This window comes from Larkinella sp. VNQ87 (assembly GCF_049445795.1).
Classification (GTDB): Bacteria; Bacteroidota; Bacteroidia; order Cytophagales; family Spirosomataceae; genus Larkinella.
Genome location: NZ_JBMSDT010000002.1, coordinates 115,344 through 172,583, shown reverse-complemented (window position 1 = coordinate 172,583; position 57,240 = coordinate 115,344). Strand labels below are relative to the sequence as shown.

General features: G+C 53.5%; 53 protein-coding genes. 27 read left to right on the top strand and 26 right to left on the bottom strand.

Features of this window, described 5'->3' with window-relative positions; translation table 11 throughout:
* Positions 1-127: 127 nt before the first annotated feature.
* Positions 128-739, top strand: a complete 612-nt coding sequence (locus ACO2Q8_RS03325; RefSeq protein WP_423343360.1) for a DUF6624 domain-containing protein — start codon at positions 128-130, stop codon at positions 737-739.
* A gap of 57 nt (positions 740-796) precedes the next feature.
* Here ACO2Q8_RS03325 and ACO2Q8_RS03320 read toward each other — a convergent pair whose 3' ends face one another.
* The 6 genes from ACO2Q8_RS03320 to ACO2Q8_RS03295 all read right to left on the bottom strand — a co-directional run bounded on the left by ACO2Q8_RS03320 (position 797) and on the right by ACO2Q8_RS03295 (position 6,278).
* Positions 797-1,159, bottom strand: a complete 363-nt coding sequence (locus ACO2Q8_RS03320; RefSeq protein WP_423343359.1) for a DUF1801 domain-containing protein — start codon at positions 1,157-1,159, stop codon at positions 797-799.
* Between the two features lie 190 nt (positions 1,160-1,349).
* Positions 1,350-2,531: a fumarylacetoacetase gene (fahA, locus tag ACO2Q8_RS03315; protein ID WP_423343358.1), complete on the bottom strand. Its 1,182-nt coding sequence runs from the start codon at positions 2,529-2,531 to the stop codon at positions 1,350-1,352.
* Complete coding sequence (locus tag ACO2Q8_RS03310; protein WP_423343357.1) at positions 2,528-2,965, bottom strand: MarR family winged helix-turn-helix transcriptional regulator; 438 nt, start codon at positions 2,963-2,965, stop codon at positions 2,528-2,530. Before ACO2Q8_RS03310 ends, fahA begins: the two co-directional genes overlap by 4 nt.
* 77 nt (positions 2,966-3,042) lie before the next feature.
* Positions 3,043-3,783, bottom strand: a complete 741-nt coding sequence (gene phhA / locus ACO2Q8_RS03305; protein ID WP_423343699.1) for a phenylalanine 4-monooxygenase — start codon at positions 3,781-3,783, stop codon at positions 3,043-3,045.
* A 92-nt stretch (positions 3,784-3,875) separates the two neighbouring features.
* A complete protein-coding gene (hppD, locus tag ACO2Q8_RS03300; protein ID WP_423343356.1) occupies positions 3,876-4,997 on the bottom strand; it encodes a 4-hydroxyphenylpyruvate dioxygenase in 1,122 nt (373 codons plus the stop codon).
* A gap of 102 nt (positions 4,998-5,099) precedes the next feature.
* Positions 5,100-6,278, bottom strand: coding sequence for a homogentisate 1,2-dioxygenase (locus ACO2Q8_RS03295; protein WP_423343355.1), 1,179 nt, complete (start codon positions 6,276-6,278; stop codon positions 5,100-5,102).
* A 250-nt stretch (positions 6,279-6,528) separates the two neighbouring features.
* On the opposite strand from ACO2Q8_RS03295, the gene ACO2Q8_RS03290 reads away from it, so the two are divergent.
* Positions 6,529-7,440 carry a nucleotidyltransferase family protein gene (locus ACO2Q8_RS03290; RefSeq protein ID WP_423343354.1) on the top strand — a complete coding sequence of 304 codons (912 nt, stop codon included), beginning with the start codon at positions 6,529-6,531 and terminating at the stop codon, positions 7,438-7,440.
* 439 nt (positions 7,441-7,879) lie between these two features.
* Positions 7,880-8,287: a hypothetical protein gene (locus ACO2Q8_RS03285; RefSeq protein ID WP_423343353.1), complete on the top strand. Its 408-nt coding sequence runs from the start codon at positions 7,880-7,882 to the stop codon at positions 8,285-8,287.
* 181 nt (positions 8,288-8,468) lie between these two features.
* Here the strand turns inward: ACO2Q8_RS03285 and ACO2Q8_RS03280 are convergent, their stop codons facing one another.
* Positions 8,469-10,151 carry an AMP-binding protein gene (locus ACO2Q8_RS03280; RefSeq protein ID WP_423343352.1) on the bottom strand — a complete coding sequence of 561 codons (1,683 nt, stop codon included), beginning with the start codon at positions 10,149-10,151 and terminating at the stop codon, positions 8,469-8,471.
* A gap of 234 nt (positions 10,152-10,385) precedes the next feature.
* Here ACO2Q8_RS03280 and ACO2Q8_RS03275 point away from each other — a divergent pair, with 234 nt between their 5' ends.
* The 9 genes from ACO2Q8_RS03275 (at position 10,386) to ACO2Q8_RS03235 (ending at position 23,412) form a co-directional block, all read left to right on the top strand.
* Positions 10,386-11,813, top strand: coding sequence for a T9SS type A sorting domain-containing protein (locus ACO2Q8_RS03275; protein WP_423343351.1), 1,428 nt, complete (start codon positions 10,386-10,388; stop codon positions 11,811-11,813).
* Positions 11,814-11,891: 78 nt separating this feature from the next.
* Entirely contained in the window at positions 11,892-12,752 is an 861-nt protein-coding gene (locus ACO2Q8_RS03270) for a CAP domain-containing protein (protein ID WP_423343350.1), read from the top strand.
* A gap of 234 nt (positions 12,753-12,986) precedes the next feature.
* A complete protein-coding gene (locus ACO2Q8_RS03265) occupies positions 12,987-13,808 on the top strand; it encodes a FecR domain-containing protein (protein WP_423343349.1) in 822 nt (273 codons plus the stop codon).
* Positions 13,809-13,895: 87 nt separating this feature from the next.
* Positions 13,896-17,063, top strand: coding sequence for a SusC/RagA family TonB-linked outer membrane protein (locus ACO2Q8_RS03260; RefSeq protein ID WP_423343348.1), 3,168 nt, complete (start codon positions 13,896-13,898; stop codon positions 17,061-17,063).
* Between the two features lie 44 nt (positions 17,064-17,107).
* Entirely contained in the window at positions 17,108-18,811 is a 1,704-nt protein-coding gene (locus ACO2Q8_RS03255; RefSeq protein ID WP_423343347.1) for a RagB/SusD family nutrient uptake outer membrane protein, read from the top strand.
* A 150-nt stretch (positions 18,812-18,961) separates the two neighbouring features.
* Positions 18,962-19,894, top strand: coding sequence for a sugar phosphate isomerase/epimerase family protein (locus ACO2Q8_RS03250; protein WP_423343698.1), 933 nt, complete (start codon positions 18,962-18,964; stop codon positions 19,892-19,894).
* Between the two features lie 99 nt (positions 19,895-19,993).
* A complete protein-coding gene (locus ACO2Q8_RS03245; RefSeq protein ID WP_423343346.1) occupies positions 19,994-20,737 on the top strand; it encodes a 3-keto-disaccharide hydrolase in 744 nt (247 codons plus the stop codon).
* Positions 20,738-20,936: 199 nt separating this feature from the next.
* Positions 20,937-22,286, top strand: a complete 1,350-nt coding sequence (locus ACO2Q8_RS03240) for a Gfo/Idh/MocA family protein (RefSeq protein ID WP_423343345.1) — start codon at positions 20,937-20,939, stop codon at positions 22,284-22,286.
* Between the two features lie 100 nt (positions 22,287-22,386).
* Entirely contained in the window at positions 22,387-23,412 is a 1,026-nt protein-coding gene (locus ACO2Q8_RS03235) for a PmoA family protein (RefSeq protein ID WP_423343344.1), read from the top strand.
* 78 nt (positions 23,413-23,490) lie between these two features.
* Here ACO2Q8_RS03235 and ACO2Q8_RS03230 read toward each other — a convergent pair whose 3' ends face one another.
* The 3 genes from ACO2Q8_RS03230 to rfbC all read right to left on the bottom strand — a co-directional run bounded on the left by ACO2Q8_RS03230 (position 23,491) and on the right by rfbC (position 25,640).
* On the bottom strand, positions 23,491-23,892 hold the full coding sequence (locus ACO2Q8_RS03230; protein WP_423343343.1) for a hypothetical protein: 402 nt from the start codon (positions 23,890-23,892) through the stop codon (positions 23,491-23,493).
* A gap of 254 nt (positions 23,893-24,146) precedes the next feature.
* Positions 24,147-24,914 (bottom strand): tyrosine-protein phosphatase, encoded by a 768-nt coding sequence (locus ACO2Q8_RS03225; protein WP_423343342.1) that lies wholly within the window; start codon positions 24,912-24,914, stop codon positions 24,147-24,149.
* A 177-nt stretch (positions 24,915-25,091) separates the two neighbouring features.
* On the bottom strand, positions 25,092-25,640 hold the full coding sequence (gene rfbC / locus ACO2Q8_RS03220; protein ID WP_423343341.1) for a dTDP-4-dehydrorhamnose 3,5-epimerase: 549 nt from the start codon (positions 25,638-25,640) through the stop codon (positions 25,092-25,094).
* Between the two features lie 123 nt (positions 25,641-25,763).
* On the opposite strand from rfbC, the gene pyrF reads away from it, so the two are divergent.
* Together pyrF and ACO2Q8_RS03210 are read left to right on the top strand one after the other, a co-directional pair.
* A complete protein-coding gene (gene pyrF, locus ACO2Q8_RS03215; protein WP_423343340.1) occupies positions 25,764-26,594 on the top strand; it encodes an orotidine-5'-phosphate decarboxylase in 831 nt (276 codons plus the stop codon).
* 93 nt (positions 26,595-26,687) lie between these two features.
* A complete protein-coding gene (locus ACO2Q8_RS03210; RefSeq protein ID WP_423343339.1) occupies positions 26,688-27,971 on the top strand; it encodes a DUF2851 family protein in 1,284 nt (427 codons plus the stop codon).
* 51 nt (positions 27,972-28,022) lie between these two features.
* On the opposite strand, the gene ACO2Q8_RS03205 is transcribed toward ACO2Q8_RS03210, so the two are convergent.
* Positions 28,023-28,859 carry a ferritin-like domain-containing protein gene (locus ACO2Q8_RS03205; RefSeq protein WP_423343338.1) on the bottom strand — a complete coding sequence of 279 codons (837 nt, stop codon included), beginning with the start codon at positions 28,857-28,859 and terminating at the stop codon, positions 28,023-28,025.
* Between the two features lie 182 nt (positions 28,860-29,041).
* Positions 29,042-30,319 carry an Hsp70 family protein gene (locus tag ACO2Q8_RS03200; protein WP_423343337.1) on the bottom strand — a complete coding sequence of 426 codons (1,278 nt, stop codon included), beginning with the start codon at positions 30,317-30,319 and terminating at the stop codon, positions 29,042-29,044.
* Between the two features lie 176 nt (positions 30,320-30,495).
* On the opposite strand from ACO2Q8_RS03200, the gene ACO2Q8_RS03195 reads away from it, so the two are divergent.
* The gene (locus ACO2Q8_RS03195) at positions 30,496-30,726 is read left to right on the top strand and encodes a hypothetical protein (protein WP_423343336.1); all 231 of its coding nucleotides are present in this window, start codon (positions 30,496-30,498) and stop codon (positions 30,724-30,726) included.
* Positions 30,727-30,790: 64 nt separating this feature from the next.
* Here the strand turns inward: ACO2Q8_RS03195 and ACO2Q8_RS03190 are convergent, their stop codons facing one another.
* Positions 30,791-31,021, bottom strand: coding sequence for a hypothetical protein (locus tag ACO2Q8_RS03190; RefSeq protein WP_423343335.1), 231 nt, complete (start codon positions 31,019-31,021; stop codon positions 30,791-30,793).
* A 148-nt stretch (positions 31,022-31,169) separates the two neighbouring features.
* Between ACO2Q8_RS03190 and ACO2Q8_RS03185 the strand changes: the two genes are divergently transcribed.
* Complete coding sequence (locus tag ACO2Q8_RS03185) at positions 31,170-32,030, top strand: helix-turn-helix domain-containing protein (RefSeq protein WP_423343334.1); 861 nt, start codon at positions 31,170-31,172, stop codon at positions 32,028-32,030.
* A 103-nt stretch (positions 32,031-32,133) separates the two neighbouring features.
* Positions 32,134-32,844 (top strand): FAD-binding oxidoreductase, encoded by a 711-nt coding sequence (locus tag ACO2Q8_RS03180; protein ID WP_423343333.1) that lies wholly within the window; start codon positions 32,134-32,136, stop codon positions 32,842-32,844.
* A 174-nt stretch (positions 32,845-33,018) separates the two neighbouring features.
* On the opposite strand, the gene ACO2Q8_RS03175 is transcribed toward ACO2Q8_RS03180, so the two are convergent.
* Both ACO2Q8_RS03175 and ACO2Q8_RS03170 read right to left on the bottom strand, forming a co-directional pair.
* Positions 33,019-33,687, bottom strand: coding sequence for a DUF2461 domain-containing protein (locus ACO2Q8_RS03175; protein WP_423343332.1), 669 nt, complete (start codon positions 33,685-33,687; stop codon positions 33,019-33,021).
* 217 nt (positions 33,688-33,904) lie between these two features.
* Entirely contained in the window at positions 33,905-34,936 is a 1,032-nt protein-coding gene (locus ACO2Q8_RS03170) for an SDR family NAD(P)-dependent oxidoreductase (protein WP_423343331.1), read from the bottom strand.
* Positions 34,937-34,985: 49 nt separating this feature from the next.
* Between ACO2Q8_RS03170 and ACO2Q8_RS03165 the strand changes: the two genes are divergently transcribed.
* The 3 genes from ACO2Q8_RS03165 to ACO2Q8_RS03155 all read left to right on the top strand — a co-directional run bounded on the left by ACO2Q8_RS03165 (position 34,986) and on the right by ACO2Q8_RS03155 (position 37,554).
* Positions 34,986-35,144, top strand: a complete 159-nt coding sequence (locus ACO2Q8_RS03165; RefSeq protein ID WP_423343330.1) for a hypothetical protein — start codon at positions 34,986-34,988, stop codon at positions 35,142-35,144.
* Between the two features lie 10 nt (positions 35,145-35,154).
* A complete protein-coding gene (locus tag ACO2Q8_RS03160) occupies positions 35,155-36,435 on the top strand; it encodes a hypothetical protein (RefSeq protein WP_423343329.1) in 1,281 nt (426 codons plus the stop codon).
* Between the two features lie 702 nt (positions 36,436-37,137).
* Positions 37,138-37,554, top strand: coding sequence for a hypothetical protein (locus tag ACO2Q8_RS03155; RefSeq protein ID WP_423343328.1), 417 nt, complete (start codon positions 37,138-37,140; stop codon positions 37,552-37,554).
* A 283-nt stretch (positions 37,555-37,837) separates the two neighbouring features.
* On the opposite strand, the gene ACO2Q8_RS03150 is transcribed toward ACO2Q8_RS03155, so the two are convergent.
* The 3 genes from ACO2Q8_RS03150 to ACO2Q8_RS03140 all read right to left on the bottom strand — a co-directional run bounded on the left by ACO2Q8_RS03150 (position 37,838) and on the right by ACO2Q8_RS03140 (position 39,793).
* Positions 37,838-38,581, bottom strand: a complete 744-nt coding sequence (locus ACO2Q8_RS03150; protein WP_423343327.1) for an SDR family oxidoreductase — start codon at positions 38,579-38,581, stop codon at positions 37,838-37,840.
* Between the two features lie 70 nt (positions 38,582-38,651).
* Complete coding sequence (locus tag ACO2Q8_RS03145) at positions 38,652-39,194, bottom strand: Crp/Fnr family transcriptional regulator (RefSeq protein ID WP_423343326.1); 543 nt, start codon at positions 39,192-39,194, stop codon at positions 38,652-38,654.
* Positions 39,195-39,256: 62 nt separating this feature from the next.
* Positions 39,257-39,793, bottom strand: coding sequence for an adenylate kinase (locus ACO2Q8_RS03140; protein WP_423343325.1), 537 nt, complete (start codon positions 39,791-39,793; stop codon positions 39,257-39,259).
* 365 nt (positions 39,794-40,158) lie between these two features.
* Here ACO2Q8_RS03140 and ACO2Q8_RS03135 point away from each other — a divergent pair, with 365 nt between their 5' ends.
* The 6 genes from ACO2Q8_RS03135 (at position 40,159) to egtD (ending at position 48,711) form a co-directional block, all read left to right on the top strand.
* Positions 40,159-41,136 (top strand): helix-turn-helix transcriptional regulator, encoded by a 978-nt coding sequence (locus tag ACO2Q8_RS03135; protein ID WP_423343324.1) that lies wholly within the window; start codon positions 40,159-40,161, stop codon positions 41,134-41,136.
* Positions 41,137-41,336: 200 nt separating this feature from the next.
* Complete coding sequence (locus tag ACO2Q8_RS03130) at positions 41,337-42,641, top strand: vanadium-dependent haloperoxidase (protein WP_423343323.1); 1,305 nt, start codon at positions 41,337-41,339, stop codon at positions 42,639-42,641.
* A gap of 85 nt (positions 42,642-42,726) precedes the next feature.
* On the top strand, positions 42,727-44,946 hold the full coding sequence (locus ACO2Q8_RS03125; protein ID WP_423343322.1) for a TonB-dependent receptor family protein: 2,220 nt from the start codon (positions 42,727-42,729) through the stop codon (positions 44,944-44,946).
* Between the two features lie 175 nt (positions 44,947-45,121).
* Complete coding sequence (locus ACO2Q8_RS03120; protein WP_423343321.1) at positions 45,122-46,519, top strand: mercuric reductase; 1,398 nt, start codon at positions 45,122-45,124, stop codon at positions 46,517-46,519.
* A 6-nt stretch (positions 46,520-46,525) separates the two neighbouring features.
* A complete protein-coding gene (egtB, locus tag ACO2Q8_RS03115) occupies positions 46,526-47,722 on the top strand; it encodes an ergothioneine biosynthesis protein EgtB (RefSeq protein ID WP_423343320.1) in 1,197 nt (398 codons plus the stop codon).
* Positions 47,686-48,711, top strand: a complete 1,026-nt coding sequence (gene egtD, locus ACO2Q8_RS03110; RefSeq protein WP_423343319.1) for an L-histidine N(alpha)-methyltransferase — start codon at positions 47,686-47,688, stop codon at positions 48,709-48,711. Before egtB ends, egtD begins: the two co-directional genes overlap by 37 nt.
* Before the next feature lie 6 nt (positions 48,712-48,717).
* Here the strand turns inward: egtD and ACO2Q8_RS03105 are convergent, their stop codons facing one another.
* Entirely contained in the window at positions 48,718-49,743 is a 1,026-nt protein-coding gene (locus ACO2Q8_RS03105; protein ID WP_423343318.1) for a bile acid:sodium symporter family protein, read from the bottom strand.
* A 67-nt stretch (positions 49,744-49,810) separates the two neighbouring features.
* Between ACO2Q8_RS03105 and ACO2Q8_RS03100 the strand changes: the two genes are divergently transcribed.
* Positions 49,811-50,548, top strand: a complete 738-nt coding sequence (locus ACO2Q8_RS03100) for an IclR family transcriptional regulator (RefSeq protein ID WP_423343317.1) — start codon at positions 49,811-49,813, stop codon at positions 50,546-50,548.
* Between the two features lie 21 nt (positions 50,549-50,569).
* Here the strand turns inward: ACO2Q8_RS03100 and ACO2Q8_RS03095 are convergent, their stop codons facing one another.
* The 7 genes from ACO2Q8_RS03095 to ACO2Q8_RS03065 form a co-directional block, all read right to left on the bottom strand.
* The gene (locus ACO2Q8_RS03095) at positions 50,570-51,430 is read right to left on the bottom strand and encodes an alpha/beta hydrolase family esterase (RefSeq protein WP_423343316.1); all 861 of its coding nucleotides are present in this window, start codon (positions 51,428-51,430) and stop codon (positions 50,570-50,572) included.
* Positions 51,431-51,488: 58 nt separating this feature from the next.
* A complete protein-coding gene (locus ACO2Q8_RS03090; protein ID WP_423343315.1) occupies positions 51,489-52,502 on the bottom strand; it encodes a zinc-dependent alcohol dehydrogenase in 1,014 nt (337 codons plus the stop codon).
* 72 nt (positions 52,503-52,574) lie between these two features.
* Positions 52,575-52,967, bottom strand: coding sequence for a VOC family protein (locus ACO2Q8_RS03085; RefSeq protein ID WP_423343314.1), 393 nt, complete (start codon positions 52,965-52,967; stop codon positions 52,575-52,577).
* A complete protein-coding gene (locus ACO2Q8_RS03080; RefSeq protein ID WP_423343313.1) occupies positions 52,964-53,758 on the bottom strand; it encodes a sialate O-acetylesterase in 795 nt (264 codons plus the stop codon). Before ACO2Q8_RS03080 ends, ACO2Q8_RS03085 begins: the two co-directional genes overlap by 4 nt.
* Complete coding sequence (locus tag ACO2Q8_RS03075; RefSeq protein ID WP_423343312.1) at positions 53,755-55,824, bottom strand: heparinase II/III domain-containing protein; 2,070 nt, start codon at positions 55,822-55,824, stop codon at positions 53,755-53,757. Before ACO2Q8_RS03075 ends, ACO2Q8_RS03080 begins: the two co-directional genes overlap by 4 nt.
* Positions 55,824-56,531 carry an RraA family protein gene (locus ACO2Q8_RS03070; RefSeq protein WP_423343311.1) on the bottom strand — a complete coding sequence of 236 codons (708 nt, stop codon included), beginning with the start codon at positions 56,529-56,531 and terminating at the stop codon, positions 55,824-55,826. The genes ACO2Q8_RS03075 and ACO2Q8_RS03070 overlap by 1 nt, the downstream gene beginning before the upstream one ends.
* The gene (locus ACO2Q8_RS03065) at positions 56,528-57,229 is read right to left on the bottom strand and encodes an SDR family oxidoreductase (RefSeq protein ID WP_423343310.1); all 702 of its coding nucleotides are present in this window, start codon (positions 57,227-57,229) and stop codon (positions 56,528-56,530) included. The genes ACO2Q8_RS03070 and ACO2Q8_RS03065 overlap by 4 nt, the downstream gene beginning before the upstream one ends.
* Positions 57,230-57,240 lie beyond the last annotated feature (11 nt).

Genomic DNA, 57,240 nt, shown 5'->3' with positions numbered 1-57,240 from the left:
GGCTTACCCATAAAGTTTGCTCTAAAAACACGGACTGAAGTCCGTGGGTATGGGGGAATTTTTAAACTTTGTGGACAAAATGCGGTTTTTATCACATCACACCCCAGTAAGTTATTGATTGACAACCATGAAAACGAAATTCCTTTCTCTTGTTCTGCTGTGCCTGATTAGTAGTGGTTTGTGGGCTCAGACCCCGAAAAGCGCGGCCAATACAGCCGAGGTTCGGAAATGGCTGACGCAGATTTACGAAAAAGACCAGAAAGAACGGGCGGCTTACGACGCCATCGAGCGGCAATACGGCTGGGGGGCGAAAGAAGCCCAGGACGCCCGTCAGAAAATCAAGGACATGGATAAGGAGCATCTGGCCGACGTAGAGAAAATTATTGCGCAGGTGGGCGGTTATCCAGGCAAAAGTGTTGTCGGGCAACCCCTCGACCAGGTGGCTTTTCTGATTATCCAGCACAGCACCGACCGGACTGTTCACGAAAAATACCTGCCGATGTTTACGGAAGCCGCTCAGAAAGGCGAACTCGACAAGGCTGGGGTGGCTTTCCTGACCGATCAGGTGAAGGTTCAGAAAAAAGAAAAACAGATTTACGGCACCCAGATTCACATCAACAACAAAGGCGAAAAAGATGTGTATCCGATTGAAGATGAGGCCAATCTGGACCAACGACGCAAGCAGATGGACCTGGAACCCATGGCGGCTTACCTGGCACGGATGGGCGTGAAGAAATGAATGATGAGTTATGAATTAGCTACCGCAGCGCAGTTAATTCATAACTCATCATTCAAATCAGAATTTTCCGTGGTTTTTGGCTACTTCCAACAATTCGGTAATACCAGGCTTCGCCACTTCTTCGGGTGATTCGAACTTGATGTGTCTCAGTAACTTACCGGTTCCTTTTAACAGGCTGTTGGGGTCCGGTAGCTGCGTGCCGTAGTGAAAGCCCAGGTTAACGCTCGAGGAAAGGGGAGCGATGTAACAGATTTCGTCCGACATCCGGGGGCCGGTTCCGTAGGAGATAGTTTTGTAACCGGTGTGCACGGCTTCGTGTGCTTCGGGCAGGATCGTGCGAACCAACTCCCTGACTTTCAGGGCAAGATCACGCACTTCCGGCTTGTAATCGGCCAGAAAGGTTTCAACAGGTTTTGTCATAGCGGGTTTAGATTTGCCTTAAGGTATTGTATATCGGAGAAAAATGCAATAATCGCGCCGGGAATACTTGATAAATGCAAAAAAAGCCCGATTTGAGGACGTAGTACAATAGCCAAAACCGAGCTGGCTAAAAAAGTGATTTTGCGGTTTCGGAAAAGCCAAACCGGTTTTCAAAAGCCTGCCCAGTGCTTCAACGGATAATGTGTCCGCTTACCTCTCCCAAGTCGATTTGCCGGTTTCCGGCCCAGCCGCGCAGAATTACCATATCGCCATCCTGCAAAAAGGTTCGGGAGGAGCCGTCGGGCAGCGAAAGGGGCCTGGTGCCGTTCCAACTCAGTTCGAGCAGCGAACCGTAACTGTGGGGTGAGGGACCGGAAATGGTGCCGGTCGCCAGCAGGTCGCCGACGTTCAGGTTGCAGCCGTTGACGGTGTGGTGAGCAATCAGTTGGCCCACGCTCCAGTAGAGATAGCGGGTGTTGGTGCGGGAAAGAATAACCTCCGTCGGATAGTCCGGCGTTTGCAGAACCGCTTCCATTTCAATGTCAAAATACGAGCGTCCGGCGGGTTGAAGATAGGGCAGGGGTGTGGGCTCCTGTTTTGGCCCATCGGTTCGGAAGGGTTCGAGGGCTTCGAGCGGAACCACCCAGGGCGATACCGATGACGCAAAATTTTTGCCCAGAAAAGGCCCTAGCGGTTGGTACTCCCAGCGTTGGATATCCCGCGCCGACCAGTCGTTGAACAAAACAATACCGAATACATATGATTCGGCTTCGTGAATGGAAACCGGCTCACCTAGCCGGGATGACTTACCAATGACAATTCCCAGTTCCAATTCGAAATCCAGCGCGTTCGAGGGACCAAAAACCGGCTGCTGATCGGGGCCGAGCGTTTGACCGTTGGGTCGTTTGATGGGTGTGCCGGAAACGACGATGGATGACGCCCGGCCGTGGTAGGCCACCGGCAAGTGTTTCCAGTTGGGCAGCAACGGATCACCCTGCGGGCGGAACATCCGGCCCACGTTGCTGGCGTGTTCTTCACTGGCGTAAAAATCGGTGTAATCGCCGACCCGAATCGGCAGGTGAAGGGTAGCGTGTTCGGCCGGAATCAGCACCAGTTCAGCGAAGGTGTCGAGCGGTTTTTCGGGATGCGTCAGCAATTCAATCAGCCGATGGCGGACGGCCCCGCAAACCGGTTTGCCCAGGGCCATGAACTCGTTCAAAACCGGTTTTTTGAAAACCGCCGGATCAACCGCCATATCGTCGAAAAAACCGAGTCGCCCGACCATTTCCAGGTCAAGGATTTGATGGTCAAGCCGGACACCGACGCGTTTGTCGGAATCGGATGTACTGAAAATGCCGTAGGGAAGCGTCATTCCGTAAAATTATGGTAGATCGAGTCCATGATCCGGACAAAATGCTGGTAATCTTCTTCGCTCAGGTCGCCCCAGCCTTTGCGCCGGATGTCGACCACCGTAGGCAACACCTCGTCGTATTTCCGCTGGCCTTCGGGGGTCAGGAAAATCAGGAATTTCCGCCGGTCATCCTCGGCCATTCGCCGTTCAGTCAGGCCCTTTTTGCACAGCAAATCGATCATTCGGGTCACCGTCGGCGCATCCTTCGTGGTCAGTTCCGACAACACATTCTGACTAATACCGGGGTTGCGAAACAGGTGATCGATGAGTACCCACTGGTCGACCGTCAGGTCAAAACCGGCTTCGTTAAACTGCTTTTGCAGCACATTCCGAATGCGTTTGATGGTGGTATCGATCTTGAAAAAATAAGCCCGGTGATCGGAAGGATGCGTCATGCGTTCGCTGGTAACGAGGTTACGGTTTGTCTTCGTACGAAACAAGTCAACAAAACCAGCCGCAAAAATACGGGAAACTAGGCGACTAACAATTCTTCCAGTTTTTCTTCAATCGCCGGAATGGACTGATACAGTTGTTCATACGATTCGATGACGAAATACCGGTCCTGATACCGGTCGATTACGTACGGCGTTTGCAGCAACTTCCCGACATCGTATGGAATCCGGGTGGGCTCCGGGCTTGTCAGGCTGTAGACGGTTTCGCCCGGCGACGACAGAATGCCCCCGCCATAAATCCGCAATCCATCGGCTTCCTGAATCAACCCAAACTCGACCGTATACCAGTACAGCCGCGAAATCATCTCGATGGCTTCCGGATGATCGACATGCGCAAGGGCAATCCGGCTCAAAGCGGCCAGAAAATCGCAAAAGGCCTGGTTTGAGAGCATCGGCACATGCCCGAACGTGTCGTGAAACATATCCGGTTCCTTCAAATAATCGAGTTGCTCGCGCCGACGCAGCCAGGTCGTAGCCGGAAAGTTGCGGTTCGCCATCAGCTCGAAAAATTCACGGTTCGAGATCAAGCCCGGTACCGCCGACACCCGCCAGTGTGTCAGTCGATCGAGCCGGGGATTTAGTTCGCGTTCAAAATCCGGAATGTGGTCGGCCACAAAACCGACTTTTTCAATGCCGTCGAGGTACGCCTGACTGGCTTTGCCCGGCAACTGCACCATCTGCCGTTCAAACAGCACCCGCCAAACGGCCTGGTCGTCGGGGGTGTAGGTGTGGTAGGATTGGGTCATGACGAATGAGCGAATGAGCGAATGAGTGATTGAGTGAATAGCGCTGCCATATTTTTGCTCCCTGCGGAGCTATTCACTCAATCACTCATTCGCTCATTCACAATTAGTTAGAGGGTTCCCCGGAGTTCCTGTTCGTGCTCAATCGCTTCGAAGAGGGCTTTGAAATTGCCTTTTCCGAAGGATTTGGCCCCTTTGCGCTGAATGATCTCGAAAAACAGCGTCGGGCGCGGGCCGACCGGTTTCGTGAAAATCTGGAGCAGGTAGCCTTCGTCGTCGCGGTCGACCAGAATGCCGAGCGACCGCAGGGCGTTGATCTCCTCGTCGATCTGCCCAACGCGGTCGAGCAAATCGTCGTAGTAGGCGTCCGGCACTTTCAAAAACTCCACGTTGCGGCTGCGCAGGTCCGTGACGGTTTTGACAATGTCGTTCGTCGCGACGGCGATGTGCTGCACGCCTGGTCCACCGTAGAAATCGAGGTATTCCTCCACTTGCGACTTCTTTTTGCCTTCGGCTGGTTCGTTGATCGGGAATTTAATGCGTCCGTTGCCGTTGCTCATCACCTTGCTCATCAGGGCCGTGTAGTCGGTCGAAATGTCCTTGTCGTCGAACGAAACCAACTGTTTGAAACCCATGACGTTGGCGTAAAAATTCACCCAGGTGTTCATCTCATTCCAGCCGACGTTACCGACCATATGATCGACGTACTGCAATCCCACGTCGGCCGGGCGGTTTTCGGGATGCCAAGGCTGAAACCCCGGCAGGAAAACACCTTCGTAGTCAGTGCGTTCGACAAAAATGTGGACCGTATCGCCGTAGGTGTGAATGCCCGATCGAACCACAAAACCGTGTTCGTCTTCCTCGCGGGTCGGTTTCAGAAACGGAACAGCACCCCGGCGGGTGGTTTCTTCGTAGGCTTTCGTGGCGTCATCGACCCATAGCGCCACCACCCGGACACCATCGCCGTGTTTGTCGATGTGCTGGCCGATGGCGGTGCCGCCGTGGAGGGGCGAGGTCAGCACCAGCCGGATTTTGCCCTGCACCACTACGTACGATTCGCGGTCGCGCCAGCCGGTTTCGAGCCCCGCGTGGGCCAGTGGCTGAAAGCCAAACGCTGTCTGAAAATAATGTGCCGATTGCAGGGCGTTGGCAACGTAGAGTTCAATGTAATCGGTTCCGTTCAGGGGCAAAAAGTCCGCCACGTCCTGTTCAATCATTTCAAGTGCTTCCATCGTTTGTTGATTTATCTCCGCTCTTCTTTGCTAACCTCCGCGAAATAGCTTTTAAGATTGTTTCGCAGAGTTTAGCGGAGAAAAACAGAGTTAAGCGGAGGGTTATTCGAGCCAGGATTGGTAGTAGTTTCCGTCATCCAATTTCAAGGCGGCATCGGTCAGCATCAGGGGCCGGAAGGTGTCGACCATCACGGCGTATTCATGGGTCTCTTTCTTGCCGATGCTCCGTTCCATCGCGCCGGGGTGCGGCCCGTGCGGAATCCCGCCCGGATGCAGCGTGATGTGCCCCGGCGCAATGTCGTTACGACTCATAAAATCGCCGTCGACGTAGTAGATCACCTCGTCGGAGTCGATGTTCGAGTGGTTGTACGGGGCCGGAATGGCCTTCGGGTGGTAGTCGTACAGCCGGGGGCAGAACGAGCAAACCACGAAGGCATCGGTCTGGAACGTCTGGTGGACCGGGGGCGGCTGGTGAACGCGGCCCGTGATCGGTTCAAAATTGAAAATCGAAAAACCGTACGGGAAATTGTAGCCGTCCCAGCCCACCACGTCGAACGGATGCGTGGCATACACCAGCGAATGCAGGGCACCCTGCTTCTTGATTTTGATCAGAAAATCGCCGGTTTCGTCGTGTGTTTCGAGCTCCTGCGGGCGCTTGATGTCGCGTTCGCAGAAGGGCGAATGTTCGAGCAACTGCCCGAACTGGTTGCGGTAGCGTTTGGGGGTGTAAATCGGTGAATGCGACTCCACGTACAGCAGCCGGGCTTGCGGGCCTTCGTCAAACTCAAGCTGGTAAATCATGCCGCGCGGAATGACGAGGTAATCGCCGTAGGCAAACGGAATCGTGCCCAGCAGTGTCCGCAGCCGCCCCGCCCCCCGGTGGACGAACAGCAGTTCGTCGGCGTCGGCGTTTTTGTAAAAAGAATCGGTCATCGACCGGCCCGGAGCCGCCAGGCCGACAATCACGTCCTTATTCACCAGCAGCGGCACGCGGCTTTCCACGGCATCGCCGGGCGACGGTTCCAGGTTGAAGCCCAGCAATTTGCGGGAAAGCATGTTTTTGTCGACGGCCACCACGGGCGTTGCGTCCACGCTCTCCAGCACGGCTTTCACCATCGTGGGCCGGTGGATGTGATAGAGCAGCGACGACATGCCCTCAAAACCGATTGTGCCGAACAACTGCTCGTAATACAAGCCGGTTTTGCCATCCGCGCCGGGGGGCTTCTCAAACTGCGTGTGCCGCTTCGGCGGAATCCGGCCGAGGGTGTGGTAAAAAGGCATAACGGTTGATGAAGTATAATCTTAAAAACTTGTTTTACTAACTATTGTTTTGCTTACAATTATAACGCTATTTGTTTGTTTTATTGAACAATTTGAATAATTATTTTTCTTATAATCTGATTTTGCGGATTTCGGGGCTTGCAACCTCATTAAATTGGGTGGATGATAGACGCCAAACGGCATTTCCTTATTTTTGCCCGCGAATACCCCAAACCCCTGAAGGGACTAAACTTTCAACGAAACGAACCTGATGCAACCCACACTTCTGATTTTGGCCGCCGGGATTGGCAGCCGCTACGGTGGAATCAAACAACTGGACCAGTTTGGTCCGAACGGCGAGACAATCATCGATTATTCCCTGTACGACGCCATCCGGGCCGGTTTTGGCAAGGTCGTTTTCATCATTCGCGAAGAGTTGCGCAAGGATTTTGAGGAGATTTTTCTGCCGAAGCTGGAAGGCAAACTAGAGGTAGACTTTGCCATTCAGGCGCTGAATTCGTACGTGCCGGACGATTTGGGACCGGTGCAGCGAACGAAGCCCTGGGGTACCGGCCACGCCATGCTCTGCGCCTGGGAGCAAACCGACACGCCGTTTGCCATCATCAATGCCGACGATTTTTACGGACAGGAAGCCTTTGAAATCCTGGCAAAATTTCTGACCGACAACACCGACGATCAGCTTCATGCGCTGGTGGGCTACGAAATCCAAAATACGCTGTCGGAGCATGGGTCGGTCTCGCGGGGCGTGTGCGATCTGAATCCGAACGAAACACTGTCTTCGGTGATCGAACGGACCAAGATTTACCGGCTAAACGAAGGGGAAAACGCCGGACAGATTGTGTTTGAAGAACCCGACGGCCTAACACCCCTGGCCCCCGATACCCCGGTTTCGATGAACTTCTGGGGCTTCAAACCGGCGGTATTTCCACTGGTACTGGAACAGTTTACCGATTACGCCCGCGCCAACTTTAATGCGCCCAAAGCCGAGTTTTACATCCCGACCATCATGACGAATCTGATTCAGCGCGGACAGGGCCAGTGCCAGGTATTCCGCAGTCGGTCGGAATGGTTCGGGGTGACGTATCCGGAAGATAAACCGCTGGTTCAGGCTTCCTTGAAACGACTGCACGACAGCGGGAACTATCCGGAGCGCTTGTGGTAATATTCCGCGAACGACGGTCAGACTTGGTTTGACTAACTGTTTTTTTACTTTTAATTCTCTAAAAAATTGACAAGTTGGATAAAATAAGATAATTTCTTGGTTTTGTGCAATATTTTTTACAAACCGCTGATCGCCAAAATCAGCGGTTTTTTCATTTCAGAATGATTGGATTGTACTTTTTGATAAAGGCCGTCGAAAATTTGGAAAAATCGGCATTTCACTTTTTAAAGTATTAGTAGTAAACATCCGTAAAATGTTGTATTTTTCTAATTTTAAGCTTTAAATAATGAACAACTTTTAGGGTATTACTAATTCGGTAATTGACTTGAATTCAATGTGCTATAACTTTGCATCAACAAAGTAGATGACCAGAGTTTAGTAGGGTAAGCAAATTGTTTATTGTACTATAACGAGTCTGAATACAACCTTAAGAAAGATTATGAAAGCGAATTTTGTTAACAATACCGTAACGTTGGGCCTGGCGATGCTGGCCGCAACTTCTTTCCTGGCCGTAGCGCCTTCAACTGCTAACGCCCGGGTGCTGGACGGCCCGAAAGCCGAAACGAAAACCAACTCGGTATCGATCCGGGAAGTGGGTAACCTGAAATTCAAAGTGACGCTCAACCAACCGGTTGATGAGAAAGTGGTTGTTTCGATCGTCGACGATTCGAACAACAAATTGTACAACGGTACGCTGAGCAAAAAAGACCAGCTAGGCCGTGTGTTCGACCTGTCGCAATTGGCCGACGGTCAATATGCCATCGAAGTTTCTTACGGCAAAGAGCGGGTTTCGCAATCATTCGCCATCAAAACCCAGGTTAGCCGTGTGGTTCTGGCGCGGAACTAAGCCTTCCGGGCTCTCCGCTCTCGCCCGCTAATACTCGTCCACTTTGTAAACGCAGCAAGGCCGGTTTTTCAACCGGCCTTGCTGCGTTTACAAAGAATTAAGAATTAAGAGTTAAGAGTTGGCTGACGCATTCTATTCCATTGAGGCAGCGCAACTCTTAACTCTTAATTCTTAACTCCCTTCATCCTTCCCAGATCACCGTTTCTTCCCGTTCGAGCCAGGGCTGGAGGTGGGGCTGGTAGCGCGATTCGATGATTCTTCGCTTGATTTTTAGTGAGGGTGTCATCATGTCGTTGTCAACTGTCCAGGGGTCTTTCACAATCACGGCTTTTTTGACGCGTTGATAGGTATGCAGGTTGGGGTTGAGCGTACTCAGCGTTTTCTCGAGGCTTTGTGAAACTTCGGCTTTATCGGCTTTCTGACCGGTTTCCGACAGTACAATTAGCGCAATCGGTTCCGGAAGCTGCTGAACCGCGACACAAATCTGATAGACAAAGGCATTTTCGGCCAGACTTGTTTCGATCTGAGCCGGAGCTACAAACTCTCCTTTTGTGGTTTTGTAAACCTCCTTCACCCGGCCGGTAATCATCAGGTAACCTTCATCGTCAAGTCGGCCGATGTCGCCGGTGTGGAGCCAGCCGTCGGTATCCAGCGTGGCCGATGTCAGGGTCGGTTCTCTAAAATAGCCACTCATACACCAGTCCGAGCGGGTGAGTAACTCGCCCGTTGCCGGATCGAATTTCACGTCCATTCCGGGATACACTTTCCCGACGGTGCCATCTTTCACGGCGTCGGCGGGCATCACCGATACGACGCCGAGGTTTTCGGTCATGCCGTAGGCTTCCTGAATCCGAATGCCTAATTGCCGGAACCATTGGATAATCGCGACGGGAGTCGGGGCCGCACCGGTCAGGATCAGTCGGGCATTGTTTAGCCCCAGAGCTGAGCGCAGACTTCGCTTCACCAGTCCGCTCACCAGCGGAATCGTCAGCAACCGATCCAGGCGGTTTTGTGGAATTTTAGCGAGAATGTTCTGCTGAAATTTTGACCAGACGCGCGGCACCCCGAGAAAATGCGTGGGCCGGGCCGTCGCCAGATTCTGGGCAAACGTCGCCATCGACTCCACGAAGTACACCGTTCCACCCGTAATCAGGCTCAGGGCTTCCACCAGGTTCCGCTCGGCCACGTGGCAAAGTGGCAAATACGAAAAAAAGCGGGATTCTGGTTCATCGACCCGCATGAGCGGTTTCGTGGCGTCGATGGCGCTGATCATCGCCTTATAAGTCAACATGACGCCCTTGGGATTGTCGGTCGTGCCGGAGGTGTAAATGATTGTGAACAAATCTTCCGAATGGGGCTGCGGATTATCCGTCATGGGTTGGTACTGACCCAAAATCGTATCCCAATGCTTCTGATCCGTTTCCGGCGCTTTTGTCGATGGAAACGCAATGCAATGGACGAACTGGGGAACGCCGGTTTTCATCTCTGGCCATTTGTCCAGGATACCGACAAACATAACCCGGCAACCACTGTGATCCAGCACCTGCCGCAATTGCTTTGCGGTTAAGGTGGGGTAAAGAGGAACCGAAACGTGGCCGCTGAGCAGAATCGCCAGATCGGCGATGATCCAGTGTGCACAGTTTTTAGACAGGAGTCCAATATTGCTTTTCGGGGGAAGACCAAGCGAGTTAAGATACGATGCCAGCGTACGCGCCTGCCTTCCGACTTCGCGCCAGGTGTAATCGCGGTATCGGCTGCCAATGGGCTGACGCAGATAGACCTTATTGGGCTGCTGGCGTTCCCAATAATAAAAATAGTCAAGCAGCGTCTGCCCTTTCTGAAAATCAGAGCGTAACGTGTTCATGTGAATCAATAAAGGCTGCGATAAGAAAAAGGTAAAATAGTATTTGTTTTTGAAATAATTGTAGTTAAAGCGGAATTAATTAGCGTAGGTACCTGATTTTTCGCTCTAGAGGGATTTCAGGGAAATAATTTCAAATTATTCAGTATAAACCGGTTACCTCTTTTGGTCAGTCCAGTCTCAAAACAAAGAATAGCGTATAATTCTGCGCTGCTTTACCCAACTAGTTGTGTTTTTATGAAAAGAACTTTCCAGATGACCCGGTATCTATTCGTAGGCTGTCTTCTTCTTTCGCTCGGAATCAGCGGTTTCGCCCAATCTCCAACCAATTTGTCAACAAATATCGCGCTGACTGCTCCAGCCCAGACAGATTTCGCGCCAAGCGCTTTTTTTTCGAGCACAGCACAAATCATTGCGGCCATTAATGCCGCCCGACGCGCAGAAGAAACCCAATTGGGATTACCCGCCAATAGCCTGGGAAATTTGACGCTTCCGGCTAATTATACTTCCTTTTCACCGAACGACCGGGCTTTGTACCTCATCAATCAGGAACGGATAGCGCGGGCGGGTATTACCTATCCGGGAACTACGGCTGTTCAGGGGCTTCCACTCGAGGCAACTGAAAGCGCATTGATCAACACGGCCCAGAATCACGCGTCGTACCTGGTCGCCAATAATGTTTTTTCGCATACGGGTGCGGGCGGTTCCGACTCCTTCGACCGGGTCAATGCGACCTACCCGGCCAACTGTCAGTCGGGAATGGGCTATTCCGAAAATATTTACGTTGCCTGTACAGGTTCAGGCACTACGCCGGCTTTCCTGGTCGAACAGGCGATTTTCTCCTGGCTGTACCGGGATTCGGGGGCTGGCTGGGGCCATCGAAAGGCGTTATTGATCCAGAACACCGACATTTATACGAGCGCACCATTGCAAGGCTATGTCAACGATCGCGGCAGTGCTTCCAGTGAGGGTTTTTTAGGAATCGGTATCGCTTCAACTTCCGTGGGGGGCTACTCCAATACCTGCCCGGGTAGCTTTGCCGGTCATGTAGTCGTGATGAATATTGCCGATCCGACCGCCGACGCAAGCTGTATGTTTACAACGTCGGATGCCTTACCGGTACACCTGCTCTATTTCTCCGGCGCATCCCGGGAGGGTAAAGCAGTTCTGGGCTGGTCGACCAGTTGGGAGGAAGGAAATCAGGGATTCGAGGTGCTCAAGAGTCGCGATGCCCGATCCTTCGAAAAAGTGGGCTTTATCAGCGGGAAAGAAACCAGTTTTGAAACCAATACTTACGGCTGGACGGATGCGGAGGTAATGGTCGGTGAAACCTATTACTACCGGTTGCGCCAACTTGATGGCAACGGGCAGACGGAGCTGTCTAAGATAGTAGCGGTTACGGTGGAATCGGCCGATCACGAGTTTTTTGTGTTTCCGAATCCGAGCACGAATGGGCGATTTACACTGAGGACACCTCCCGATGCCGATATACACCTACAACTATTTAGTACGAACGGGACAGAGCTGCCGATTCGGACGACAACGACCCGAAATTCGGTTACCGTTACCCCCGTCCACCCGCTCCCGGCCGGTTTATATTGGATCAGGGTTTTGGGAGATCAACGAGAACCGCAAAAAGTGTTGCGAGTTCTGGTTAGTCAGTAGAACGGCGGTTTGCTTTTAAATGAATTCCCCTGTATTTTGAGAAAACTGTCAGCCTTGAAGCGGGCAGCTTTCCTCCGAATGATGCAGACGCTTTTATTGATTTTTACGCTCTTACCGGCGCTGGTATTGGGTCAATCGCCGAAAAACCTGAAGGCTGATGTGAAATTGCCGAAGGATCCGGTCTACACGAGCGCGCCCAACGGTTTTCCGGTTTTCGATACTCCGGCGCAGGTGGTTATGTCCTTCAACTTTGCCCGGCGGCAGGAGGAAAAGCAGATGAAATTACCCGCCAATAGGCTGGGTGTCTTGTCCTTCCCGGAGAATTACACCACCCTGTCAGCCGCCGACCGGGCTCTATGGCTGATCAACAGCGAGCGCACCGCCCGGGCGGGCGTCAGTTACGAGACTGGAAAAGCACTGGGCCTTCCGCTGGAAAGTCTGGAAACGCATCTGAATGCCGTGGCACAGGGGCATGCGTCGGATATGACAGCACATCATTTTTTCGGCCATACCAGCCATAATGGTCAGACGGCCCTGCAACGGATTACGGCTCAGTCGGTTTTTGGTGAAAAATGCGCTGAATTCATGGCGCGGGCCGAAAATATTTACATGTTCTGCTACTACGCCAGCGACAAACCGGTTTTGGCCCTTCCGCCCTTCCTGGTGGAACAGGCCATTTTTTCCTGGTTGTATCAGGATGCCGTCGTGGCCTGGGGCCATCGCGAGACCCTGCTGATTCAGGACCGGGATGCTTCTGGTGGGCAAGGCTTTCACAACAACCGGGGAGCAACCACCAGCGAAGGCTTTTTGGGAGTTGGCCTGTCTACCCGAGCCGACTACAGCCCCTGCACCAAAATCCCGGGTTATCAGCGTGTGGGCCATGTGGTGGTCATGAACCTGGTCGATCCGGCTCCCGACTGCTCTTATTCCCGCCCCTAAAACTGTTGCTTCACCCAGAATCAGATTGGTTGATTTTTTCTGCCACTTCCCGGAATCTACTCCCGTAGATCAATCGACATTAATTTTTACTTTGTTCTTAAAAACGGTCTAAATTTTGTCCATAAAATGCAAAATATAAAAACGGTTCTGATCGAATTTTAAAAATAGGACAAGTAGAACACCACGATGAGCTTCTTTTATGCCTTAGTAAACTTTATCTACAAAAAATACTAAATGAAACACTTCTCCGCCTACACTGCCGAGGAGTTAGCCGCTGATGAATTGTTTATTCGGTGGGTTCAACATCCTGATGACGCCGAAGTTTCGGCGTTTTGGGAGGGTTGGTTAGCTCACCATCCGGATAAAGTTGAAGTTGTTGAATTCGCCCGTGATCTGGTTCGGCTGGCGTCGAATCCGGTATCGCGGCCGCTGGAAGCCGATGAAGTGGTATCGTTGTGGGGCCGAATCCGGTCGTCGATTCAGGAAATGCCGGAGTTGCAGCCGCTGCAACCCGAGATTCAGAGCTGGGTGACAAACTGGTATATTTTCCGCTGGGTAAGCGCAGCCGCCGGTATCGTGCTGTTCATTGGCTGGGTACTCTGGATGCAGTGGTCACACGCGATGGAGACTGTCCGGACCCCACACGGAGTTGCTAAAACCGTTAAACTGCCCGACGGAACGTTGGTGAAACTGATTGGCGACAGCCAGATCCGGTTTGCCCGCGTGTGGTCGGAAGACGTGCCCCGGGCCGTCTGGCTCGAAGGGGAAGCTTTTTTTACGGTCGCCGAACGTCCTGGTTCCGGCGATGGCAGCAAGTTCCGGGTTCATACTACGAGTCTGACGGTTGAAGTGCAGGGCACCCGGTTTAACGTATCGCAACGAAAAAAAGGGACGCGGGTGGTCCTTTCTGCCGGTAAAATTAAATTGATGCTCAACGACCGTCCCCAGGTAATTGAGATGAAACCGGGCGAGTCTGTCGAGATTCCGACTTCCCTTTCCGTGCAGCACAAAACCTCGTTTTTGAACACAGGGGGCCATCTGGTAACAGAGAGTTAGGGGTAACGTATACACCCCTGCAAAAAAGCACAATCCAATCTCTATTACTTATATAAGTCTAAATTAAACCAACCAATCTCTATCAGAATGAATAAGACACTTACCATCTCTCACGCAGCCCGGCGTAGCCGGTCCAAGCTCGCGCTCCAGGTGGGAGCCTGCGGTTTGGCCGGTTTGCTGGCAAGTAGTTTGTCCGTGCAGGCCGCCGAAGGTCCACTGGCCGCTTACGCAACGAACGCCCTCAGGTATTCGGCCCGGGTGATCGATCCGGCGCTTCAAGAACGGACGATTTCGGGTCAGGTATTATCCTCAGAAGACAATACCCCGCTGCCGGGCGTCAACATCGCCGTTAAGGGCTCAACGCGCGGGACTACGACCGATGCCGAAGGTAAATACCGCCTGGCCATTCCAAGCAATGATGCGGTGCTGGTTTTTTCATCGGTCGGTTTTATTTCGCAGGAAATAACCGCCGGTACGCGTACTACGCTTACTATTTCACTAAAAGCGGATGACCGGACGCTGAATGAAGTCGTCGTGGTTGGGTATGGTACGCAGAAAAAGAGTCAGTTGACCGGGGCTATCACCCAGGTTACAGCGAAGGAGATTCAGGAAATGCCGATCACAAACCTCGGACAGGCTTTGCAGGGGCGTGCGGCCGGGGTCGATGTAACGCAAACAGGATCGAAACCGGGCACGGTACCCACCATTCGGATTCGGGGGCGTCGTTCATTCAGCGCCAGTAACGATCCGCTCTACGTTGTCGACGGAATTCCTCTCGCAGGAGGGTATGAAGATATGAACCCGAGCGATGTAGCCTCAATGGAGGTATTGAAAGATGCAACGGCAACGGCCATATACGGGGCCAGAGGAGCCAATGGGGTTGTGCTGATTACCACCAAGCGGGGCGCGCAGAAAGGAAAAACAACCGTATCGTATGATGGGTATGCCGGTGTTTCGAGGCCATTGGACAAACTCGAACTGTTTAATGGACCGGAGTTTGCCGAGTTTGTTCGGGAGTCGTACCGGGCAACGGGGGGCTATAAGGATGCCAATGGCAATCCGGTTCCCACGGGAGTAGCCGATGCGTACGCTGATTCAAAAGTGGCGGTATTGGGGGGGGACCCGGCCGTAGCCAATGGCCTTGCCAACGGAACCGACACGGATTGGCAGAGTTTGATTTTGAAAAACGGCATGATGCAAAATCACTCCATTGGGGTGCAGGGCGGGAGCGACCGGACCCAGTTTTATGTGTCAGCCGGTTATTTTAAAGATAAAGGGATTTCTGAAGGGCTGGATTTTACCCGGTATTCACTGCGGGCCAACATCGACCACCAGATCAACAGCGTATTGAAAGTGGGTCTTTCATCGTATGTAATGCATAGCGTTCGAAATGGTGAAAACCTTAACCCGTATCAGTTTACCATCCAGCAAAACCCGCTGGCGTCTCCCTACAACGACGACGGTACGCTTAAGTTTTCACCGACGAACGATGCACTGCTTACCAACCCCTTGTTCGAAATTATACCCGGTGCTCAGATCGACCAGACTAAAAAATACCGCATCTTCAACAGCATTTATGCAGAAGCGAAAATTATAGACGGTCTGAAATACCGGGTCAACTTCGGCCCCGATTTCACGATCGGTCGCTGGGGACGGTTTATTGGGTCACAAACCAACGCCCGCAAGCTTGGTGATGCGCAGGCTAGTAACGAAAACCGCTTTGGCTTTAACTGGACGCTGGAAAACATTCTTACGTATACGAAGACATTCAAGGAGAAACACAACCTGAATGTCACCTTACTGCACTCGATCCAGCGAGACAATTATGAAACGTACCGGACGGATGTTCAGGGCGTACCGGCCGAAACACAGGAGTACTATAACCTGGGGGCTGCCAGCTCCATCCTGGCAACGGCCAGCGCACTGACGCAGTGGACCATCAACTCGTATATGGCCCGGGTTAACTACGATTTTAACGACAAGTACCTGATCACGGCTACGATTCGTCGCGATGGTTCAAGCCGTTTCGGCGAAAACACGAAGTATGGTAATTTTCCGGGTGTTGCCCTTGGCTGGAACATCAGCAATGAACCCTTCCTGAAACCCATCACCTGGATCGACCTGTTGAAACTGCGGGCTGGTTATGGTTCGGTGGGCAACACGGCCGTGGCTCCCTACCAAACTCAGGGTCTGTTGAGCCGAACGGCCTATGCCTGGAATACGTCGGCAGCTTTTGGATACCGTCCGAGTACGATTGGGAATCCGGACCTGCGCTGGGAAACGTCGGCCACCCTCAACTTTGGGCTTGATTTCAGCTTCTGGAGAGGACGTCTGCAAGGTTCGCTCGAATTGTATCAGACGAACACCACTGCTTTGCTGCTGGCTGACCAGCTTCCGGGCTCCGTCGGATTCGGTGCAGTAACGCGCAACGTGGGCGAAACCCGCAACCGGGGGATTGAACTGGGCTTCACGACCTATAATATCAACGCACCATCCGGTTTTAAATGGTCGACCGATTTCACGTTCATGAAGAATACGGAAGCCATTGTGTCGCTCTATAACGGAAAAATCGACGACATCGGGAACGGCTGGTTTATCGGACGGCCCCTGAGCACAGTATTTGACTACAAAAAAATAGGTATTTGGCAGACTTCGGAAGCCGATCAGGCAAAGCAATTTGCCAGTGAAGTCGGTCAGATTAAAATCCAGGATACCAACGGTGACGGGCGAATCACGGCCGACGACCGGGTAATCATTGGTTCGGATGTGCCTAAATTCAGCGCCGGTATCACCAACCGCTTGAGCTACAAGGGATTTGACCTGTCGTTTTTCTTCTTTGGGCGTTTCGGGAACCTGATTCGGAGCGATTTCCACCGCAACCGGAACGCCCTGGCTGGCCGGTATGAGCAAATCAAAGTCGATTACTGGACGCCTAACAACCCGACCAACGAATTCCCTCGTCCAAAAAGCAACCAGGAGTTTCCGGTTTATAACACGACGATCTCGTATTTCGATGGAACGTTCGTGAAACTTCGGAACATCAACCTGGGCTATAACTTTAGCCCAGCCATCGCTAAAAAGTTGGGAATGGAGTCGCTGCGGGTGTATACCAGCATTCAGCAACCGTTCATCTGGTCGAAATACCGGAGCAAGTATAACGGTGTTGACCCCGAAACAACGGGTCTGGCCCTGAGCGAAACCGGTATCGTGCCAGCCACTTCTGTTACCACCTTCGGCGTGAACGTCCGTTTCTGATCAGAAGACAAAACCGACATCCAAATTTTTAGCCATTAGAACCAATGAAGCTTAAAACGATAAAAAACTCAATACGAATCGCTGGCTTGGCAACTATGTTGCTAGTCAGCCAGTCATGTAAAGATGTGCTGGACGAAGAAGTCGTTTCCGGAATCGGCAACAATTACATGAACACGACGAAGGGCTTTGAAGATGCCGTCAAAGCGGCTTATTCGACGCTTCGGTATTACTACGGCAGCCAACAGGGGCTGACCATGTCTGAGTATGGAACGGATATTTACGCGACCGGTGCCGATGGAGGCTACAAAGGCTTTCACTACTACGATGGTCAGTTGAACCCCACGGTTGACTATTTAATCAACACCTGGGACGAGTTATACCGGGGGATCAACACCTGCAATGCCATCATCGAACGCGCTCCCAACGTGACGGGCATTGCCGAGGCTACTAAGAAACTCCGGGTTGCCGAAGCCAAGTTTTTGAGGGCCCACTATTATTACCTGCTGTTTATGCAGTGGGGTGGCGTCGACCTGCGGCTTTCTGAAACCGTCGTTCCGACTAAGGAAACGAAGCGGGCAACGGATGCTGAAATGTATACGGCCATCATTAAAGACCTGACCGAAGCTATTACGGACTTGGAAGCCAAAGCGCAATCGGCGGACTATGGCCGGGCGACAAAACCGCATGCCGAAACCCTGCTGGCGAAAGTTTACCTGACAAAAGCTTATTCAACTTCCAAAGCCGCCGACGATTTTACCAAGGCTGCGGCCCTGTGTAAAAACGTGACGACTGCCTATGGCTACAAATTGCTGGATGATTTTGCCAGTGTGTTCGATGAGAACAATCAGCTTAATACGGAGGTAGTGTTTGCGGTGCAATATACGTCAGACCCATTGACGAACCTGACCAACAACACTGGCGCGGTTAACGGGGGCAACAACCTGCACCTTTTCTTTGGAATGCAATACGACGTTCAGCCGGGTATGAAGCGCGATGTGTTTTACGGGCGTCCGTTCAAGCGCCTACGGCCTACCAATTACCTGCTGAATACGGTTTTTGCCGACCGGACCAACGATTCGCGTTACAAGAAAACATTCCGCGATACCTGGCTTAGCAACAACCCGGGGACCAACCTGAATGCGGCCTCGTTCGATGACTCGAAAACCAAGGTATCGTTTGCGGCTGGCGACACGGCCATCTTTATCCCTGGGGTGGAATGGACGAAAGCGCAGCGGGCGGCCAAGAAATACCAGGTGCTGGTGCCCAGCGCGTATAACGAAGCCCTGTTTCCAACGCTGCAAAAATTCTTCGATACAAAGCGGCCGGATTTAACGTATGAGGCTGGTAGCCGTGACTACTATGTGTTCCGGTTGGCCGACGTGTATCTGATGCTGGCCGAAGCGTCATTGCAATCCGGTAATGTTGCCGATGCAGTTGCGGCCATCAATGCGGTGCGCTATCGCGCGGGTTGGCCGGGCAAGAAAGAGGCTATGCTGTTAACGGCACAAAACCTGACGATGGAAACGATCATGGAGGAACGTGCCCGTGAGTTGGCCGGTGAGCAAATGCGTTGGCTGGATCTGAAACGCTGGAATATGTTGATCGACCGGGTGAAGAAACACAATCCGCAGGCGGCCGTCAATATCAAGGATTATCACGTATTGCGTCCGATTCCCCAGACCCAGATTGACCGGAGTGCGAAAGGTGCGGACGGTAAATCAGTGTTTGCTCAGAATCCTGGCTATTAAAATACCTTGTATATTATTCAAGCCCCGAACACGTAAGACGGTTCGGGGCTTGTCTGTTTGTTGACCCGCTGAGTAGATTCATCAGGATGCCTTCTTCTTACATGGAAACCATTCACCTATAAAACGTGCTGTCAATTGGACAAATTAATGATAAAGAATACCGTAAACAGACGCCAGTTTCTTGCTGCGACCGGTTTGTCCGCGCTCGCTCTATCGACAAAAACCAATCTGCTGGCCGAAACCGCTAAAAAATCGGGCCTGAAAATCGGCTATTCGGGCATTACCTGGGGGAATGCCGATGCGCAAACCGTCAAAGCCATTGAGGATATTTCGTCCCTTGGGTATAAAGGTATTCAATTGCGGGCGAATACCTTCGGGCCCTACAAAGCCAAACCGTCGGAGCTTAAAGCCCTGCTGGATCAGCACCGGCTGCAACTGGCGATGTTTTCGAGTGGAAACGTGGAAGTAGATCCGGCGAAGTTTCAGAGTACGGTCGATATGCACGTGGCCCACGCCAGTTTTGTGAAGGCCCTGGGCGGTTCGGCGTTTCAGATGACCAACAGCCTGCGCAAAGGCGGTCAGGCTCCTACTACAGACGAGTTGAAAACGCTGGCAAAGGTCATGAACGAAATCGGCAAACAAACCGCCGATCTGGGCGTGCAGGCCACCTACCACAACCACATGAACCAGTGGGGGGAAACGCCCGAGGAGGTCGATGTGCTGGTACAGGCCATGAACCCCAAGTACGTCCGGTTACTGCTCGACATTGCGCACTACAAGCAGGGCGGGGGCGACCCGGCCAAAGCCGTTGTGCAATACAAAGACATCCTGCACACCCTGCACCTGAAGGACACGAAAAGCCCGTTGCCGGAAAAACCGGATAATCCAAAAGCGTACAAATTCGTCGAACTGGGGCAGGGCAACGTCGACGTTCCGGCGGTGTTTGCGGCTCTGGACAAGATCAAGTTCAAAGGCTGGGGCGTGGTGGAACTCGATGGGGTTCCCGACCCGAACAAAACACCCCTGCAATGCGCGCAAATCAACAAAGAATACATCACCAAAACACTCAATTTCCCACTCTGATACTCTCTGATTTACTCTGATCAACTCTGTGTAACAGCTTATTGTGTTATTCCACAGGGTTAATCAGAGTACATCAGAGGTTATCAGGGAATTACAACTATGAAAACATTCTTGATAACGGCGGTTTTAGGGATTGGGCTGATGGCCGCTGAGAAACCGCAGGCCCCCAACACGCTGACCGCGAAGGAAAAAAAAGAAGGCTGGCAATTACTGTTCGACGGCAAGACCTCCAAAGGCTGGCGGGGCGCTTACAAAGACGCGTTCCCGGCCAAAGGCTGGGTGATTGAAGACGGAACGCTGTCGATCACCAAAACCGACGGGTCGGAGTCGACGCACTACGGCGACATTGTGACCGAAGGCGAGTACGGCGATTTTGACCTGATGTTTGAATTCAAGCTGACCGAAGGAGCCAACAGCGGACTCAAGTATTTCGTCGAAGAACACAAACCCAAACCGTCGGGATCGGCCTATGGGCTGGAATACCAGGTACTGGACGACGACAAACACCCGGATGCGAAAATGGGTCGGGATGGCAACCGGACCGTGGGATCGCTCTACGACCTGATTCCGGCCAAAGACAAGAAAGTGAATCCGATCGGCGAATGGAACCAGTCCCGGATTGTTTCCAAAGGCAGTCACGTGGAACATTGGCTGAATGGGAAAAAAGTGGTGGAATACGAGCGGGGAAGTGAGGCTTTCCGGAATTTGGTGGCCCAGAGCAAATACAAAGCGTCGTCGTACAACGCCCACGGGCGGTTTGGCGAAGCGCCCAAAGGACACATCCTGCTCCAGGATCACGGCGACCGGGTTTCGTTCCGGAATATGAAGATCAAGCAACTGTAGGATGTTTTGGGTGACGTACCCACGGACTTTAGTCCGTGTGAGTTAATCCCATCATTTTGGTAATATAAACTCACACGGACTAAAGTCCGTGGGTACGTTACCACCGAACATCAGTAGACTTTTGATAAATAAGTCTTTACGTCAATGGTCTCTTGTTCATCTTTAGGCGTATATACTAACAACTAAACGACATAACCATATGGAAAATCGTCGCGACTTTATAAAAAAATCGGCACTGGCCGGGCTGGGCATGAGCTTTTCGGCCGCCAGCTACGCGCGGATTCTCGGCTCGGCCGACCGTGTTCGCGTAGGAATCGTCGGATTCTCCGACCGCTTCCGGGGCGCTTTGGCGCCGAGTTTTGCTTCGCATGCCAAAGAACTCAACTTTGAGTTTGTTGCAGTTTCCGACATCTGGAGCCGTCGGCGCGACGAAGCGGAGGCTTATTTGAAGCAGAAAGGTTTTATCAGCGGGGATAATTTCGTAAAGTGCCGCAACAACGACGAGCTTTACGACCGTAAGGATGTGGACGCCGTGATTATCAGCACGGCCGATTTCCAACACGCCCTGCACTGCGCCGAAGCCGTGGAAGCGGGCCGGGATGTGTACGTGGAAAAACCGTTTGCCGAATCGCTCGACGATGCCCGTAAGGCGCTGAAAGCCGTTGAAAAAAGTAAGAAAATTGTTCAGGTGGGTTCGCAGCGTCGGAGTACGCCGAATTACTGGGCCGCCAACGAGTTCATCAAATCCGGCAAGTTCGGTGACATTGCGATGGTGGAAATGACCTGGAATGTGAACCAGCCAGGTCGCTGGCGCCGGGCCAAGCTCGTTTCCGAAATCCGGAAAGAGGATACCGATTGGAAACGCTACCTGATGAACCGTCCGATGGTGGACTGGGATCCGCGTAAGTACCTGGAGTTCCGGTTGTTCTATCCGTATTCCTCGGGGATTCCGGGCCAGTGGATGTCACACCAGATCGATACCGTACACTGGTTCAGCGGTTTTGACCATCCGCGTTCGGTGGTTGCCAACGGCGGTATTTACGTCTGGAAAGACGGCCGGATTAATCCGGATACGTTCACGGCGGTGTTCGATTACGGCCCGGACGACGACAAGAGCAAAGGTTTTCAGGTGTTGTACAGCTCCCGCATGACCAACGAAGCGGGTGGTACCAAAGAATTGTACTACTCGAACGGCGGGATGATCAACCTGGATACGAACAAAATCACGCCCGAAGGAGGGCTGGAAGCAAGAGCCGCTGCCGAAATGGGTATGAAGCCCAACCTGTTGCAGGAGCAAACACTGGCGACGACCGGCGAGAAACAGGTTACGTCGGCCAATACCGGCGCTGACCCGATGACCTCGCGGCACATGCGTAACTGGATGGAATGCGTTCGCAGCCGGAAAGAGCCGAATGCCCCCGCCCGGGCCGGTTACAACCACTCGGTCGCCAGCATCATGTCGACCATCGCCTACCAAACCGGGGAGCGCGTGACGTACGACAGTACGAAGCAGGAAGTATTGGCCAGCGGAAAAATTGTCAAGGTTTAAGGAACCCGTACCCACGGACTTTAGTCCGTGAGTGTTGGCTAGCTCATCGAGTAACTAGCAACTCACGGACTAAAGTCCGTGGGTACGATATGCCCTAACTATGAAAAAACTAATTCTTTATTGTTGCCTGATTGCCTCCGGTGCAATGGCCCAAAAAGGGGTACAACTGAAACACGATGAAGCACAGAAACGGGTAGAAGTAACCGTTGATGGAAAACCGTTTACGGCCTACATCTATCCCGGTCCGGATGTGCTCAAAAAACCGGTTTTGTATCCGATCCGGTCGGCGGGCGGCAACTTCATCACACGGGGCTGGCCGATGGATCCTCGACCGGGTGAGCGCGTCGATCATCCGCACCACGTCGGGATGTGGTTCAATTACGGCGATGTGAACGGCCACGATTTCTGGAACAACTCCAACGATGTCAAAGGGCACGGCGGTCCGTTTGGGACCATCGTGCATACGGGCATCAAATCGATGAAAAGCGGTAAGGATCAGGGTGAACTGACCGTTACGGCGGACTGGCTCGATAAGGATGGTAAACCACTGTTGCAGGAAACGACTACGTTCGTCTTCCAGGGAACAGCCAAAGACCGGACGATCAGACGCACGACCACGCTGAAGGCGCTGGACAAAGACGTGACGTTTAAAGACAACAAAGAAGGCATGATTGCCATTCGGCTGGCTCGTCAGCTCGAACACCCGTCGAACAAACCGGAAGTCTTTACGGATGCAAGTGGCGTTGCTACCAAAGTCGCACAGATGGACAACGCGGGTGTAACGGGAAAATACAAAAGCAGCGAAGGCATTGAGGGCGAGAAAGTCTGGGGAACGCGGGCCAAATGGATGAACCTGACCGGGGTAATCAATGGCGAAAACGTTTCCGTTGCCATCATCGATAACCCCAAAAATCTGGGCTATCCGACCTACTGGCACTCGCGGGGATACGGTTTATATGCAGCCAACCCGTTGGCCCCCAGCATTATGAGCGAAGGAAAAGACAAGGCGATGAATTATATCCTCCCTGCCGGGAAATCAGTAACCTTCCGGTATCAGGTGCTGATTACATCCGGTGCCGTTTCCGATGATGCCCTGAGCCAGCGAGTAGCCCAGCTTACTCCCTAAAGGTCTATACGACGGCAGATTACAATGAGCCATCTGATAATTCAGATGGCTTTTTGACTCTCTATTCAGCGTGCAACATTAATTCAGATACAGCGGAGAAGCGGTTTTATAAGTAAACCGTTGCTGCTTTTTGGTCATCCACGCACGAAACGCAGCGCTATTCAACCCCAATTTGCTCAGTTCCTCGTCGATTTGGCGCAGCAAAAAATGCAACTGATGCACCATAAGCCACTGTCGTTTGATCTGTTGTTGCGGATGGGTGGCCGAGGGAGCGACCGACGACTCATCCGCCAGACGTCGAATTGTAGCCCGTAAATGGTACTGAATAACGACCAGACGGCCGGCCAGCGTATGGTCATTGGGGTGTTTTTCCAGGAAAGAGACGCCATCGATCAGAAGCTGACTCCGGCGTTGCAGATGCTGAGTCACGGTAAGCCAGGCCTGGTCGGCCTTGATCGACTCGTAGGAAACGGTTTTCATACTAATAGGTTTTTTACAAGTTCGCAGTACGGTTCTCTCAAAAATAGGAAAATAATCAAAACGATATGAAGGTGTTTACTTAGAATAATAGAATTTTAATTGGTTTAAAATCGAGATTAATATTTGTGGTGCATGGGCCAAAAACGCATCGTTTCGTACCTGGATGCGGTCTTGCTCATAGAGGAGCAAAACTGCATTCGGGAAAACGTTGACAGAGCAGGCCGTCTCAATAGCCCGCCTTGCGAAATAAAGTATTACAAAAGGGAATTGTTCAGAAGACCGTTGGCAACCGCTTTTTCGTAGTAGGGGAGCTTACGCGCCTGTTTAATGGCAGGCAACTGGGTTTCATGGTAAATATCGGTTCCGACGAAGGACACCAGCCGCTGATCAATCATCCATTCGGCCAGTTTACGAGCTTCGCGGGAGGGCTGCCCGGCCAGAGAAAGCAGATTAAGCTGAAAGCGAACACCTTGATAATGAAGCTCTCGTAACGTTTCCGGATTTTTTTGCAGGTAGATGTATTGCTCTGGATGAGCCATAACCGGGACCAGATTCCGCTGCTGAATGGCCGTAATAACTTTATCCAGTTCGAACGGTCTTTTTACAAGACTCGTATCAAAAAGCAAGTAACGTTCGGTGGTTTGCCCGAACGTCAGCAGATCGGCATTGGAATAAAGTATTCGCAATAAATTGATATCGACGAAATATTCGGCGGCTACTTCAACTTCGATGTTGATCTTCACTTTTTGTAGTTCATACTTCAACAGGGAGGCTGCGGCATAAATACTATCAGATGTATTCTGGTAGAAGCCATCCATGATGTGGAGGGTGGCAATTACCTTCTGAAAACCCAGGGCAGACAACTCGCGGAGCAGGCTGATGCTATGCTCAACGGAATCGGTGCCGTCCTGATTACCGGGCAGCAATTGGGCATGAACGTCAACACAAAGCTCAGCCGACGGAGTCGATGCGTCGATCCGGGCTGCTTTTCTGCGGGAGCGGGTCAGAAAACCGAAAGGCATTGTTCTGGATACCGGTGAAATTACGTGGGCTGAATAACCGGTCGGCAAACTGGCACCGGAGACTCAAATGTCTTGAAATAATGGACATGAATCGTGCCAGAATTGTCAACAGCCAGCCTAATATAGTAAACGGAGGTATATAAGGATAATCGGTTGCCTTTGGCTCAAAAACCACTTTTATTTAGCAACAAATTGCGGAAAGAGCTCCCGAAAGCGCGCAAGTTGCTGGTCTTTATCAGACACAATAGGGTTGTCGATACCCCAGTCGATGTTCAGATCCGGATCGTTCCAGATGATCCCTGATTCAGAAGCTTTGTTGTAAATGTTGGTGCATTTATAACTGAAAATACTGTCTTCCAGTGCAACGAAACCGTGGGCGAAGCCTTCCGGAATGTACGCCATATTGTTACGTTCAGCGTCGAGGATAAAGGAGATGTACTGGCCAAACGTGGGCGAACCCTCGCGCAGGTCCACGGCAATATCCATCACTTTGCCGGTAATTACCCGAACCAGTTTTCCCTGAGCGAAGGGTGCGTTCTGGAAGTGCAAACCCCGCAACACGCCTTTCGTTGAAAACGACTGGTTGTCCTGTACAAAATGAGTCGGTAGTCCCAGTGTGCTGAAAACCTGTTGGTTATAGGTTTCCAGGAAACTGCCCCGGGAGTCTTTAAAGGTTTGAGGGCGTAATTCGACCAAGCCTTCGATCGACGTTTTAATGACCTGCATGCAACACAATTTGAGCTTTACGCCGGTTCGTCCGGCACCGTGGGCAAAGTTAGGAAACTCTGCCTACATCCCGTAATTTTGGCACTGACCTTTTTTGAGGGTTCATTCACCAGCCATTCTCGTATGACAGCTTCTGAGTTGTATTCGGCCATCGTCGCAAAAAAATCGTATTTATGCGTCGGTCTGGATACCGATCGTCGCCGGATACCGGCCCACCTTCAGCACGAACCAGACCCGGTTGCGGCATTTAACCGACAAATCATCGAAGCCACAGCTGACTATGCCGTTGCCTACAAACCCAATATTGCGTTCTACGAAGCTCAGGGGCCGCGCGGCTGGGAGAGTTTGCAACGAACCCTCGAATACATTCCGAAAAATTGCTTTACCATCGCCGACGCCAAACGGGGCGATATCGGTAATACCTCCGGGTTATACGCCCGTACGTTCTTTGACCCGGCTTCGTCGGGGCTTGACTTCGACGCCGTGACGGTAGCGCCTTACATGGGAAAGGACTCCGTAGAACCTTTCCTGGAATTTCCGAACAAGTGGGTCATTCTGCTGGTCTTGACATCCAATACCGGCAGCGCCGACTTCCAGCAGCTATCGGTGGGAGACGAAAAACTGTACAAACGGGTGCTCAAAACGTCGCAAACCTGGGCGGGGGCTGACCGGATGATGTATGTAGTTGGTGCCACGCAGGCCGATCAACTGGCCCACATCCGGACGATCATCCCCGACCACTTTTTACTCGTTCCCGGCGTCGGTGCCCAAGGCGGAAGCCTGGCCGAAGTCTCGCGCTACGGCCTGAATGATCAATGCGGGTTGCTGGTCAATGCCTCCCGTAGCATTCTCTACGCGTCGGGTGGAACGGATTTTGCCCAAAAAGCCGCCGAAGAAGCCCGCACCTTGCAGCGCGAAATGGCAACGTATTTGGAGTTAAGAGTTAAGAGTTAAGAGTTAAGGGAGAGAGAAGAATTTTGGGTGGAAGTGTGACTTTTTAGACGGTTTTCCTTCTAACTCTTAACTCATTATTCTTAACTCTTAACTGTGCTGGCGGAAGATTTTCTCTACTTTATCTGGCAGTTTCAGTACTTCCGGGCCGACGGTTTGCGGACCGCGGAAGGGGAAACGCTTCGGGTGATTCATCCCGGTTACCGCAATCCGGATGCCGGACCGGATTTTACACAGGCCCGGCTTTTCGTGGGCGATGTAGAGTGGGTCGGCACGGTCGAAGCGCATGTGCGGGCTACCGATTGGCTGCTTCACCGCCATCAATACGACCGGGCTTACGATAATGTCATTCTGCATATTGTCTGGTCTAACGAACCGGCGGTGCTCCGGCGTTCCGACGGTTCGGTGATCCCAACACTGTGTCTGAGCGAACGCGTCGATCTGGCGTTGCTCCACCGCTATGAGACTCTGCTGGCTGAGTCGGGAGCTATTCCGTGCGCGGGCCGGTTGGGCGATGTGGAGCCGATGCGCCGGATGGCGATGTTTGACAAGGTGCTGCTGCAACGCCTGGAACGTAAAGCCACGGCGGTGCTGACGTTGTTGCAACAAACCGGTCAGGATTGGGAGGAAACGACGTATCAGCACCTGGCAATGGCCTTCGGTTTTCAGGTCAATGCTGAGCCGTTTGGGCAACTGAGCCGCCAGGTACCGCTGAAAATTCTGCAAAAACACCGCGATAGTCTGTTCCAACTGGAAGCCTTGCTGTTTGGTACGGCAGGGTTGCTGGGCCATGATGAACCCGACGCCTACGAGGCTGAACTGCAACGCGAGTACCGGTTTCTGGCGGCCAAGTACCAACTGAATGACACACAACTCCCACCGCATGTCTGGAAATGGTCGAAACTGCGCCCAGCCAATTTTCCAACGGTTCGGCTGGCGCAGTTCGCCAAACTGCTGACTCACCGGGAAAGTTTGCTATCGATGTTTTTGGCAACGGACGTCAGTGAGCACTGGCTCCGGTTTTTTCAGGTAACCCCTTCGGTGTATTGGCAAACGCATTATCGTTTTGGCAAAGCATCGCCAAAAACCGTACCCATCCTGGGGGCCACAGCCGCTGAGAATCTGTTGATCAACGCGGTTTTACCTTTGCTGGTGGCTTATTCGCAGTATAAAGATCTGCCGGAATACCGGGAACGGGCCATTTCGCTGCTCGAACAATTACCCGCCGAAAATAACCGGATTACCCGTCTCTGGCAACAGGTTGCCGTACCGGTTCGGTCGGCTTTCGATTCACAGGCCGCCATTGAACTGTATAAGAACTATTGTCTGAAAAAACGCTGCCTGTCATGCCAGATTGGGGTCAACCTGTTAAAAAAATAGCGGAGCCATCCCACCAGGGATGGCTCCGCTATTTCACTAAAATACGTTCGCTTAGATGCCGCTCGGGCCACCCAGCGTGGGGTCTGAATCCGACCGCCGGTACGAACCGGAGCCGGTTGAAGTAGACCGGGTGTCGTCGTCGGACGACCAGTTCCGGTTGGCTACATTGGATTCATCGCTGCGCCAGGCTCCGGCACCAGCGGTTTCTTCCGTACCGCTACCGGTTGTGCCCGAATAGCTGCTACCTGATGGGTACGTGCCTCCAGTTGTGCCATAATCGCCTTCCCGAACCGTATCGCGCATCTGTCCCCGAATGCTATCCCGATCGGTATCATCATCGTAATCGGATTCCATTTTAGCACGTTCGTTGATGAACGATTCCGCGATTTCGGTCAGTTTTTTGTCCGTATTCTTTTCTTCCTCGAGGCTTTGCTCAATCAATTGGGCCGCTTCATGATAACCCAGAAGGCGGGCCAGCGAATGGAGCGAACCGTAAGCCGCAATTTCGTGGTGCTCGACTTTTTGTCCGGCAATGATCAAACCGGCGTCGCGCGTCAGCGAACCGCTATCGGTATCGGCTACCACGATCTCACCGTCGTCGACCAGACCGTCGACCGCGTTGCAGGTTTTTTCGTCAGCTTCCAGACCCAGGTGGTTGAAAATCTGTTCAATCCGCCGAATCTGATTCTGCGTTTCGGCCAGGTGCTGGCTGAAAGCGTCCCGTACCACATCGGTGGTAGCGGCTTCGGCCATGGTTGGCAAGGCATCCGCAATTTGTTTCTCGGCATAGTAAATGCCTTTCAATTCGCTGATGAACAATTCACGCAGTGAGGTGTCCGTATCCTTCGTGCCAAAAAATTTCGCTAACTGATCCGTGAACGATGCCATACTGGTATGAGATTAATGGGTTGAAAAATGATTTGCAACCACGGATTTTCAAACCTTGTACCAGTTATTAATTTGTTGATAGACAGATAGTTGTAATCTATCTGATGTGGATGGTCTGCCCCGCTGCGGGGTCTGGTTTCCTCGCTGGGACCGTGTGCCATTTTTAACAAAACGCAGAATAGTTAGGATTCGGCCCGGGCAGGCTGTCCGAATTTATACAGGCTGTCGTAGGCCAGACCCAATCCGACACTCGAAAGCTTGTTTTCGTCGGCAATGGCGGCTTTCGGAAAAAGTTTTTTGAACTCCGTTTGAACGAGAGGTACTTCGGTGGTTCCTCCGGTCAGAATGACGAGGTCGATGGCTTCATTTGTCACCCCAGCTTCCTGCAAACATTGTCGCGCTGAGGCCGAAATTTTGGCTACCTCGCCCTGAATGGCCGTTTCAAACCGCTCCCGTTCGATGGGAATAACTAATCCTTCTTCCAGAAAGGCAAAGGGAGCCGCATACCGCTCCTGATCGGTCAGCGCCATTTTGGCGGTTTCGGCGGTGGCCAGCAGCGTATGGCCGGTTTCGTTCTCCAGCACCTTCAGGAGCCTTCCGTACCGGGTTTTGTCGTGCGACTGATGCAGCAACTGCCGGGTCTGCATGATCAGCTTGGGCGTATACAGAAAGTTTACCTTGCTCCATTCGGCCAGATCGTGGAACGGTTTAAGCGGTACTTCCAGCTTTTTATCGCCGTACGTGCTTCTATACCCGATTTCGGGCATGATGGCGGCCAGACTCAGGTCTTTGTCGAAATCATTGCCGCCTACCCGAATCCCGGTATTAGCCAGGATGTCCGACGAACGGTCGACTTTGCGGGCATATTGCCGGGAGAGCCGGATCACTGTGAAGTCGGAGGTTCCCCCGCCGAGGTCGGCCACAATCGCCAGCTTTTCGCCGGTTAGCCGGGCTTCGTGGGCGAACGCGGCTGCAATCGGTTCAAACTGAAACTCGATGTGCCGAAAACCGATTCGCTGGGCAATGGCCCGCAGTTCATCCTGCGCCTGGGCGTCGGCAGCGGGGTTGTTGTCGATAAAATGCACCGGTCGTCCCATCACCACGTGTTCGAGGGTATGCCCGGCTGTGGCATCGGCTTTTTCTTTGATGTGCCGTAGAAAAGCTGCAATGATAACGGAGAAGTTCATCATCGTGCCGTTGACGATCGTGCCGTTTTTCATCAGGGACGTGCCCAATACCCGCTTCAGACTGCGCATAAAACGACCCGGTTTTCGGGCAAAAAACGTATCGATGGCCTGTCGGCCGTAGATGGGCCGGTTGTCGGGTTGTGGGAAAAAGAGTGCGCTTGGAATGGTAGCGTGGGTATTTTCAACCGGAACGAGGCTGATAATACCCTGATTAGCCAATGCTACGCTGGAGTTAGATGTGCCGAAATCGATTCCGCAGGAAAGGGTGGTCATGCGCGTCGGTTTTTGGAGAAAAAGGGCGCAAAACTACGTTAAAAAACGGTTTTTGGACAGAAAGCGTCCTCTTTTTTTAAAAAGCTTTATCTGTCAACCGTTCTCTGGCAAGACAACTTTACAAACAAACCGGGCATTCGGCGGTTATTTCAGGAAAGCAATTCACACACGGCGTTATGAAAACGAAACAATGGCTATGCGGGCTTTCACTGGCCCTGCTGGCGGCTACCACGCAACTGGCTTGCCAGTCGAAGACACAGGAAAAATCCGAAGAAGTACGCGAGGATTATAAGGATGTCATTGAAGCGCAGCGCGAAGGCGATACCAGCGAGGTGCGCGAAGAGCAGGCAGAACTCGACTCATCCCGGCAGGAATACCGGGAAATGGCGAAAGATTCCACGCGTTAAGTCTTCTCTACCAAGTAAGCCCGGCCCCTGTTTTCGAACGTGTGCCGGGCTTTTTCATGCGGTTTTACCGACGTTTCAGCGGCTTGAACGAGAGGTATTCCGGGAAAAATGACAACACCTTTTTCGGAATACATTCGGCGTCCGGTTGATGTAACGGCTGCTTTTGGCTGTCAATATGGCTGACCCGTTCCGTCGCTCCGGAGTCTGCCCAGTTGCTGGTGGTGACGGAGTTGAAGTAGAAAGTTGCGAAATACCGCGTATTGGCGTTGGGCGTTACAACGATTATTTCCCACACACCGGGGTCGGTTAAGCAGTTAATCCCGTGTTTGACACCTCCCAATCTTTATAAAGCCAACTACCCACTACCCGTCAAGAATGACTATCTTTGACAGCGTCTAGAAGGATAAAAAATGCTTAAAAACAAGAACATTTCCACAAATCCTATGACTGACGAACTTCGTTCAGGTATGTTCATTGGGAAAGGTTCAATAAAAGATAGTCACAGTTTAAATAAAAGTGACTATCTTGCTTTTGAAAAAATAAAACAATCACATCGGGATGAATATCATTTATTTTTTTTACAGGAGCGTGGCACAACGACCCTTGAAATTGATTTTAAACAACATGAAATAAAGCCGTTTACGGTTACTTATATTCATCCAAATCAAGTGCATAGATTAATTGATCTTCAAAATACAACGGTTAGCTTTTTGGCCATCAGTAACGAGCATATTAATCCCGAATATCTGAAGTTGTTAGAAGAAATGGTGCCTGTAAGCCCTTTGCTATTAAAGCAGGATGACTTTACCGTTATTTCCGAAATTTCCTCGCTTTGTATAACGTTGTTTGAGCAGAATAAAAAAAAGCTTCACCATTCAATACTAAAAGATAGTTTCAATACATGGGTTGGATTTGTGATTTCGAACTATTTGGATAAGGCGGAATCAAACTATACGCTTTCAAGATTTGGAATTATTTCCAAAGCATTTAGGGCAATCCTGGAAAAAAATTTTGCTACTGCGAAACGTCCATCCGAATATGCAGAGAAACTAAATATTTCTACACCATATTTAAATGAATGCGTTAAAAACACAACAGGTTTTTCAGTTTCACATCATATTCAACAACGTGTTGTTTTAGAAGCCAAACGCTTACTTTATCATTCCGATAAATCAGTGAAAGAAATCGCGACCGAATTGGGTTATGACGATTATCCTTATTTCTCACGACTATTTACGAAAGTTACCGGAATGACGGCTATCACGTTCCGGCGCAAAACCGCAATCAATACCTTAAAAAACTAACAGGCATTCATAAACCTCGATTAGTCCAATACTTACTTTGAATTCGCATTGCCCTGCTTTTTTATTCGCAGTTACTTTGCCGTAAATTTTATAATAAAAGGCAATGATCTCAAGCGTACCAAAATGGGTTGGCGATTTATTTGCAAATTCGCTTCGTCCGAATGCAAAAGTTTTAGAAACTTCTTACATTAGCTCACAGATAAAAAAAATACGCTTTCAAGGCGATATTTCAAAAAAGAATTTTGAAATTGGCTACGCCAATGTTATCCGTGTAAGCGAAACCGACTATCGAAATTATACGGCAGCCTACCACGACAAGAAAAACGGAATAATAGACATTATAGTCCATATACATGGAAATGGCGTTGGAAGTCGTTATTTCGATGCGTTAAGGACAAATGATGAAATATTTATTGGACCTTCCAGAGGTAAAATAGTATACAATAAAAGAGCAAAGCAACAATTTATTTTTGGCGATGAAACTTCGTTAGGTGTTGCGGTCGCTTTATTTCCATTGTTGAAAAGCAACAACCATCAGTTTCAATTTTACTTTGAGCTGGACGAAGAAAACAAAAATGTTCCCGCCTTGTTGGGCTTAAAGAATTTTATCGTATTTATAAGAAACAATTCATTCAGAAGCGAAAAATGGATTAGCGATTTGCCATTGTTCAGGACAGACGAATGGAATACCGCAAATTTTATACTTGTAGGAAATGTAAAATCCGTGCAGACATTCAGAAAAGTATTGAAGGCCAAAACACAGGGAAGCATCCATTCGCAAGGTTATTGGTTGGAGGGGAAAAAAGGACTGTAAAATTACCGCCAGACCTTGAAAACAGGCCTGCCAACACCATGGGTTTTACGTCAGGCGGGCAAACGTGCTTCGATTACCATCTAGCTAAATTTGAATGTTGGGCCTCCGTATCAACGGAAATGCTGTAATTCCTACACCAGGCCCCGAACCGAAACGCTGCAAGCCGGGTTAAAGTCAGCTCAAAACCGCCCGGTTCAGGTAGGCTACCAGCGGCTGCAAACCGCCAAAAGCTGCCATGACCCTGTTGTAAAAATCCGACTGGGTCACGGCTGCATCCGACAACGGGTGCGAGGCCGTAAAACTCTTGAGTTTCAGGTAGTCAATAGCCGGGTTGTCGGCCGAATAGCCTTTGGGCGGGCGGCTCAATGCGTCCTCGCGGCTTAGGCCCGAAAACGATTTGGTGAAGGTCGGATGGGTAATCAAGCTCTCAAATTCGCCGAAATTGTAGTCGATTTCCTGCCGAATAGTGGCTAGAACCGTCGCGTCGGGCATGTACAAACCGCCCGCAGCGAAACTGCCTTCCGGCGCAATGTTGAGGTAATAACCGGCCGTTGCCGCGGGCTTTCCTCCGGCATTGAACCAGGCACCAAAGTTGGTTTTATAGGGGGATTTATCGTTCGAAAACCGCACATCGCGATTGATCCGGAAGATGCAGCTTTTGGCTTGCAAGGGCGTTTCAGCAATGGCCGGATCAAGTTGGCTTAGGCCTTCGATCAGCCTGGTGACGAGCTGGATGAAATCAGCGCGGGCGGCTTCGTAGGCCGGGCGGTTGGCATCGAACCAGGATTTGGTGTTATTGGCTTTCAGATCGGTCAGAAACCGGAGCGTGCTGGGCTGGAGCATGAACAAACGTTTTGATCCCACCAAGTTCGCCAATGGGATGCAGCCCCGCAACCGGAAACGAAGAATTTATTATAACAGCGAAAGAGCGAAAGATTGAAAGAGCGGAATCGGACCGCCGAAGTGGAGCGATATAGTTTCGCCAGATGCCGGTTTCCTGCAACACTCTTTCACTCTTTTGTTCTTTCGCTCTTTTAAATTACCCCTGATGGGACGGCACTTACCACTGGTACTGGTTGTTGGCTTCGGCGGCATCGTCGGTCCAGGTGGTGAAAACCGAGCGCGTGACGGAGGTTTCACTGTCTTTGCCCAGCGCCCGTTGTTCCCCAATGCCGCCCGGTCCGGGAAGCAGCAAATTGACCGCCGACAAGACCTCCGAAGTCAGGCCCGGAGCCAGCCCATGCACGGCTGATGCTACCTTGGCAGGCAGCGAAATGATCAGTTCAGCCTGGCCATACCGGCAGGCATGCAGAATCTGCCGGGCGCTCTCAACGGCTCCTTTCGACAAAACCGGCAGCGAATCGCCGATCTTGAACCAGGCGTATTCCTTCTCGTTTTGACCTTTGAATTGTGCATTGCGCGGGCTGCCGGTGCGCATCAGACCGGGGCAGACCGTGGTGACGTAAATACCATCTTTGACCAGCTCCGCCCGCAAGCCTTCCGAATAACCCACCAGCGCGAATTTGCTGGTCGAGTAAGGCAGCAGGTGCGGAAACGATACCTTGCCACCAAACGACGCAATGTTGACGATGCGACCCGCCCGCCGGAGTCGCATCTGCGGCAACACCGCCTGAATGGTGTAAAAAGCCGCCCAAAAGTTGACCTCCATCACTTCCCGAAAATCCTCTTCCGTGGCGTGTTCAATGGGCGTCACGAGAATCGTTCCGGCGTTGTTGACGAGCACGTCGACGGGGCCGAATTCCTGTTCAACGGTCTGAATGAAAGCCGTTACCTGGCCTTTATCGGTTAGGTCGCAGACGTACGTAAAAACGCGTCCGCCGTTTAGTTCCAGATCGGCCTGGGCGCGTTCAAGTTCGTCTTCGTCGCGGGCGCAGATCGCCAGGTTGGCCCCTTCCTGCGCAAATTCGCGCGCCAGTACCAGCCCCAGCCCGCGCGATCCGCCGGTGATGACGACGGTTTTTCCCTGAAAATCAATTTTGCGCCATTGGTTCATCAGCGTCTTTACTGCCAGCACGGCCCCCAGGCCTGCCAGTCCCCATAGCGCAATTCGGTTATTGTTGAATGTACTCATGTCGTTGCCAGGTTCAGTCTATCGCTAATCAACCACCCGCGTAACGGGAATGTTGGCAGTCTGCGGTTTTTCTGAGCCAACCGTTCGTTTGGCGGGCGGTTTTATCCGGTTGAACGTCCGAAACCTGCGCTTGATTGAAAACCGAAAACCGTTTCCGGGCGCAATGGAGGCATATTCGGCTAAAATTTCAAAAGACAACAACTACTGACTGAATCACCATGAAAAGTTTTACGTACTTTTTACTCTGGATTGGGGTTTATCTGCTCTTTATGGCCGCCTGTAAAAATGCGGTTGATCCGACTCCCGGCGACTCTGCCCCGGAACTGCCCAATCCGCCGACTACCGAAACCGGGGCTGTTCTGCCCGTCGGCACACCGTCGGGAACCGCCGTCATCAAAACAATCGGTCCGGCCGGAGGAACCATCACGGACGAAGAAGAGCGGTTTTCGGTGACAATTCCGGCCGGGGCGCTCGACAAGAACGTGGCCATTTCGGTGCAGCCCATCACGAATACCAATCAGGCTGGGGTAGGCAATGCCTATCGGATGCTGCCGGATGGTCAGCAATTTGCCAAGTCCGTCACCGTCAGCGTGAAATACACGGATGAAGAAGGAAAACGGAGCTTTCCCAAAGCCTTCGGGATTGCCTACCAAAACGACAAAGGGGTCTGGATGGCTGTCGGTGGCACCGAAGTCGACACGAACAGCCACACGGTTTCGATTGAAGTCAACCACTTTACGGATTTTACGTTTTTCAAGTACGTCTATCTGGAACCCGAACTAACCGCTATCGACCCGGGGCAATCCGTCGAAATCGAACTTTTCGACCTGGGCTCCATCAACTGGTTGCTCGAAGATTTTCCCAAAGGACGGGAAAGACCCTTGCCCAAACCGCACGCCGTTGATTACATCAATGGCTGGGAAGTGCAGGGCGAAGGCCAGGTGATTGGCACCGGAAAGAAAGTAACCTACCAGTCGCCGGGCCAGCTACCGAATACGAACCCGGTGCGGGTGGTTGCGCACCTGGGCTCGCCGGGGAAAGAGGTGGCACAACTGATTTCAACGATTTATGTGGTGAAAGAAGGCCTGTCGATTCAGGCGGGCGGGGGCGACTGGGTTCATTTTCCGAAAGCCGGTGCCCACCTCAGGGGGACCGTCAAAGGAATCGACGGGGAAAATGGTCAAAAGACGGTGAATCTAAAATGGGAGGCTGGCCCCAAACCAACGGATGCGCTCGGCATTTATCCCTGGGGCAAAACCCTGCCGGGTATCCTTTATCGGCCGGATCCAGTAACGGAATATGCGCATCTGTATGTGGTGGATAAAAAACCGGTCGTCAGCCCGGGTTCGCTCAAAGCAACCCATATGAAATACGGGGTTATCATGGGAACATTCGATGTGCAGTCCTCCGGTCTGTTTGTGGCGTCATTGCCGCCCGTCGTATCGACTTCTTCCCTGCGCGGGGTGTTCAGGGTCAAATGCATGGACTGTGGGCGGTGAAAACCGGGGAAGGCCGACTAGACAACACGGAGCGATTCGTACGGGAACCGGAAAGCTTGACTAAAGTTTCACAGGAGGATGACGTGCTAACGATAGTAACAAACGGACCGGATTGACTATTTTCGCTACTGGTAATTTTTTTGTGCAAACTGGGTGTGACTTTTGCCAGGCTTATCCGTCAAATGATCAGTTGGACTGGCTAAGTAATGTGTAGTATTGGCTGCGAGGCCCAAAAGAAAGCTCTGCGACACCATTTTCGGCAGAAATTGGACTCGAACCGCTAATGAAGTGAATTAATGTATCTTATTTGTTTTAAGATTAATTTAGTTATTATTACTTAGTTATTTGGTGAGAGGGTAGGGCGTTCGAGTTGAGGCTGCTTGGGCAAACGAAGACTTACCGGAATTGTCCACTAAAAAAGACCTGTGAGAGTATTCTCCAGGCTTTTTTTTGCCCAAATGATTCGGAGCCGAGCCAGGTCGGTTTCGGATCGTTCAGGTGTTTCGTTGCGTCCGGACCGTATTTGGGCAATCAGCCTAGCCGCAGGGCCTAGTTGACGGGCAACATAGCGTACTGGAGTATGCCAGTGAGCCGCTTTGAAAAGCTCCTGCGAATGGTGAAAAAAAAAGATTAAACCGGATTAAACGTTGGCGTGGCGGGGTCCTCTAAGAGACATAAAACAACAAGTTAACACGACCAACCATGAAAACGACCATCATCACTCTCTTCACCCTGGCTGTATTAGGAACCGGTAGCGCAATGGCACAACGGTACGATAACCGGTACCCTGATCCGCGCTATGACGACCGGCGTTCTGACCGCTTCGAAGACCGGCAACGCTACGACGATTTCCAGGAAGATATTAAAATCGACCGCCTGGATGCCATCGTCGGGTTGTCGCGTCGGCAGGAGCGGGAGTTGAAACGTATCGAAGACCGCTACGACTACCGCGAAATGGAAGCCGCTCGCCGGCGCGACCCGCGGGCGTACCAATACACACTACGTCGGAAAAACCAGGAAATGATGTCTGTCCTGACGCCATTCCAGCGCGAACGACTGTTTGCCTACCAGCAACAATACCGCCGGAATGATCGGGGCTACTACGGTCGCCGGTACTAACCGACCGGTCGGTTCATGGTGAGTCGGTTTTTAACACGTACTGACTTTTCTAAACCCGTAACCCAATCTACCCACCGTTTCTTGATCCGGGAAAGCGAGCCAGTTCGCTTTCCTTTTTTTGTTGTGTATTATTTGCTTACGTTACCGGTTCGCAGGAGCCGTTGAAACGCCCCGGCCGGTCAGGTAATTGGCCAGTGCCGTCAGGGCAAAACTGGATGGAATGCCCTGCATCAGGTACATGTAAAAGAAGGTAACATGCCACAAGCGGCTGAACGACAGTAAGTTATTTTTGTAAATTATTGATTATTCGTATGGCTAACTGCGGAGATAACCTCGATAACAAGTATAAAAACCGTACGCCGGCAATTCTGATTTCGGGTCGGTCTTTTTCCAGCCCCAGTAGCATTTTCTGGACCGCTTTTTGGGGAGAAATCGCAATTTTAGGCGGTTTTCCGTTGTGCCAGGGCGTGTCGACAACGGGAAACATCACTTCAATGACGTTAAGATTGGTCGCGCGCAATTGCATGCGTAAAACCTGTGTAAAAGCGTGCAAAGCGGCTTTGGTTGCATTGTAAAAAGGATAGTCAGCCCGGGGCGCATAAATGAGCCCGGTCGTGATGTTAATAACTGCCGGACGCTCGTTTTGCATCAAAACCGGGATTAAAGCCTTGGTTAACCGGATCGGTGCCAAAAGGTTGGTGTCAATCTCGGATTGACATTTTTCTACGCTGTCGGTATCGTCGAGAAAGCGGATGGTATGGACAATGGCTGCATTGTTGATTAGAACGTTTGTGTCGGGGTGTTCTTTTTTGATCCAGTCACAGAGTTGAAGGCATTGTTCCGGGTCGGCAAGGTCACACGGGTAACTTTCCAGGGTTGGGTGGGCCTGGCAGGCCGCCCGAAGCTTTTCCTGATCTCGGCCGCAGATAATTACACGGTTTCCCTTTTCAAGTAACTGCTTGCTTAATTCCAGCCCAATGCCGGAGCTTCCTCCCGTGATCAGGACTTTATGATTCCTGTAGTCCATTTGAAAATACGATTTGTTTCTGATTCGGAACAAATGTATTTCGGCCAGTCTACAGCCGCATTGACCTAGGTTAAGAGACGATTTTTTTCTTTATCCGGCTCAATGATTCCGGCTTTATCCCCAAATAGGAAGCGATAATGTGCTGCTTTACCCGGTTTTCCATCTGCGGGAATTCTTCCAGAAAGTTCTGGTAGCGGGTTTCGGCATCAAGCAGTAGCAAGTCCCTTTCCCGCTTCTCTTTTATTGCGAAAGCCTTTTCCAGTAAGTTGACTAAAAAAAGGTTCCAAACTGGATTTTCTTCTTTTAAGGATAACCATTGCTGATAATCAATTTCTAAAATGGTTGAATCCTCCAGCGCCTGAATGGCAAAGTACGAGCCATGTCCGTTAATCATGGCCGAGTAGGAAACGATAAAATTAGCTTCCGGAATTAATGATTTCGTAAACTCATCGCCTGATGCGTCAAAATAAACGTACCGGAAAAGGCCGCTTAATACGTAGCCTACTTTTTGCGGAATATCTCCATTAAGAATGAAAAAATCGTGTTTATTAATTATCCTTCTCCGGGCGATATGAAGGAATTCTTCCGTCTCTTTTTGGGGTAAGTCAAGCATCGGGTATGAGCTTTTGGTTCGCACTTTTATTCACTGCTGAGGAAGTGTGGATGAATATTCGCTTACTTAACGTTCGCCAACACCCGCTCCAGGCGTTCGGCTGTGCTCAGATCCCCGCGTAACTCCAGTACCGGCTCCGGGCGGGTGCGGAGCCAGGCTTCGTGGGCCTTCAGCGTCCGGTTCGCCAGGCCGGTGTCTTGGTCATAGTCAGCGGCCCAGGCCAAAAAGTCTTTAAACTGCCGTCGGCGCTCAGGATCGGTCTGAATGACAGAACCATACCGTTCCAGCTCCCGATTTTTCAGCCGTTCGAGCCGAATGTCGGGCGGAATCCAGAGGAAGACAATCAGATCAAAAACCGGGAAAACCGCCTGGCCCCAGTTGATTACCGAACCACCCAGAATCCAATCGTTCGCAGCCGTCAAGTCGGCTGAAATCCGGGCGTTCCGTTCGTTGGGCGGGCATCGGACGGTGAACGGCGGGTCGGTTTTCTCCCAAAAATAATCGTCACTGTCGAAGTAGGGGAGGTTCAAATGAGCCGCCAGCGCCGTCCCCAGCGTGGTGACGCCACTGCCCGATGCGCCGAAAAGGTGAAGTCTCATGTACGGGGCGGTTTGGGAGGGTTAATAGCGAATAACCAATAATGAATAATGGAAGTTGTACACGGGTTACATTCCGCATAAGCCCGCGTTTTTCTTCAATTTTCTTGCAAAAACGATAAACCGCTTCAACTTTGCAACCCCTCAAACCGGCATCGGGAGACACGGGATGGCAGACGGCCGCTCGGGAACTTTAGACCGTAAAATGGAAAGTTCAGGCAGTGAAACGGGAATTTTAGACAGACATTCAACCGGATACTCAAGAACTGTTGGTCAGGGGAGGGCCACCCGGTTACTTTTGCTAAACGTATGTCTCACGCCATACAATTGGTTGTTAGGGCGTGAGTTGCAAACAGACAGGCCCAGGCATGTTGACAACCGAAGAAATTGAACACACTGTCAATGAAGCGTACCGGAAAAACCGGGCGGCTTCGCTCCGGCTCGAACAGCCGGGTTTAGGCCAGGTGGTCGTTGAAATCGAAGAATTAAGCGGTGCTTCGCTGAGCCAGAGTACCTACATCACGGAAGAGAGCCGGTTGCAATTTCGGCTTTACCGACCCGAGGCAACGCTGCTCATGTTTTTTCAGCTCCGGGGGAACGGCCGGTTTAGCCTGAAGCATGATGTATGGGTGCCCGAGCGGCATCATTCCCTGTGTTACCTGCCCATCCTGCTTTCCAAATTTGTGGTGGGAGAAAACCAGTCGATGCAGAGCCTGGCGATTAAGTTTGATCCGAAGGTGGCGGCTGCCCAGTTGCTGGAGGAAGGCATGGAGGACGACGACTGGCAACGCATGCTCGAAGATGGCGATCAGCCGTTTTCGACCATCAGGCAAAGCCGTCCGATGGGGGCCCAACTCGCTGAGATTGTGCGCCAACTCGTGAATTGCCCCTACAAAGGCAAGTTTGCGCAAACCTACAAGGACTCGCTGGTCCGACTGCTGCTAATCGAACAGCTTCTGATTTTTCGGGAAAACCGGGTGCATCTGAATGGGGCTGACACCAAATTGACCCGGCGCGACATTGAGGCCCTGCACGACCTGAAACAGTATCTAGAACAGCATTTTCTGGAGGATTTGTCGCTGGAGAAAATTGCCCGCCACTTCGGCTTGAACACCTTCAAACTGAAATACGGTTTTAAAAAGCTATTCGACACCTCGGTCATGCGTTACATCGACGACCAGAAAATGCAGTACGCCCGGCGGCTTCTGCTCGACAGCCAGCAGGATGTGCTGGAAGTGGCCGACCAGCTTGGGTATAACCACTATTCGAATTTCAGTGTGGCCTTTAAACGTCGGTTTGGTTGTTCACCGGTGCAGGTCAAAGAACAGGCGCTGGTCCTGAATTGACAGATTTTTTGTTCCCAATTTTACAGCTCGACGGCGGCCCGGATGCACCAGTATCCGGGCCGTTTCTGTTTGCAGTTCACCCGGTTTTGACTCTCTCCAGATAAATACGTTTGGCATAAGTCGTAATCCTTTTCGCATATCCGGGCCCTGATAAGCAGGTAGTTACTTTGTAGCCGTAAACCAAATACTAGCTTATCATCATGAAAAAAACATCTTTTTTCGCGTTTATTCTGGCAGCCGTTCTGTTCTTCGCCTGCAACCCTTCAAATGGGGTCAACCCCGGTGAAAACGAAAAGAAACCGCTGCTGGCAGGCTATTCCAACCAGGTTATTCTGGACTGGAATCAAATGGCGTTTCAAGCCATGGGTGGCACCTCGTATCAGCACTCGCTGCTGGCTTCCCGCATCAACGCGATGGTTCACCTGGCGATGCACGACGCCCTGAACGCCATTGCTCCGGCTTACCAAACGTATGCACTCAAGCGTTCGGATACAGGTGCCGATCCGGTGGCGGCTGCGGCCACAGCAGCTTATGAGGTGCTGGTCAATTCGTTTCCCGATAAGAAAACCAGTCTGGATTCGGCGCTGACGCAATCGCTGAAGACGCTGCCGACGGGCGAACGGCTCAACCGGGGCAAGGCGTTAGGGAAAGAAGCCGCTACGGCCATTCTGAGCCTGCGCCAGAACGACGGTGCCCAGCAGGACCCGATTGCGGCCCTAACGCCCTCGACACAACCGGGCGTTTACCAGACGGTTCAGCCTTTTACCTTCGTGTTCGCGCCGTTCTGGAAAGACATGAAACCGTTTGGCCTGACCAAACCGGACCAGTTTCGGGTGGGGCCACAACCGGCTCTGAACAGCCCGGCGTATGCCGAAGCCTTTCAGGAGGTGAAAGAAAAAGGGAAGAAAGACAGCAAAACGCGTTCGGCCGAAGAAACCGTTTACGGGATGTTCTGGTATGAGTTTTCGGAAATTGGCTGGAACCGCGTGACCCGCACCGTTGCCGCCGACCGGAAAACCGACCTGCTGACCACGGCGCGCCTGTTTGCCCTGGTGAACATTGCCCTGGCTGACTCCTACACTGCCGGTTGGGATTCGAAGTTTCACTACAATTTCTGGCGGCCGCTGACGGCCATCCGGGCGGCTGAAAACGACGGCAACAGCAAAACCGCCCCCGACGCTACCTGGGAACCGCTGATGCCGACGCCCCCCGTGCAGGATTATCCGTCGACGCACAGTACGCTGGGCAAAGCAGCCGCTACGGTGCTGGCGCAGGTCCTGGGCGACAAAACGCCCTTTACGATGACGTCGTTCACCGCCGATCCGGCTCATCCGAAACGCAGCTTTACAAGCTTCAGCCAGGCGGCTCAGGAAAATGCCGACTCGCGGGTCATGGTCGGGATTCACTTCCGGTTCTCCTGCGACGCCGGTCTGGATCTGGGTAGCAAAATTGGCCAATGGACGGTCGACAATTACCTGAAACCGGTTTCGGTGTCGGCGAAATAAACCGCCTGATCCGGGCCTTCCTCCGGTACGCCCGGCGCTACCGGAGGAACTTTTACCCTTTTCACAACAACAAATACAATGAACCGTGCAAACGCAGTACCGCTTACACCTGACGCTTTACTATGGGCTGCACCTGTTGCTGAGTCTGCTCCCCGTCGGTCTTTGGGGCCAATCCAACCCGAACCGAAATCCACCAGCCGATTCGGCGCGGGTACTCCGGGAAGTGGCCGTTCGGGGATTCCGGCTCAACCACACTGAGGCACTGCCCGACGTACAGGGCACGTACCTGATGGCGGGTAAACGCAGCGAAGTTGTTCGGCTGGCCGGTATCGACGCCAATGTGGCTGAGAAAACCGGCCGCCAGCTTTTCGCCCGCATCCCCGGCGTGTTCGTTTATGACATGGACGGCACCGGCAACCAGATTAACATTGCCACCCGGGGGCTGGACCCGCACCGGTCGTGGGAACTGAACAGCCGCCAGAACGGAGTCATCATCAATTCGGACCTGTACGGCTATCCCGCCAGCCATTATTCGCCCCCGCTCGAAAGTATGGAGCGGGTGGAACTGGTGCGGGGGACGGCTTCGCTTCAATACGGCGCACAATTCGGCGGTATGATCGATTACGTCACGAAAACCGCCGATACGACCCGGCGATTGGGCTTCGAAACGACCAATTCCATCGGTTCTTTCGGGTTGCGAAGCACCTATAACGCCCTCGGTGGGCGGATTGGAAAATGGACCTATTACACTTACGATTACCGGCGCGCCAGCGATGGCTACCGGGCCAACAGCCGCTCGACTGCTCAGACCCAGTTTCTGAGCCTTCGGTTCCGGGCTTCGAAGCGGGTAGAATGGCGGGCGGAGGTGGGCCGCTCGACGTACCGGCACCAGATTCCGGGGCCGCTGACCGACTCGCTATTTCTTCAGAACCCGCGTCAGTCGACCCGAAGCCGGAATTACTTCAACCCGGATATCTGGGTGCCGTCGGTCCGGCTGGATTGGCGGCTTTCCGGGCGAACTCAACTGAGCTGGACTACATCGGCCGTGCTGGGTGCCCGCAACAGCGTTCAGTTCGACGCTTTTGCCAACGTGCCGGATGCCGTTGACGAACAAACTGGCTTTTACAAAAACCGGCAGGTCGACATCGACCGGTTTAACAGCTATACCTCGGAATTGCGCCTGCTGCACCGCTATCAACTGGCCGGTTTGAAGGCGACGCTGGCCTTTGGGATGCAGGGCATCAACAACGATCTGCACCGGCAACAGGTGGGTAAAGGAACCACCGGTTCAGACTTTGATTTGAGCCTGACCAATCCGGTCTGGGGCCGTGACCTGCATTTGCGCTCCCGCAACGGGGCGTTTTTTGCCGAAAACCAGGTTCAGGTAACGCCCCGTCTCCAGCTTGCGGGCGGTTTTCGGGCCGAAAATGGCGCGAGCCGGATGAGCGGCACGATTGGAAATGATCCTCTGGAGAATGTTCCCGCCCTTGTTCGGCACCGGTTTGTGCTGTTCGGATTCAATGCGCAATACCGCTTCAACCCGGCGACTCGGCTTTACGGCGGTTGGTCGCAGGCGTATCGTCCGGTTATTTTTAAGGACCTCATTCCGGCCTCGGTTTACGAGCGCGTGGCTGACAACCTGAAAGACGCCCGGGGCCATAACGCCGAAATCGGGCTGGAGGGACAGTGGAAAACCGTTCGGTGGAACGTCTCGTTGTTCGAATTGCTGTATCGCAACCGAATGGGGAACCTGTTGACCGGCGATTCGGCAGGACCGACGTTGGTGCTGCGTTCGAACGTAGGCGACAGCCGCAGCCGGGGACTTGAAGCCCTGGTGGAAGCGACACTCATGCGGGGTCGTCGCTGGAGCATTCAGTTCTTTAGCTCAACGGCTTACATGGACGCGCGTTACCGGAAGGCATCGCTCTCGAATGGAAAAGAGAATGTCATCATCGACGGTAATCGGGTTGAATCGGTGCCGGTCTGGACCAGCCGAAACGGGATTACCATCCAATACCGCCGGATCCGGTTCACCTCGTTGTACAGTTATGTCGGAAAAACGTTCTCCGATGCGTTCAATACCTCCCTGCCGTCGGCCAATGGGGCGCGGGGCCTGGTGCCGGACTACGGTTTGCTTGATGTGATGGCAACCTGGCAGGCGCATCGTCGCCTGTTGATCCGGGGAAGTCTGAATAACGTGCTGGACAAATCCTATTTCACGAAACGGCCCGCGTTTTATCCAGGGCCGGGCATCTGGCCATCCGACGGGAGGGGCGGAGTCGTGACAGCGGCACTAACTTTATAAAAAATGTTGCTGATTACGAGCGCATTTTGGGCTTTCCACGCCCGGAATGCGCTTTTTTTGTGCCATAAATCAGCTCATTTCAAAAATAAGCCCTTTTATTGGCTATTCAATGAACAGGAGCCGCCTTTGGTGGTTAAGAAAGTAAACCGTCTGATCATTGAGTAGGAGCGTCTTTATGAGCAACACAACTTCTGAACACTTCGACGCCCTCCTGATTGGGGTCGGGCAGGCCAACAAACCGCTGGCACTGACAGTGGCGGAGAAAGGCTGGAAAACGGCTGTCATTGAACGAAAATTTGTCGGTGGAAGCTGCATCAACTACGGCTGTACGCCCACCAAGACGCTGATCGCGTCAGCGCAGGTGGCCCACCAGGCCCGGCGGGCTAGCGAGTACGGCATCCTGACCGGCGACGTTCGGGTGGATTATCCGGCTGTAAAGCGCCGAAAAAACCAGATCGTTGAACAGTTTCGAAACGGGATTCAGCAAAGCTTCGACGAAGCCGACAACCTGACATTGATTCGGGGAGAAGCCCGGTTTTCGGGTCCAAAACAGGTGGAAGTCACGCAGCCCGACGGCAACACCCGAACGCTGACAGCCGACCATATCTTTATCGATACCGGCACCAGCCCCCGCCAACCCGATCTGCCCGGCCTGGAAACCGTCCCCTGGCTTACCTCTACCACGTTGATGGACCTGGACGAATGCCCGCAACACCTGCTCATTCTGGGCGGTGGGTACATTGCACTGGAATTCGGGCAGTTGTTCCGGCGCCTGGGCAGCGAAGTCACGCTGATCGAGCGTGGGAGCCAGCTATTGAGTCACGAAGATGAGGAAATTGCCAGCGAGATAGCCACTTTTCTCACCGAAGAAGGCATCCGAATTCATCTGGATTCGACCGTAGAACAGGTGAGCCGGAACGATGCGGGCGGGATTGAACTGTTGCTGAAAACCGGTCAGGGGGCCAAAACCGTAAGCGGTTCTCACTTGCTGGTCGCCACCGGCAGCACGCCCAACACCGCCGTGCTGCAACTCGATGCTGCAGCGATTAAAACCGATGCGGAGGGCTACATTCAGGTTAACGAGCGGCTGGAAACCACCCAACCCGGGGTGTATGCGCTGGGCGACGTCAAAGGCGGACCGGCTTTTACCCACATCTCGTACGACGACTTCCGGATTGTCCGGCAAAATCTGCTCGAAGGCGGCTCGGCCGCGATCACGGACCGCCCGGTTCCGTACACGGTTTTTACCGATCCGCAACTGGGACGAATCGGGCTGTCGGAGCGTGAGGCCCGAAAGCAGGGCCGGAACGTCAGCATCGCGTCGATGCCAATGAGTCGGGTCGCCCGCGCCCTGGAAACCTCCCAGCCCAACGGTTTGTTGAAAGTCGTTGTCGATGCGGATTCCGGGCAGATGCTGGGCGCGGCCATGCTGGGCATGGAGGGTGGAGAATTGATGGCGATGATCCAGATCGCGATGATGGGAAATCTTTCGTATCAGCAACTCCGGGATGCGGTTTTTGCCCACCCGACGCTGGCGGAAGCACTCAATAACCTGTTCGCTCAACTTGATTAACCAATTATGATTCAGGAGATTATTCAACCAAAAACCGTAATTCTACCGGATACTTACCGCCAGGTCCGGAGCTGGACCAAGCGGCTTTGTGCCTCGCTGGAAACGGAGGACTACGTGGTGCAGCCCACGCCCGATGTCAGCCCGCCGAAGTGGCACCTGGGGCATACGACCTGGTTTTGGGAACAATTCGTGCTGCTGCCGCACGCGCCGGGTTACCGGGCTTTTCACGACGATTTCAGCTTTGTGTTCAACAGCTACTACGAGTCGGTGGGCCGCCGGGTGCTCCGGACCCAGCGCGGGAATCTGAGCCGCCCGACGGTGGAGCAGGTTTATGAGTACCGGGCGTATGTCGACGAAGCGATGACCCGGTTTTTGTCCGGCGAGCTGCTCACGACCGAACTCCGGAGCCTGATCGAATTGGGCTTGAACCACGAGCAGCAACACCAGGAGTTGCTTGCCACCGACATCAAATACATCCTGGGCCACAACCCGCTTTTTCCGGCCATTGACATGCCGGTCAACGAACGGGCTGTCGATCAACCCGGTCCGGCGGTTTTTTTGCCCGAAGGCGTCTACACGATCGGTTTTCGGAACGAATCGGGCGGTTTTTGCTTTGATAATGAGCTGAACGCCCATAAGGTTTACCTGAACGATGTGACGCTGAGCGGGCAACTGGTGACCAATGCGGAGTACCTGGAATTTATCGAAGCCGGTGGCTACCAGCAATTTCGGCATTGGTTGTCCGACGGCTGGTCGTGGGTTAACGCGCAGCAGATCGAAGCACCCTTGTATTGGTACAAAATCGACGGGCGGTGGTATTCGTATTCCTTCGCCGGGTTGCAGCCGGTCGATCCGGCCTTGCCGGTTTGCCACGTGAGCTTTTACGAAGCCGATGCCTACGCCCGCTGGCGGGGAGGGCGGTTGCCCACCGAAGCCGAATGGGAGTCGGCGGCTTTGAGCGAAAACCCGTTCCGCTGGGGCCTGCGCTGGGAATGGACCGCTTCGGCTTACCTGGCGTACCCCGGTTTTACGACCGCCGAAGGGGCCGTGGGCGAATACAACGGCAAATTCATGAGCGGGCAAATGGTGTTGCGGGGCGCTTCGGTAGTCACGCCCGAGGGCCACAGCCGACCGACGTACCGCAATTTTTTTCAACCTGACAAACGATGGCAATACACCGGAATCCGACTGATTCAATCCTGAACGCTGAATTAATTTCTGACAATACTGGTCCGGATGGGTTGAGCGATTTGGCGCGGGAAGTGCTGGAGGGACTGACGAAAACGCCCAAACGCCTGTCTTCGCGGTTTTTTTACGATGCGGAAGGCAGCCGGTTGTTCGCCGAAATCATGCACCTGCCCGAGTATTACCTGACGCGCTCGGAATACGAAATTCTGGAAACCAGCAAGCAGGAACTGCTCCGGCGGTTTTCGGCCGACGGGCGTCCGTTCGAACTGGTCGAGTTGGGCGCGGGCGACGGGCTGAAAACCAAACTGCTGCTAGGACATTTCTGGGACGAAAAGGCCGATTTTACGTACGCACCGGTCGATATTTCCGATTCGGCCCTGGAAAACCTGACGGCTGATTTGCGGAAAAAATGGCCCCACATGAAGCTGGAACCACAGCACGGCGAATATTTTGAGGCCATCGAGCGGCTGGCAAACCGGTCGGGAGTGGAACGGCCCCGGCTGGTGGTGCTGTTTCTGGGGTCGAACATCGGGAATTTTGCCCCGGACGAAGCCGTGGGCTTTTTTCGGCAAATCAATGAGTCGCTGCAACCCGGAGATCTGGTGTTGACCGGTTTTGATTTACAGAAACATCCGGCGGTTATTCACGCGGCTTATAACGACCGGCAGGGGCTGACGAAAGCCTTCAACCTGAATCTGCTCCGGCGCATTAATCGCGAACTCGACGCGGATTTTGACGTTTCGGCTTTCGATCATTACGAAACCTACAGCCCCGAAACCGGCGAAGCCCGAAGTTACCTGGTCAGCCAGAAGGTGCAAACCGTGACGATCCGGGACCTGAACCTCCGGGTGGCGTTTCAGTACGGCGAAATCATTCACACCGAGATTTCCCGCAAGTTTACCCGCTCCGACGTCGAGCAATTGGCCGAACAGTCGGGCTTCCAACTGACCGGCTGGCTGACCGATTGCAAACACTATTTCGCGGATGTGATTTTTCAGAAATGAAAACCGCTAGACCGTCTGCCGGGCCAGGCGCTGCGCGAGTACGCTGGCGGCAATGAGTTGCAGGGCGTGGTACATCATGATGGGCAGCAGCACGATGCCGACCACATTGTCGGGAAACAAGACCGTTACCATCACGCTGCCCTGCACCAGCGATTTTTTGGAACCGCAGAAGAGGGCCGTAATCCGGTCGGCGCGGTTGAACCCCAGCAGGCGGCTGACGAGGTTGACCAGTTCGTAAACCAGAAAAAACAGGCCGAGCATACTGGCACCCAGCACCAGCAGGTCCGCAGCGGTTAGGCTCTGGAACATCCGGCGCTCGAACGATTCGCAGAAAGAAGTGTAGACAATCGTCAGAATGACCACTTTGTCGAAGTTACTCAGGGCTTTTTTGTGCTGTTCGGCCCAGCGGCCCAGCCACCGGTTGAGCAAAATTCCTAAAATGACCGGTGCGATCACTTGCAACGCCAGCTTCCCGATGACACTGCCTAAGTCGTACTGACCGGAACCCGTCGAGAGGAATAAACCCATCCATAAAGGTGTAATGAACACGCCGATCAGGCTCGAAATGCTGGCGTTGAAAATAGCCGCCGGAATGTTGCCGCCCGCCAGCGAAACCATGACGACGGATGAGGAAACCGTTGAGGGTAAGGCTGCTACGTAAAAAGCGCCCAGCCATAGCAACCGGTTTTCGCCGGTTTCGAAAACCGAAAAACCGGCCAGCACGATCAGCGGAAAAAGGACGAAGGTGGTCAGGTGGACGGTCAGGTGCAGTTGCCAGTTGCCTAGCCCCGCCCGGAGTTTATCGCCACTCAGCCGCAGCCCGTAGAAAAAGAAAATGACCGATACCCCCAGGTTGGCCAGGTTCGACAGCGAAAACGGGCCTTCCTGAATGCCGGGTTCGGGCCAGAGGTAAGCCAGGCCGATCATGCCCAGCAAGGCCAACAGAAACCAGTCGAGACCGGCGCGGGCGGCCAGGGAACGGAGGGAGGAACCGGTGGTAGGGGCAGAGCGGGTGGGTGTCGGATTGTTCACAAAACGTCAGGATAGTTGAATGATTGATTACCTTAGCGGCTCAAAGTCCCCAAATCGTTAACTGCCGATGATTCAGGTTGTTGTTCGTGCCCTGGAATTATTAGAATATGTCGCCAAAAAAGACAATGAACCGACGACCTTGACGGAGCTGGCTGCGGCCACCGGCCTGAACCAGCCTACCTGCGCCAATATCGTCAAGACGCTGGTGGAAAAAAAATACCTCGACCATGTGGGCCGTCGGAAAGGCTACCGGCTGGGCATCATGGCCTACCAATTGACCGACAACGTAGCCTACAACGAGCACCTGGTACTGGCCGCCAAAGACTACATGGAACACCTGACGGCCCAGCTCAACGAAACGTCATTGCTCGGTATTCTGCGCAACAACCGGCGGTTTTTGCTGCACATTGTCAACAGCGATCAGGATTTGCAGGTTCGCAGCCGTACGGAATCCGATATTTATCCGACAGCCACGGGCCGGATTCTGCTGGCTTTTCTGCCGGAAAAAGAACGCGATGCGCTGATCGAAGCTATCGGTTTGCCGACCGCGACCGTCTGGCCCGGCATCGAAACCCGGGAGCAGTTAGGGCAGGCGCTGGCGGTTATTCGCGGGGAGGAACTGGTGATCACGCGTTCGCTGAAACACATCGTCGGGATTGCCGTGCCGATCCGGCGGGGTGGAGAAGTGGTCGCCAGCCTCAGCGTGTTTCTGCCCGAAAGCCGGTATACGGCGGCCCGGCGCCCGGTCATTCTCCAGGCCGTGCGCGAAACCGCCGGGCAGATCAACCGGCGGTTAGCCAGTTAAATCTAACTGAGGAAGAATTCCCTATCTCTGACGCTTGAAAAACGCCCAGGCTTCGAGGTACACGTCGATGTCGTTCGGGTAGTCGTGCTTGCCGCCCAGCACTTTCAGCAGCGTCACTTCCGGTTTTCCGCTGGCTTTGTACGTATACCGCTCGATGGTTTTGCCGTCGGTCGGGTCGGTGTCGGGTAAAAGCTCTTTCGTTGGCTCCCGCTGATAGCCAGCCAGTTCCGACCAATACCGGAACGTGCGATCCGTGGAGCGCACCAGCCCCAGGCTGATGCCGTTGGTTTTGACTTCCCCACCTTCGTACGGATTCACCTGATCGGCGGTGCCGTTCACAATCAAGACCGGAATTGCTACGCGTTTTTCGGGGCAGTCGAGGTTGTTGGTGTCGGGCAGGTTCGCGATGAGCGCCGTGATGGCCCGGAACTGTTCGGGCATGGTGAGCGCCAGTTTGTAGGCCATATGCCCCCCGCCCGAGGTGCCGACCGCAAAAACGCGTTGCGGATCGATCCGGTAGTTTTTCCGGAAATACCCGATCATGGCGTCAAAAAACGCGTTGTCGTTGATGTTTTCCCGATTAGCTGCCGACTGGGCGGTTTTCCGGCATTCGTTCCAGTACTTTTTGTACCCATCCGGATACACCAGCAAAATGTTTTCGGCGGGGGCAATGGCTTCCAGTTTGGCCGCTCCGTTCCGCGTGCCCAGCCCGTTGCCGCCCGAACCGTGGAGCACAAACACCAGCGATGCCTTCGGACGGGCCGGTTTCAGAAAATGAAACGTGCGGTAATACCCTTCAATCAGGACCGAATCGCTGACAAGCTGGCTGTGCGCCGAAACGGCGATCAGGCAAAACAGGAAAAGGGGAAACAGGCGCTGCATGGTTCAGGAACGAAACAGCCGCCAAGTTACGGTTTTGTGGCGGTTTCTGTACGCTGAATTAATCGCATTGCAGCAAGTATTTCATCCCCGCCGGGTTGTTGTCGATGGTTTCAAAGACCGACTGAACGGCTTCCAGGGGGGAAATCTGCGTGATGAGCGCGTCGAGTGGGAGGTCGCCGGAAGCAGCCAGCCGGATGGCTTCGTCGAAATCTTCGGGTTCGTATACCCGCGCGCCGATGAGTTGCAGTTCGCGCCAGAAAAACCGGAACAGATCGACCGGTTTGGGCTCGCTATGAATCGCGACCATCACAATCCGGCCCCGCGCCCGGGGCAGTTGCGTCATGACCTGCACCCCGGCGGCCACGCCTGACACCTCGAACACCACATCGGCCATCGCGCCGTTCGTAACCGTCTCCACGGCTTTCACCAGATCGGTTTCCAGCGGATTGACCGCCGACAAGCCGAGCGACGCACACAGCGCCAGCCGGTTCGGGTTCGGTTCTGACAGCAGCACGTTCGCACCGGTTTGCCGGGCGACCAACGCAATCAGCACACCAATCGGCCCCCCGCCGATGACGACGGCATTTTCCCCGGCCTGCAACCGGCCCAGCCGCACGTCGTGGCAGGCCACCGCCAGCGGCTCGATAAGAGCGCCGAGGTGCAACGGCAGGCTTTCGGGCAGGCGGTGCAGCGTATAAGCTGGGACGTTCCAGTACGATTGCATCCCGCCCGCCGTGTCGATGCCGATGAATTTCAGGTTCTTGCCGATGTGCCGCTGCTCATTGTCCGACGGATCGTCGGCCCCCGGCTGCAACGGTCGTACGGCCACGCGGTCGCCCACCCGCCAGCCGGTGACGTCCGGCCCGAGTTCGGCAATTTTGCCCGCGACTTCGTGCCCGATCACCTGCGGCATCCGGACGCGCTGATCCATTTTACCGTGGTAGATATGCACGTCGGTGCCGCAGACGCCACAATAGGCCACTTTCAACCGAACAAAACCGGGTTGGAGGGCTTCGGGCGTCGCTTCTTTTACTTCAAAATGTTGATTTCCTGTGTAATAAGCTGCTTTCATAGTCGTACCCACGGACTTTAGTCCGTGTTTTGGGGGTAATTTATTCTGGATGTTTATACTAACTCTCACGGACTAAAGTCCGTGGGTACGTTCGAGGATCTGGAGCATATTGCCTTCGGGGTCGAAGAGGTTGCGGACGCGGCCCCCGCCGATGGCGTTGATGATTTCTCCGCCCCAGACCACATTTTGGCTGTCGAGCCAGGCTACGGCCTGGTCAAGATCGGTCACGCGCAGGGCCAGGTGCGACCAGCCGGGCGTCCAGGTTGTGCGTTCGGGCCGGGGCGTCTGGTCTTTGGGCATGATTTCCAGTAATGTCTGATCAGGCGCGATCAACATCCAGACGGGCTTGTCGTGCCGAAACCAGCGTTGGTAGCCCAGCACGCGGCAATACCAGTCGGCCAGGGCCTCCACATCGTCGGCGGCTACGGCCGGGTGATCGATGCCCCTAAAAAGGGATGCAGTCATGGGCTCGTTTTGAGGAGTTTTTGGTTAATAAAAACGTCGGCATACCGTTGGCCCAGCGTCCGGGCGGAAGGCGTGTCGAAATGGGTGGAGTCGCCCTTGTGAACCAGACCTTCGGCCAGTACGCAATAGGCATTTGGAATGGTTTTGACGGTTTTTTGCAATGTTTCGTTGATCACACCCGCGTCGGGATTGCGGCTGACGACAAAATCGCCCAGCGTTCCGACGACAAACGGCACATCCGGCGCATTCAGATCCGTCCGAAACCGCTGGACGAGGGCCACCAACTTATCGCCGTATACCGTCGTTTTAGCCGGGTTCGAATCCGATTCACCCTGGTGCCAGAGAAAACCGGCCAGCCGCCCGTTTTCGAGCGCTTTTTTGGCTCGGCGCAGGGCGTCGTCGTATGGATAAGAGTTCGTCGGTTCGTAGTATGCCCCCGGTTGCCAGACATCGATGCCCGACCCCCCGACCGCGCAGGGAACCAGCCCGAAGTTTTCCTCGGGATAGGCGTCGGCCAGCCGCTTCGCAAACGCCAGACCAGGTCCGACCCCGATTACGGCGGGTTTGTCGAAGTGCATCGGGTCGCGGGCCGGAACCCAGGTTTCGGCTTTCGTCAGCATCCAGATACGCGGGTGGACTTGCTCACTTTCGGCATCGGGCGTTCCGCGTCCGGCCATGTTCGATTGTCCAATGAGCAAAAACAACCGCAAACGGGGCGGCACGTCCTGCCGAAACGCGAACAGGACAGCGAATAGGAGGGCCGCAAAGGCGGTTTTACCGAGTGTTTTCATGGGTTCGTTTTTACCGAAAAACCCGAAGCATCGCCGGTTATACTGTACGTTTTCCCTTCGTGCGCCAGTTTTAGGTCTAAACCGTCCGTGAACGTGCCGGAAAGCCGCACCTTAAAACCGGGTTTGCCGAGCGTCCAGGCCGATTCGCCGGACTCGAACGTCCAGGCATCGATGTCGGCCAGCTCGTCGGCGACCAGCGCATACAGCCGATTGACGACCGTTGTTTTTGTCCCATCCGTGTGGCGGAACAGCAAACCGCTGCCGGGTCGGCCTTCGCCCAGTTGGTTGGGTTCAGGGTGATAGGCATCGTGCACATACGCATAGACCGGTCCGCCGAGCGTAGCCTGCCCCGCCGACCAGATTTTCAACCCGGTTTGGTTGCGGTACAGCGTCAGGTGGGGGCCGTAGGTCCGAACGGTCGATTGGCCGTCGCGGTTGTTGAGCAGCCAGTTCCAGACCGTCCGGACGGGTTCGCTGGCCCGGATGCGGTCGATGACCAGCGTGAGGTGTTCGCCCACCTGAAGCCAGTGCCGGGTAAATTCCTGAATCGGGGCACCGTACGCAGCCGCGACTTCCGACACGACGAGCGAAACCGGGCCTTCGCGCAACACCGCCCGCAGCCGCCCCCCGCGTTCGACGGGTGGCCCCACGCTGCCGTCGGCCCGGATGAGCCGCCGGGGCAGCACATTCCGCTGCTCGATGAGCTTGATTTTTGATAAATCTTCCTGCAAACCCAGTGCGTCCTGTTCGACCAGAAACGTGCAGGTGTTGTGCGTCTGCGTCGAACATTCCAGGCCGTGAATCAGATTCCGGTAGCAACTGTGGCCGGGGTCGGCCAGCAGCCGTTCGCGGTTGTAGACCAGCATAAAGCTGTTCAGATCGCCCTGCAAATGGCCCGGCGCGTAGCAGCCGTCGTTGATTCCGCCCTGAATCGCCAGCACCGATTTGCCGTTCCAGGCGTCGCGGACCAGCGTATTGCCGTTCGAAAAAGCCGTTGTCAGGGGTAAATTCGCCTGTTCCGGACGCAGCGCCGGGACGGTTTTGGTCAGCAGCGGCAGGGTCAGAAAGCCCCAGTCGTTGCGCATCCCGAACGTCGCCAGATCGTGCGGTCCCTGCGTCGACACGGTTTCGTAGTACTCCTGAAACAGCCCCCGCGCCAAACCGGCCCGCACCGGATCGGCCGACCGAACGGCGACGTGCAGCAGCAAATCGCCCGACGGCCGAAACAGAGCCGCCGAATCGTTGAAATTGACGGCCCGGGCGCGGGGTTCGTCGCCCCAGCCGCTCATCGGTTTTTGGTACAACATGCTCTGCGCCATCCAGGCCATGCCCCGGCTGTAGGCTTCCACGTCGAGCCGGTACGCCTGATCCGGAAACGTCCGAAACAGCGCTTCGTAGGCCAGCATGAGCGCGTTGGCGAGGTAATTGCCGTATTGCAACGACTCGCCGTAGGAGCCGTCGGGCTGGAAAGCCTGCGCCATCCGGGCCACTTCCGGCACGAATTCGTCCAGCAAGTCCTCGCGGTTTAGAGCCGCCGACGCCACCAGCGCCCCGGACGCCAGAATGCCGCGCCAGTTGGCTAAGTGGCTGTTTTTCTGCAACCACCGGCGGCAGAGGACAACGCCTTTATCGTGCAGCGCATTTCGGATTTCGTGCCGTTCGGACTCGGTAAAAACCTCACCGGCCAGGTCCAGCACGGCCGCGATGCCCCAGCAGAGGTGGGCGGTTTCCAGATGACCCGTAAACGGTTCGGCATGATCGCGGAACCACGGCCCGACCCACTCGCCGACGGGCAACCGGATCAGGTGCAGCATGGTGCCGCGCAACCAGGCCGCCAGCGGTTCGGTTGGGGCCAGGGCGTGTTGCAGGGCGGCATCCGAAAGGTATTCAGCCGCCGGATACCACCATCCGAGATTTTCGGCCCGCAAACCGGGGGTTGTCAGCCGGTCAGCAACCCGCAATTCGAGCGCTTTCCGAAACCGTTTCAATACCGGATCTGTGCTGGTTAAAACCGCTTCTTTTTCGGCGTCGGTCAGAAAAACCCGCTGTGTTTGTACGGTTTCCATCAGAAATACCCTCCGTTGCGGACGACCTCAGTGGGGCGCATCCCGCTTTCCACCATTTCCTTGATGCCCGCTTCCTTGTGCACAATTTCCTCAGCCGCCAGCAGCACCTCGTAGGCGATGGCGCGGGGAATCGAAATGACGCCGTCGATGTCGCCAAAAATCCAGTCGCCCGGTTCGACCACCACGCCCCCCATCAGTACCGGTTTCTGGTAGTGGTACATCCGAAACCGCCCCAGCATGCCGGTATTGGTTTTGTACTGGTAAAAAACCGGAAAGCCCTGATCCAGAATGGCGTTGGTGTCGCGGATGCCGTTGACAATGGCCCCCCGGCAACCGATGCGCCTGGCCGCCATTGTCATGACTTCGCCCCATTGCGACGTGATCGTATCGCCGGTGCAATCCCAGACCACGACGCTGTCCTCGTGCAGGGCTTCCAGCATCTGGGCGCGGGTTTCCATCTCGCCTTCGGTGGTGATGTCGGGCGCCCCTTTGACGGTGAAGGCCAACCCGGCGAGTTTCATTTCTTCCCGCAGCGGGGCGAAATGGGCCGGTAAGCTGGTGGTTTGCAGCTTGTAGTTGAACCGCAGCACGTCGTTGACCGCGCCGGTGTACAATCGCAGGTAACGCTCCCGCATCTCGGTAATTGGAACCGGGTACTGGGGTAACTGGGTAGCGGCTTTGCCGTTGGTGTGAATTTCCTGAATCATCCTGCTAAAAATTTCATGTTGTCAAAATTGATTTCCCGAATCAGTACGTAGTCCGGTTGGTTCAACACGAAGGCGATGACGTTGGCGACGTCGTCCACCTTCAGGAATTTCTCCCGGGCCACTTTCCGGTCGCCCCAATAGTTGCTGTCGGTCGGGCCGGGGTTCACGTCCGTAACTTTGATGCCTTCTTTCAGCACCTGATCGGCCAGGCCGCTGCTAAGGCCCCGCGCCCCGAATTTGGAGGCTGCATACACCGGGGCGTTCGGATTTGTCCGCTGGCCCGCCATGGAGATAACCGTCACAATATGACCTTGTTGCTTCGGTTTCATGAGTTTGAGGGCTTCGCGGTTGCACAGAAACACGCCCCGCATGTTGATGTTGACCATCTGCTCGTAGGTGTCGAGGTCGGTGGCGGACAGGTCGGTGGTCAGTACCCCCATTCCGGCATTGTTGATCAGCACGTCGACGGTTCCGAAGGCGTCCACACAGGCCGCAAAACCAGCCTGCACATCGGCTTCCTGGCTGACATCACCCCGAAACGACCGCAGGTTTTCGTGGTTGATGGCATCGGCCAACTTGTGCGTCCGGCTGAAATCGAACACGCGCGCGCCCTCCTCGAGTAGCCGGAGTGCCGTGGCTTTCCCAATACCGCCCGACGCTCCGGTGATGAAAATGACTTTGTTTTCGAGGTAATTCATGGTGGTTTTGA

What these genes read in the sequence shown, in the direction of transcription:
- ACO2Q8_RS03265 (WP_423343349.1), top strand. Translation starts at nt 12,987, where the DNA reads ATGAAACACTTCTCCGCCTACACTGCCGAGGAGTTAGCCGCTGATGAA.
- ACO2Q8_RS03260 (WP_423343348.1), top strand. Translation starts at nt 13,896, where the DNA reads ATGAATAAGACACTTACCATCTCTCACGCAGCCCGGCGTAGCCGGTCC.
- ACO2Q8_RS03140 (WP_423343325.1), bottom strand. Translation starts at nt 39,793, where the DNA reads ATGAGACTTCACCTTTTCGGCGCATCGGGCAGTGGCGTCACCACGCTG.
- ACO2Q8_RS03195 (WP_423343336.1), top strand. Translation starts at nt 30,496, where the DNA reads ATGAAAACGAAACAATGGCTATGCGGGCTTTCACTGGCCCTGCTGGCG.
- ACO2Q8_RS03095 (WP_423343316.1), bottom strand. Translation starts at nt 51,430, where the DNA reads ATGCAGCGCCTGTTTCCCCTTTTCCTGTTTTGCCTGATCGCCGTTTCG.
- ACO2Q8_RS03165 (WP_423343330.1), top strand. Translation starts at nt 34,986, where the DNA reads ATGTTGGCAGTCTGCGGTTTTTCTGAGCCAACCGTTCGTTTGGCGGGC.
- ACO2Q8_RS03145 (WP_423343326.1), bottom strand. Translation starts at nt 39,194, where the DNA reads ATGCTTGACTTACCCCAAAAAGAGACGGAAGAATTCCTTCATATCGCC.
- ACO2Q8_RS03090 (WP_423343315.1), bottom strand. Translation starts at nt 52,502, where the DNA reads ATGAAAGCAGCTTATTACACAGGAAATCAACATTTTGAAGTAAAAGAA.
- ACO2Q8_RS03070 (WP_423343311.1), bottom strand. Translation starts at nt 56,531, where the DNA reads ATGATTCAGGAAATTCACACCAACGGCAAAGCCGCTACCCAGTTACCC.
- ACO2Q8_RS03085 (WP_423343314.1), bottom strand. Translation starts at nt 52,967, where the DNA reads ATGACTGCATCCCTTTTTAGGGGCATCGATCACCCGGCCGTAGCCGCC.
- ACO2Q8_RS03325 (WP_423343360.1), top strand. Translation starts at nt 128, where the DNA reads ATGAAAACGAAATTCCTTTCTCTTGTTCTGCTGTGCCTGATTAGTAGT.
- rfbC (WP_423343341.1), bottom strand. Translation starts at nt 25,640, where the DNA reads ATGCAGGTCATTAAAACGTCGATCGAAGGCTTGGTCGAATTACGCCCT.
- ACO2Q8_RS03065 (WP_423343310.1), bottom strand. Translation starts at nt 57,229, where the DNA reads ATGAATTACCTCGAAAACAAAGTCATTTTCATCACCGGAGCGTCGGGC.
- fahA (WP_423343358.1), bottom strand. Translation starts at nt 2,531, where the DNA reads ATGACGCTTCCCTACGGCATTTTCAGTACATCCGATTCCGACAAACGC.
- ACO2Q8_RS03270 (WP_423343350.1), top strand. Translation starts at nt 11,892, where the DNA reads ATGATGCAGACGCTTTTATTGATTTTTACGCTCTTACCGGCGCTGGTA.
- ACO2Q8_RS03240 (WP_423343345.1), top strand. Translation starts at nt 20,937, where the DNA reads ATGGAAAATCGTCGCGACTTTATAAAAAAATCGGCACTGGCCGGGCTG.
- ACO2Q8_RS03130 (WP_423343323.1), top strand. Translation starts at nt 41,337, where the DNA reads ATGAAAAAAACATCTTTTTTCGCGTTTATTCTGGCAGCCGTTCTGTTC.
- ACO2Q8_RS03180 (WP_423343333.1), top strand. Translation starts at nt 32,134, where the DNA reads ATGATCTCAAGCGTACCAAAATGGGTTGGCGATTTATTTGCAAATTCG.
- ACO2Q8_RS03310 (WP_423343357.1), bottom strand. Translation starts at nt 2,965, where the DNA reads ATGACGCATCCTTCCGATCACCGGGCTTATTTTTTCAAGATCGATACC.
- hppD (WP_423343356.1), bottom strand. Translation starts at nt 4,997, where the DNA reads ATGGAAGCACTTGAAATGATTGAACAGGACGTGGCGGACTTTTTGCCC.
- ACO2Q8_RS03245 (WP_423343346.1), top strand. Translation starts at nt 19,994, where the DNA reads ATGAAAACATTCTTGATAACGGCGGTTTTAGGGATTGGGCTGATGGCC.
- ACO2Q8_RS03080 (WP_423343313.1), bottom strand. Translation starts at nt 53,758, where the DNA reads ATGAAAACACTCGGTAAAACCGCCTTTGCGGCCCTCCTATTCGCTGTC.
- ACO2Q8_RS03155 (WP_423343328.1), top strand. Translation starts at nt 37,138, where the DNA reads ATGAAAACGACCATCATCACTCTCTTCACCCTGGCTGTATTAGGAACC.
- ACO2Q8_RS03160 (WP_423343329.1), top strand. Translation starts at nt 35,155, where the DNA reads ATGAAAAGTTTTACGTACTTTTTACTCTGGATTGGGGTTTATCTGCTC.
- ACO2Q8_RS03235 (WP_423343344.1), top strand. Translation starts at nt 22,387, where the DNA reads ATGAAAAAACTAATTCTTTATTGTTGCCTGATTGCCTCCGGTGCAATG.
- ACO2Q8_RS03100 (WP_423343317.1), top strand. Translation starts at nt 49,811, where the DNA reads ATGATTCAGGTTGTTGTTCGTGCCCTGGAATTATTAGAATATGTCGCC.
- pyrF (WP_423343340.1), top strand. Translation starts at nt 25,764, where the DNA reads ATGACAGCTTCTGAGTTGTATTCGGCCATCGTCGCAAAAAAATCGTAT.
- egtD (WP_423343319.1), top strand. Translation starts at nt 47,686, where the DNA reads ATGGCAATACACCGGAATCCGACTGATTCAATCCTGAACGCTGAATTA.
- ACO2Q8_RS03205 (WP_423343338.1), bottom strand. Translation starts at nt 28,859, where the DNA reads ATGGCATCGTTCACGGATCAGTTAGCGAAATTTTTTGGCACGAAGGAT.
- ACO2Q8_RS03295 (WP_423343355.1), bottom strand. Translation starts at nt 6,278, where the DNA reads ATGCCTTTTTACCACACCCTCGGCCGGATTCCGCCGAAGCGGCACACG.
- ACO2Q8_RS03320 (WP_423343359.1), bottom strand. Translation starts at nt 1,159, where the DNA reads ATGACAAAACCTGTTGAAACCTTTCTGGCCGATTACAAGCCGGAAGTG.
- ACO2Q8_RS03200 (WP_423343337.1), bottom strand. Translation starts at nt 30,319, where the DNA reads ATGACCACCCTTTCCTGCGGAATCGATTTCGGCACATCTAACTCCAGC.
- ACO2Q8_RS03285 (WP_423343353.1), top strand. Translation starts at nt 7,880, where the DNA reads ATGAAAGCGAATTTTGTTAACAATACCGTAACGTTGGGCCTGGCGATG.
- ACO2Q8_RS03150 (WP_423343327.1), bottom strand. Translation starts at nt 38,581, where the DNA reads ATGGACTACAGGAATCATAAAGTCCTGATCACGGGAGGAAGCTCCGGC.
- ACO2Q8_RS03275 (WP_423343351.1), top strand. Translation starts at nt 10,386, where the DNA reads ATGAAAAGAACTTTCCAGATGACCCGGTATCTATTCGTAGGCTGTCTT.
- ACO2Q8_RS03185 (WP_423343334.1), top strand. Translation starts at nt 31,170, where the DNA reads ATGACTGACGAACTTCGTTCAGGTATGTTCATTGGGAAAGGTTCAATA.
- ACO2Q8_RS03170 (WP_423343331.1), bottom strand. Translation starts at nt 34,936, where the DNA reads ATGAGTACATTCAACAATAACCGAATTGCGCTATGGGGACTGGCAGGC.
- ACO2Q8_RS03230 (WP_423343343.1), bottom strand. Translation starts at nt 23,892, where the DNA reads ATGAAAACCGTTTCCTACGAGTCGATCAAGGCCGACCAGGCCTGGCTT.
- ACO2Q8_RS03135 (WP_423343324.1), top strand. Translation starts at nt 40,159, where the DNA reads ATGTTGACAACCGAAGAAATTGAACACACTGTCAATGAAGCGTACCGG.
- ACO2Q8_RS03120 (WP_423343321.1), top strand. Translation starts at nt 45,122, where the DNA reads ATGAGCAACACAACTTCTGAACACTTCGACGCCCTCCTGATTGGGGTC.
- ACO2Q8_RS03255 (WP_423343347.1), top strand. Translation starts at nt 17,108, where the DNA reads ATGAAGCTTAAAACGATAAAAAACTCAATACGAATCGCTGGCTTGGCA.
- ACO2Q8_RS03075 (WP_423343312.1), bottom strand. Translation starts at nt 55,824, where the DNA reads ATGGAAACCGTACAAACACAGCGGGTTTTTCTGACCGACGCCGAAAAA.
- ACO2Q8_RS03175 (WP_423343332.1), bottom strand. Translation starts at nt 33,687, where the DNA reads ATGCTCCAGCCCAGCACGCTCCGGTTTCTGACCGATCTGAAAGCCAAT.
- ACO2Q8_RS03290 (WP_423343354.1), top strand. Translation starts at nt 6,529, where the DNA reads ATGCAACCCACACTTCTGATTTTGGCCGCCGGGATTGGCAGCCGCTAC.
- ACO2Q8_RS03280 (WP_423343352.1), bottom strand. Translation starts at nt 10,151, where the DNA reads ATGAACACGTTACGCTCTGATTTTCAGAAAGGGCAGACGCTGCTTGAC.
- egtB (WP_423343320.1), top strand. Translation starts at nt 46,526, where the DNA reads ATGATTCAGGAGATTATTCAACCAAAAACCGTAATTCTACCGGATACT.
- ACO2Q8_RS03225 (WP_423343342.1), bottom strand. Translation starts at nt 24,914, where the DNA reads ATGCCTTTCGGTTTTCTGACCCGCTCCCGCAGAAAAGCAGCCCGGATC.